General features: G+C 67.4%; 59 protein-coding genes and 1 tRNA gene (2 of these 60 cut by a window edge). 30 read left to right on the top strand and 30 right to left on the bottom strand.

Annotation, left to right across the window (positions count from 1 at the left end; all coding sequences use genetic code 11):
* On the bottom strand, positions 1-1,441 hold the 5' portion of the coding sequence (locus tag DW2_RS11300) for an FAD-dependent oxidoreductase (RefSeq protein WP_038146554.1). The gene continues 674 nt to the left of window position 1, outside the view; 1,441 of the gene's 2,115 nt are visible here — the first part of the coding sequence; its start codon is at positions 1,439-1,441; the stop codon falls past the left edge of the window.
* A gap of 135 nt (positions 1,442-1,576) precedes the next feature.
* Here DW2_RS11300 and DW2_RS11295 point away from each other — a divergent pair, with 135 nt between their 5' ends.
* Positions 1,577-2,398, top strand: coding sequence for a glucosamine kinase nucleotide-binding domain-containing protein (locus DW2_RS11295; protein ID WP_038146552.1), 822 nt, complete (start codon positions 1,577-1,579; stop codon positions 2,396-2,398).
* Positions 2,395-3,528, top strand: coding sequence for an N-acetylglucosamine-6-phosphate deacetylase (nagA, locus tag DW2_RS11290; RefSeq protein ID WP_038146550.1), 1,134 nt, complete (start codon positions 2,395-2,397; stop codon positions 3,526-3,528). Before DW2_RS11295 ends, nagA begins: the two co-directional genes overlap by 4 nt.
* On the opposite strand, the gene serB is transcribed toward nagA, so the two are convergent.
* Positions 3,525-4,400, bottom strand: a complete 876-nt coding sequence (serB, locus tag DW2_RS11285; RefSeq protein ID WP_038146548.1) for a phosphoserine phosphatase SerB — start codon at positions 4,398-4,400, stop codon at positions 3,525-3,527. The genes nagA and serB overlap by 4 nt on opposite strands.
* A 146-nt stretch (positions 4,401-4,546) precedes the next feature.
* Between serB and DW2_RS11280 the strand changes: the two genes are divergently transcribed.
* The 3 genes from DW2_RS11280 (at position 4,547) to DW2_RS11270 (ending at position 8,162) form a co-directional block, all read left to right on the top strand.
* Positions 4,547-5,692: a phosphoserine transaminase gene (locus tag DW2_RS11280; protein WP_038146545.1), complete on the top strand. Its 1,146-nt coding sequence runs from the start codon at positions 4,547-4,549 to the stop codon at positions 5,690-5,692.
* Between the two features lie 73 nt (positions 5,693-5,765).
* Positions 5,766-7,361, top strand: coding sequence for a phosphoglycerate dehydrogenase (gene serA / locus DW2_RS11275; RefSeq protein ID WP_038146542.1), 1,596 nt, complete (start codon positions 5,766-5,768; stop codon positions 7,359-7,361).
* A 66-nt stretch (positions 7,362-7,427) separates the two neighbouring features.
* A complete protein-coding gene (locus tag DW2_RS11270; RefSeq protein WP_038146541.1) occupies positions 7,428-8,162 on the top strand; it encodes a metallophosphoesterase family protein in 735 nt (244 codons plus the stop codon).
* Positions 8,163-8,166: 4 nt separating this feature from the next.
* On the opposite strand, the gene DW2_RS11265 is transcribed toward DW2_RS11270, so the two are convergent.
* Positions 8,167-9,039, bottom strand: coding sequence for an MBL fold metallo-hydrolase (locus DW2_RS11265; protein ID WP_038146734.1), 873 nt, complete (start codon positions 9,037-9,039; stop codon positions 8,167-8,169).
* Between the two features lie 164 nt (positions 9,040-9,203).
* On the opposite strand from DW2_RS11265, the gene DW2_RS11260 reads away from it, so the two are divergent.
* Together DW2_RS11260 and DW2_RS11255 are read left to right on the top strand one after the other, a co-directional pair.
* On the top strand, positions 9,204-10,379 hold the full coding sequence (locus tag DW2_RS11260; protein ID WP_038146539.1) for an acetyl-CoA C-acyltransferase family protein: 1,176 nt from the start codon (positions 9,204-9,206) through the stop codon (positions 10,377-10,379).
* Between the two features lie 138 nt (positions 10,380-10,517).
* Positions 10,518-12,740 carry a response regulator gene (locus tag DW2_RS11255; RefSeq protein WP_038146537.1) on the top strand — a complete coding sequence of 741 codons (2,223 nt, stop codon included), beginning with the start codon at positions 10,518-10,520 and terminating at the stop codon, positions 12,738-12,740.
* On the opposite strand, the gene recQ is transcribed toward DW2_RS11255, so the two are convergent.
* Entirely contained in the window at positions 12,731-14,794 is a 2,064-nt protein-coding gene (gene recQ, locus DW2_RS11250) for a DNA helicase RecQ (RefSeq protein WP_038146535.1), read from the bottom strand. The two genes, DW2_RS11255 and recQ, sit on opposite strands and share 10 nt — an antisense overlap.
* Positions 14,794-15,093, bottom strand: a complete 300-nt coding sequence (locus DW2_RS20175; protein WP_038146533.1) for a YggT family protein — start codon at positions 15,091-15,093, stop codon at positions 14,794-14,796. The genes recQ and DW2_RS20175 overlap by 1 nt, the downstream gene beginning before the upstream one ends.
* Positions 15,094-15,221: 128 nt before the next feature.
* On the opposite strand from DW2_RS20175, the gene DW2_RS11240 reads away from it, so the two are divergent.
* The 9 genes from DW2_RS11240 (at position 15,222) to dxs (ending at position 23,687) form a co-directional block, all read left to right on the top strand.
* On the top strand, positions 15,222-15,752 hold the full coding sequence (locus DW2_RS11240) for an acyl-CoA thioesterase (protein WP_038146531.1): 531 nt from the start codon (positions 15,222-15,224) through the stop codon (positions 15,750-15,752).
* Positions 15,753-15,881: 129 nt separating this feature from the next.
* The gene (locus DW2_RS11235; protein ID WP_038146529.1) at positions 15,882-17,237 is read left to right on the top strand and encodes an MFS transporter; all 1,356 of its coding nucleotides are present in this window, start codon (positions 15,882-15,884) and stop codon (positions 17,235-17,237) included.
* A complete protein-coding gene (gene mepA, locus DW2_RS11230) occupies positions 17,234-18,127 on the top strand; it encodes a penicillin-insensitive murein endopeptidase (RefSeq protein ID WP_038146526.1) in 894 nt (297 codons plus the stop codon). The genes DW2_RS11235 and mepA overlap by 4 nt, the downstream gene beginning before the upstream one ends.
* A complete protein-coding gene (locus DW2_RS11225) occupies positions 18,100-19,044 on the top strand; it encodes an esterase-like activity of phytase family protein (protein WP_038146524.1) in 945 nt (314 codons plus the stop codon). The genes mepA and DW2_RS11225 overlap by 28 nt, the downstream gene beginning before the upstream one ends.
* 84 nt (positions 19,045-19,128) lie before the next feature.
* Positions 19,129-19,761, top strand: a complete 633-nt coding sequence (locus DW2_RS11220) for a queuosine precursor transporter (protein ID WP_038146521.1) — start codon at positions 19,129-19,131, stop codon at positions 19,759-19,761.
* A gap of 348 nt (positions 19,762-20,109) precedes the next feature.
* The gene (locus tag DW2_RS11215; RefSeq protein WP_038146518.1) at positions 20,110-20,514 is read left to right on the top strand and encodes a c-type cytochrome; all 405 of its coding nucleotides are present in this window, start codon (positions 20,110-20,112) and stop codon (positions 20,512-20,514) included.
* Positions 20,515-20,638: 124 nt separating this feature from the next.
* A complete protein-coding gene (locus DW2_RS11210; RefSeq protein WP_038146517.1) occupies positions 20,639-20,875 on the top strand; it encodes an exodeoxyribonuclease VII small subunit in 237 nt (78 codons plus the stop codon).
* Complete coding sequence (locus DW2_RS11205) at positions 20,876-21,742, top strand: polyprenyl synthetase family protein (RefSeq protein ID WP_038146515.1); 867 nt, start codon at positions 20,876-20,878, stop codon at positions 21,740-21,742.
* Positions 21,743-21,764: 22 nt separating this feature from the next.
* Entirely contained in the window at positions 21,765-23,687 is a 1,923-nt protein-coding gene (dxs, locus tag DW2_RS11200; protein ID WP_038146513.1) for a 1-deoxy-D-xylulose-5-phosphate synthase, read from the top strand.
* Positions 23,688-23,729: 42 nt separating this feature from the next.
* Here dxs and DW2_RS11195 read toward each other — a convergent pair whose 3' ends face one another.
* The 5 genes from DW2_RS11195 to mbfA all read right to left on the bottom strand — a co-directional run bounded on the left by DW2_RS11195 (position 23,730) and on the right by mbfA (position 27,722).
* Complete coding sequence (locus DW2_RS11195) at positions 23,730-24,347, bottom strand: HAD-IA family hydrolase (RefSeq protein ID WP_038146510.1); 618 nt, start codon at positions 24,345-24,347, stop codon at positions 23,730-23,732.
* 3 nt (positions 24,348-24,350) lie between these two features.
* Positions 24,351-24,800, bottom strand: a complete 450-nt coding sequence (locus DW2_RS11190; RefSeq protein ID WP_038146508.1) for a YaiI/YqxD family protein — start codon at positions 24,798-24,800, stop codon at positions 24,351-24,353.
* Entirely contained in the window at positions 24,797-25,627 is an 831-nt protein-coding gene (gene fghA, locus DW2_RS11185) for an S-formylglutathione hydrolase (RefSeq protein ID WP_038146507.1), read from the bottom strand. The genes DW2_RS11190 and fghA overlap by 4 nt, the downstream gene beginning before the upstream one ends.
* A 9-nt stretch (positions 25,628-25,636) precedes the next feature.
* Positions 25,637-26,554 carry an AEC family transporter gene (locus DW2_RS11180; protein ID WP_038146506.1) on the bottom strand — a complete coding sequence of 306 codons (918 nt, stop codon included), beginning with the start codon at positions 26,552-26,554 and terminating at the stop codon, positions 25,637-25,639.
* A gap of 190 nt (positions 26,555-26,744) precedes the next feature.
* The gene (mbfA, locus tag DW2_RS11175; protein WP_038146505.1) at positions 26,745-27,722 is read right to left on the bottom strand and encodes an iron exporter MbfA; all 978 of its coding nucleotides are present in this window, start codon (positions 27,720-27,722) and stop codon (positions 26,745-26,747) included.
* Between the two features lie 154 nt (positions 27,723-27,876).
* Here mbfA and DW2_RS19770 point away from each other — a divergent pair, with 154 nt between their 5' ends.
* Positions 27,877-28,041, top strand: coding sequence for a hypothetical protein (locus DW2_RS19770; protein ID WP_156102951.1), 165 nt, complete (start codon positions 27,877-27,879; stop codon positions 28,039-28,041).
* Here DW2_RS19770 and trhO read toward each other — a convergent pair.
* Positions 28,032-28,943 carry an oxygen-dependent tRNA uridine(34) hydroxylase TrhO gene (gene trhO, locus DW2_RS11170; RefSeq protein WP_038146503.1) on the bottom strand — a complete coding sequence of 304 codons (912 nt, stop codon included), beginning with the start codon at positions 28,941-28,943 and terminating at the stop codon, positions 28,032-28,034. The genes DW2_RS19770 and trhO overlap by 10 nt on opposite strands.
* Before the next feature lie 126 nt (positions 28,944-29,069).
* Between trhO and pncA the strand changes: the two genes are divergently transcribed.
* A complete protein-coding gene (gene pncA, locus DW2_RS11165) occupies positions 29,070-29,669 on the top strand; it encodes a bifunctional nicotinamidase/pyrazinamidase (RefSeq protein WP_038146502.1) in 600 nt (199 codons plus the stop codon).
* Position 29,670: 1 nt separating this feature from the next.
* Positions 29,671-30,978: a nicotinate phosphoribosyltransferase gene (gene pncB / locus DW2_RS11160; RefSeq protein WP_038146501.1), complete on the top strand. Its 1,308-nt coding sequence runs from the start codon at positions 29,671-29,673 to the stop codon at positions 30,976-30,978.
* Between the two features lie 6 nt (positions 30,979-30,984).
* Here pncB and DW2_RS11155 read toward each other — a convergent pair whose 3' ends face one another.
* The 6 genes from DW2_RS11155 to dapF form a co-directional block, all read right to left on the bottom strand.
* On the bottom strand, positions 30,985-31,428 hold the full coding sequence (locus DW2_RS11155; RefSeq protein ID WP_038146500.1) for an NUDIX hydrolase: 444 nt from the start codon (positions 31,426-31,428) through the stop codon (positions 30,985-30,987).
* The gene (locus DW2_RS11150) at positions 31,425-32,402 is read right to left on the bottom strand and encodes a phosphotransferase enzyme family protein (protein ID WP_038146499.1); all 978 of its coding nucleotides are present in this window, start codon (positions 32,400-32,402) and stop codon (positions 31,425-31,427) included. Before DW2_RS11150 ends, DW2_RS11155 begins: the two co-directional genes overlap by 4 nt.
* Positions 32,399-33,664 (bottom strand): aspartate aminotransferase family protein, encoded by a 1,266-nt coding sequence (locus DW2_RS11145; RefSeq protein ID WP_038146498.1) that lies wholly within the window; start codon positions 33,662-33,664, stop codon positions 32,399-32,401. The genes DW2_RS11150 and DW2_RS11145 overlap by 4 nt, the downstream gene beginning before the upstream one ends.
* The gene (arfB, locus tag DW2_RS11140; RefSeq protein ID WP_038146497.1) at positions 33,654-34,076 is read right to left on the bottom strand and encodes an alternative ribosome rescue aminoacyl-tRNA hydrolase ArfB; all 423 of its coding nucleotides are present in this window, start codon (positions 34,074-34,076) and stop codon (positions 33,654-33,656) included. Before arfB ends, DW2_RS11145 begins: the two co-directional genes overlap by 11 nt.
* Positions 34,077-34,226: 150 nt before the next feature.
* Complete coding sequence (gene mtaB / locus DW2_RS11135) at positions 34,227-35,489, bottom strand: tRNA (N(6)-L-threonylcarbamoyladenosine(37)-C(2))-methylthiotransferase MtaB (RefSeq protein WP_038146493.1); 1,263 nt, start codon at positions 35,487-35,489, stop codon at positions 34,227-34,229.
* Entirely contained in the window at positions 35,486-36,322 is an 837-nt protein-coding gene (gene dapF, locus DW2_RS11130) for a diaminopimelate epimerase (protein ID WP_038146490.1), read from the bottom strand. The genes mtaB and dapF overlap by 4 nt, the downstream gene beginning before the upstream one ends.
* 106 nt (positions 36,323-36,428) lie before the next feature.
* On the opposite strand from dapF, the gene DW2_RS11125 reads away from it, so the two are divergent.
* Positions 36,429-36,504 (top strand) — tRNA-Lys (locus tag DW2_RS11125).
* A gap of 64 nt (positions 36,505-36,568) precedes the next feature.
* Here the strand turns inward: DW2_RS11125 and fliP are convergent.
* Genes fliP through fliF form a run of 4 tightly spaced genes read right to left on the bottom strand, consistent with a single transcriptional unit; the run spans position 36,569 to position 39,833 of the window.
* On the bottom strand, positions 36,569-37,264 hold the full coding sequence (gene fliP, locus DW2_RS11120; protein WP_238321313.1) for a flagellar type III secretion system pore protein FliP: 696 nt from the start codon (positions 37,262-37,264) through the stop codon (positions 36,569-36,571).
* A gap of 58 nt (positions 37,265-37,322) precedes the next feature.
* A complete protein-coding gene (locus tag DW2_RS11115; RefSeq protein ID WP_038146486.1) occupies positions 37,323-37,604 on the bottom strand; it encodes a FliM/FliN family flagellar motor switch protein in 282 nt (93 codons plus the stop codon).
* On the bottom strand, positions 37,597-38,193 hold the full coding sequence (locus tag DW2_RS11110) for a FliH/SctL family protein (RefSeq protein WP_038146483.1): 597 nt from the start codon (positions 38,191-38,193) through the stop codon (positions 37,597-37,599). Before DW2_RS11110 ends, DW2_RS11115 begins: the two co-directional genes overlap by 8 nt.
* Positions 38,190-39,833 carry a flagellar basal-body MS-ring/collar protein FliF gene (fliF, locus tag DW2_RS11105; RefSeq protein WP_038146481.1) on the bottom strand — a complete coding sequence of 548 codons (1,644 nt, stop codon included), beginning with the start codon at positions 39,831-39,833 and terminating at the stop codon, positions 38,190-38,192. Before fliF ends, DW2_RS11110 begins: the two co-directional genes overlap by 4 nt.
* Before the next feature lie 100 nt (positions 39,834-39,933).
* Between fliF and DW2_RS11100 the strand changes: the two genes are divergently transcribed.
* The 10 genes from DW2_RS11100 to DW2_RS11055 all read left to right on the top strand — a co-directional run bounded on the left by DW2_RS11100 (position 39,934) and on the right by DW2_RS11055 (position 49,799).
* Positions 39,934-40,428: a flagellar basal body-associated FliL family protein gene (locus DW2_RS11100; protein WP_038146479.1), complete on the top strand. Its 495-nt coding sequence runs from the start codon at positions 39,934-39,936 to the stop codon at positions 40,426-40,428.
* An 11-nt stretch (positions 40,429-40,439) separates the two neighbouring features.
* Entirely contained in the window at positions 40,440-40,793 is a 354-nt protein-coding gene (locus tag DW2_RS11095; protein WP_038146478.1) for a hypothetical protein, read from the top strand.
* Positions 40,790-41,380: a MotE family protein gene (locus tag DW2_RS11090; protein ID WP_038146475.1), complete on the top strand. Its 591-nt coding sequence runs from the start codon at positions 40,790-40,792 to the stop codon at positions 41,378-41,380. Before DW2_RS11095 ends, DW2_RS11090 begins: the two co-directional genes overlap by 4 nt.
* A gap of 63 nt (positions 41,381-41,443) precedes the next feature.
* Positions 41,444-42,313, top strand: coding sequence for a flagellar motor stator protein MotA (motA, locus tag DW2_RS11085; RefSeq protein WP_038146473.1), 870 nt, complete (start codon positions 41,444-41,446; stop codon positions 42,311-42,313).
* Entirely contained in the window at positions 42,310-44,616 is a 2,307-nt protein-coding gene (locus tag DW2_RS11080; RefSeq protein WP_038146471.1) for a hypothetical protein, read from the top strand. The genes motA and DW2_RS11080 overlap by 4 nt, the downstream gene beginning before the upstream one ends.
* A gap of 114 nt (positions 44,617-44,730) precedes the next feature.
* On the top strand, positions 44,731-45,516 hold the full coding sequence (locus DW2_RS20305) for a transglycosylase SLT domain-containing protein (RefSeq protein ID WP_038146469.1): 786 nt from the start codon (positions 44,731-44,733) through the stop codon (positions 45,514-45,516).
* Positions 45,516-47,597 carry a flagellar biosynthesis protein FlhA gene (gene flhA, locus DW2_RS11070; protein WP_038146468.1) on the top strand — a complete coding sequence of 694 codons (2,082 nt, stop codon included), beginning with the start codon at positions 45,516-45,518 and terminating at the stop codon, positions 47,595-47,597. Before DW2_RS20305 ends, flhA begins: the two co-directional genes overlap by 1 nt.
* Entirely contained in the window at positions 47,594-48,370 is a 777-nt protein-coding gene (locus DW2_RS11065; RefSeq protein ID WP_038146466.1) for a flagellar biosynthetic protein FliR, read from the top strand. Before flhA ends, DW2_RS11065 begins: the two co-directional genes overlap by 4 nt.
* Complete coding sequence (locus tag DW2_RS11060) at positions 48,367-49,446, top strand: EscU/YscU/HrcU family type III secretion system export apparatus switch protein (RefSeq protein ID WP_038146465.1); 1,080 nt, start codon at positions 48,367-48,369, stop codon at positions 49,444-49,446. Before DW2_RS11065 ends, DW2_RS11060 begins: the two co-directional genes overlap by 4 nt.
* Positions 49,443-49,799, top strand: a complete 357-nt coding sequence (locus DW2_RS11055) for a hypothetical protein (RefSeq protein ID WP_038146464.1) — start codon at positions 49,443-49,445, stop codon at positions 49,797-49,799. Before DW2_RS11060 ends, DW2_RS11055 begins: the two co-directional genes overlap by 4 nt.
* Before the next feature lie 6 nt (positions 49,800-49,805).
* On the opposite strand, the gene DW2_RS11050 is transcribed toward DW2_RS11055, so the two are convergent.
* The 9 genes in view from DW2_RS11050 to DW2_RS11010 are tightly spaced (at most 17 nt apart) and all read right to left on the bottom strand, a layout consistent with a single transcriptional unit that may run on beyond the window.
* A complete protein-coding gene (locus DW2_RS11050; RefSeq protein ID WP_038146463.1) occupies positions 49,806-50,300 on the bottom strand; it encodes a flagellar basal body-associated FliL family protein in 495 nt (164 codons plus the stop codon).
* Positions 50,301-50,309: 9 nt separating this feature from the next.
* On the bottom strand, positions 50,310-51,035 hold the full coding sequence (gene flgH / locus DW2_RS11045; RefSeq protein WP_038146461.1) for a flagellar basal body L-ring protein FlgH: 726 nt from the start codon (positions 51,033-51,035) through the stop codon (positions 50,310-50,312).
* Positions 51,036-51,045: 10 nt separating this feature from the next.
* A complete protein-coding gene (gene flgA, locus DW2_RS11040; RefSeq protein ID WP_038146460.1) occupies positions 51,046-51,465 on the bottom strand; it encodes a flagellar basal body P-ring formation chaperone FlgA in 420 nt (139 codons plus the stop codon).
* Positions 51,465-52,250 carry a flagellar basal-body rod protein FlgG gene (flgG, locus tag DW2_RS11035; RefSeq protein ID WP_038146459.1) on the bottom strand — a complete coding sequence of 262 codons (786 nt, stop codon included), beginning with the start codon at positions 52,248-52,250 and terminating at the stop codon, positions 51,465-51,467. Before flgG ends, flgA begins: the two co-directional genes overlap by 1 nt.
* Before the next feature lie 12 nt (positions 52,251-52,262).
* A complete protein-coding gene (locus DW2_RS11030) occupies positions 52,263-52,979 on the bottom strand; it encodes a flagellar hook-basal body complex protein (RefSeq protein WP_038146457.1) in 717 nt (238 codons plus the stop codon).
* 3 nt (positions 52,980-52,982) lie between these two features.
* The gene (locus tag DW2_RS11025) at positions 52,983-53,249 is read right to left on the bottom strand and encodes a flagellar biosynthetic protein FliQ (RefSeq protein ID WP_038146455.1); all 267 of its coding nucleotides are present in this window, start codon (positions 53,247-53,249) and stop codon (positions 52,983-52,985) included.
* A complete protein-coding gene (gene fliE / locus DW2_RS11020) occupies positions 53,249-53,539 on the bottom strand; it encodes a flagellar hook-basal body complex protein FliE (protein WP_038146454.1) in 291 nt (96 codons plus the stop codon). The genes DW2_RS11025 and fliE overlap by 1 nt, the downstream gene beginning before the upstream one ends.
* A 17-nt stretch (positions 53,540-53,556) precedes the next feature.
* Complete coding sequence (gene flgC / locus DW2_RS11015; protein ID WP_038146452.1) at positions 53,557-53,949, bottom strand: flagellar basal body rod protein FlgC; 393 nt, start codon at positions 53,947-53,949, stop codon at positions 53,557-53,559.
* A 2-nt stretch (positions 53,950-53,951) separates the two neighbouring features.
* Positions 53,952-54,199, bottom strand: the 3' portion of a protein-coding gene (locus DW2_RS11010) for a FlgB family protein (RefSeq protein WP_038146451.1). The gene runs 139 nt beyond the window's last position; the window shows 248 of its 387 coding nt (coding positions 140-387); its start codon lies beyond the right edge, outside the window; the stop codon is at positions 53,952-53,954.

Raw genomic sequence — 54,199 nt, 5'->3', positions numbered from 1 at the left:
CGTCCTCGAGCTCGAGCCATTTCCCGTCATCGCGCCCGAAGCGGATCGCTTTCGCGCCAAGACGCAGATCGACCCCATCGGCGCGCAGCGCCGCAGCGATGGCATCGGAAGCTTCGACATCCTCCCGGATCAGCAACCGCTCCGCCGCTTCGATCAGCGTCACCCCCGCGCCAAGCCGCACCAGCGCCTGCGCGATCTCGCAGCCGATCGGGCCGCCGCCCAGGATCACCATGCGCGCGGGAGGCGCCGGCAGGGCCGCCAGCGCGTCCCAGAGCGTGTCCGAGGTGAGCGGCTCGACCGATCCGATCCCCTCGATCGGCGGGATCACCGGCGCCGCCCCGGTCGCCAGAACGATCCCGCGCGCAGTCAGACGCTGATCGCCCACGCGCACCGTCCACGGGTCCTCGAGCCGCGCGTGGCCCTCGATCACCTCGACCCCGAGCCCCTCGTAACGCTCCACGGAATCATTGGGTTCGATCTGCGCGATCACCTCGGAGATCCGCTTCGTGACCCTCGGCCAATCGACCGAGACCTCGGCTTTCACCCCGAGCGCTTGCGAGCCGCGCGCGGCGCCGGCCGCCCGCGCCGAGGCGATCAGCGCCTTCGAGGGCACGCAGCCGAAATTCAGGCAATCGCCCCCCATCGGGCCGTCCTGAACGAGCGTCACCTTCGCCCGCGCCTGCGCGGCCACATAAGAGGCCACCAGCCCCGCCGCCCCCGCGCCGATCACGATCAGGTTGCGATCGAATTTCACGGGCCGCTCAAGGCCGCGATAGGCGCGCTTTCGCGCCCAGAACCGCAGCGCGGCTCGCGCGATCCAGGGAAAGACCGCAAGCGCCGCGAAGGCCCCGAGCACCCCCGGCGAGACGATCCCCGAAAGGCTGTCGAGCGTGCCGAGCTGCGCGCCCGCGGCGACATAGACGGCGGTGCCGGGCAGCATCCCGACCTGGCTCACGAGATAATAGCGCCACGCCTTCATCCGCGTCAGGCCGAAGGCGAGGTTGATGACGAAGAACGGCACGACCGGGATCAGCCGCAGCGAGAACAGGAAGAACTCGCCGTCGCGCGCGACGCCCCGCTCGATCTTCGATAGCCGCGGGCCAAGCCGCCCGCGCACCCAGTCGCGCATCAGGTAGCGCGCCACCAGAAACGCCAGCAGCGCCCCGAGCGAGGAGGCGAAGGAGATCAGCACCAACCCCTTCCAGAAGCCCAGAAGCGCCGCGCCCAGAAGCGTCAGCCACACCGCGAGCGGCAGCGACAGCGCCGTGACCGCGACATAGAGCGCGAAGAAGCCCGCCGGGAGCGCCACCGGATGCGCCGCCTGCCAGTCGGCGACCCCATCGCGCAGCGCGCGCAGACGGTCGGGGTCGGGATCGGCCACGAGCACCGTCGCAACCACCGCGATCGCGATCAGGACAAGGAATATCAAAGGTTTGCGCATGAAGCTCCCGGTCGGTTTTTCCCAGTGATAGAGGGATCGTTGTCTTTCCCCAAGTCGTTTCACGCCGAGGCGTTGTTACGGCCCTTCCTCTCGGATCGGGGATTTGGCACTGTTACGCTCAAAACGGAGGCAGGGATGCATTTTCTGGGTGTCGACGGCGGAGGCACCGGCTGCCGCGCGGTTCTGGCCGACGCGACGGGCCGGGTGATCGGCCGCGGCGAGGCGGGCCCCGCCAATATCGCGAGCGATTTCGGGGGTGCATTGGCCAATATCCTTGCCGCCTGCGATGCGGCGATGGCGGGGTTCGCGCCCGGCGAACTGCGCGCGGTGCTCGGGCTCGCGGGCGCCAACCTCTCCGGCCAGGGCGAGATGCTCGTCACCCGCCTGCCGTTTCGCGCCCGCGTGGTGCAGGACGTGACGATCTCCGTGCGCGGCGCGCTCGGGCGCGAGGACGGGATCGTCGCGGCGCTCGGAACCGGCTCGGTCTTCGCGCGCCAGCTCGACGGCCATCTCCACACGATCGGCGGCTGGGGGCTGCGGCTCGGCGACGAGGGATCGGGCGCCTGGATCGGCCGGGCGCTCGGGGCCCGCGCGGCGCGCGCGCTCGACGGGTTCTGCCCGCTCACCCCCCTTCTGCGCACGCTTCTCGAACAGATGGATGGCGGCGCGGGGCTGTTGCGGTTCAGCCTGAGCGCGACGCCCGCCGACTGGGCCGCGCTCGCGCCGCGTGTGCTGGGCTCCGAAGACCCGGCGGCGGTCGCGATCCGCAGCGAAGCCGCGTCCGACATCCGGGAGGCGATCGCGCTGCTGCAGCCCGAATCGGATCTGCCGGTGACATGGATCGGCGGGCTCGGTCCGACCCTCGCTCTCCCCGACTGGCCCAGCACTCCCGCGCGCGGATCCGCGCTCGACGGTGCGCTTTCGCTGGCGATGGAGGATGCGTTTTGGAGCGAATGATCCTGCAGGGCGCGCGCCTTTTCGACGGCGAGCGGTTTCTCGAGAACCAGGCAATCTTGCTGGAACAGGGTCGCATTTCCGGCCTGTGTCCGCTCGATGACGCGCCCGAGGGCAGGCGGATCGCACTCCCCGGCGGCACGCTTGCGCCGGGCCTCGTCGATCTTCAGGTCAACGGTGGCGGGGGCGTGATGCTGGACGGCGATGCCCGCCTGGAGACGCTCTCCACGATCTGTGCGGCCCATGCGCGGCTCGGGGCGACGACGCTGCTGCCCACTCTGATCACCGACAGCCGCGCGGCGATGCAAAGCACGCTGGCCGCCGGGATCGCGGCGGTGGGGCGCGTGCCGGGCTTTGCCGGTCTGCATCTGGAAGGCCCGCATCTCGATCCCCGGCGCCCCGGCTGCCACCCGCCCCAGCATATCCGTCCGATGGAGGAGGGGGATCTCGAGATCCTGCTCGAGGCGAAGACCGCGCTGCCCGCGCTGATCGTCACGCTCTCCCCCGCCGCCGCGACCCCGCGCCAGATCGAGCGGCTTTCCGAGGCGGGCATCATCGTCAGTCTCGGCCATAGCGATTGCGGTTTCGCGCAAGCGCAGGAGGCGATCGCGGCCGGGGCGCGGATGGTCACCCATCTCTACAACGCGATGAGCCAGCTCGGCTCGCGCGAACCGGGGCTCGTGGGCGCGGCCCTTGCAAGCGGTGTCTCGGCCGGACTGATCGCGGATGGCATCCATGTTCACCCCGCCTCGATCCGGCTCGCGCTTGCGGCCAAGCAGGCGGGCGAGGTGTTCCTCGTTTCCGATGCGATGGCCTGCGCCGGGACCGGGCTGGATGGTTTCGATCTCGCCGGGCGGCGAATCGCGCGGCGCGACGGCGCGCTGCGGCTCGAGGACGGCACCCTGGCGGGGGCGGATCTGTCCCTCCCGCAGGCGATCCGCTTCATGATCGAGACGGTCGGCATCGCCCCGGAGCGCGCATTGGCGATGGCCACGCGCATCCCCGCGGCACAGATCGGCGCGCCCGTGGGCCGGATCGCTCCGGGCCTCGCCGCCGATCTGGTGCATTTCGATGAAACCTGGCGTCCCACCCGGATCTGGCAGGGCGGCCGGGAAATCGCGCCGCTCGCTTAGGAGGCGAATTCCTCGACCGAATAGCCCTGTATATAGAGCAGCGCGCTCAGATCGCCGTAATTGATCCGGATGTCGCATTGCGCGGCCACGGCGGGCTTGGCATGCAGTGCGACGCCCGCCCCGGCAAGGTGCAGCATGCCCAGATCGTTCGCCCCGTCGCCGACCGCCATCACCTCGGCATGGTCGAGCTTCAGTCTTTCCGAAATTTCCAGCAAAGCCTGAACCTTCGCCTCGCGCCCGAGGATCGGCTGGGCGGGAATACCCACCAGCTTTCCGTCCTCGATCAGCAAGCGGTTGGCCCGGTTCTCGTCGAAGCCCAGGGCCTCGGCGACATAGCCGGTGAAGGCCGTGAACCCGCCCGAGACCAGCACGCAATAGGCGCCGTTCGCCTTCATCGTCGCCACCAGATCATGCCCGCCCGGCATGAAGGTGATGCGTTCCGCGATGACCTGTCCGATCACCTCTTCGCGCAGGCCCTTCAACAGCCCGACCCGCTCGGTCAGCGCGCCCTCGAAATCCAGCTCGCCATTCATCGCCCGCGCGGTGATCTCCTTCACCCGCTCGCCGACGCCCGCCACATCGGCCAGCTCGTCGATGCATTCCTGCTGGATCATCGTCGAATCCATGTCGGCGACGAGCATCTTCTTGCGGCGCCCCTCGCGCGGCTGCACGACCAGATCGACGCCGAGCCCCTGCAGCCCCTCCCAGCTCTGCGCCGCGTTCGAGGGCACTTCCTCGACGCTGAATTCCGCCGCGACATTGGGGTTGAGCCAGCGCGCGTCACCCCCGCCCCAGGCACCGCAGAGCGCATCGAGCGTGGCCTGATCCAGATTGGCCTCTTTCGGGTCGGCGATCAGCGTGGCGGTGAACATGCGCGCTCCTTGGGAATGTCGTATCCGTGACCTGAACCGGCGCATTAGACCAAATTTCCCCCTTGCGCCAGAGCCGGGCGAGGCGTATCTGCGGCGATGGGACACCCCTCCCCAACGAGGGGCGCTTATCTGGAAGGATACCAGCAATGGCTATTCAAGCTCCGGCAACGCGGCCGGCGAATCCGCGTTTCTCTTCGGGCCCCTGCACGAAGATCCCCGGTTTCTCCCTCGACATGCTCAATGACGCCCCCCTGGGCCGTTCGCACCGTGCCGCCATCGGCAAGGCGAAGCTGAAAGAGGCGATCGAAACCACCCGCGAAATTCTGGGCGTGCCTGCCGATTACCGCATCGGCATCGTGCCCGCCTCCGATACCGGCGCGGTCGAGATGGCCCTCTGGTCGCTGCTCGGCGAGCGCAAGGCGACCATGTGCGCCTGGGAAAGCTTTGGCGCCGGCTGGGTGACCGACGTGGTCAAGCAGCTCAAGATCGACGCCGAGGTGAAGACCGCCGAATATGGCGAGATCGTCGATTTCTCGACCGTCGATTTCAACACCGATGTCGTCTTTACCTGGAACGGCACCACTTCGGGCGTGCGCGTCCCCAATGGCGACGCGATCCCCGCCGACCGCGAAGGGCTGACCATCTGCGACGCCACCTCGGCCGCTTTCGCGATGGAGCTGCCCTGGGACAAGCTCGACGTCACCACCTTCTCCTGGCAGAAAGTGCTGGGCGGCGAGGGTGGTCATGGCGTGCTGATCCTTTCCCCGCGCGCCGTCGAGCGCCTGGAAAACTACACCCCCGCCTGGCCGCTGCCGAAGATCTTCCGCATGACCAAGGGCGGCAAGCTGATCGAGGGCATCTTCGTCGGCGAGACGATCAACACCCCGTCAATGCTCTGCGTCGAGGATTACCTCGTCTCGCTGAACTGGGCGAAATCGGTGGGCGGGCTCAAGGGCCTGATCGAACGCGCCACGGCCAATGCCAAGACCGTCTGGGATTTCTGCGACGCGAAACCGTGGATCGCGAATCTCGCGAAGGACCCGGCGACCGCCTCGACCACGTCGGTCTGCGTCAAGTTCACCGACGATCGCATCAAGGACGGCGCGGCGTTTGCCAAGGCCGTGGCCAAGCGGCTCGAGAAGGAAGGCGCAGGTCTTGATCTCGGCGCCTATCGCGACGCCCCGGCCGGCCTGCGCATCTGGTGCGGCTCGACCGTCGAGCAGGCGGATGTCGCGGCGCTGATGCCCTGGATCGAATACGCTTTTGAAGCCGAGATCGCGGCGCAAGCCTGATCGAAAACGACTGATCGGCGGGCCGCGACGGCCCGTCCTTTCCCGAATTTCTGAAAATTCAAGGAGCCCAGACATGGCCCCCAAGGTTCTCGTCTCCGACAAGCTCTCGGAAACCGCCGTCCAGATCTTCCGTGACCGTGGCATCGAGGTCGATTTCGAACCCTCGCTCGGCAAGGACAAGGAAAAGCTCGCCGAGGTGATCGGCAAATATGACGGCCTCGCGATCCGTTCGGCCACCAAGGTGACCGCGAAACTGCTCGAAGGTGCGACCAATCTGAAGGTCGTCGGCCGCGCCGGTATCGGCACCGACAACGTGGACAAGGAAGCGGCGTCCAAGAAGGGCGTGATCGTGATGAACACGCCCTTCGGCAACATGATCACCACGGCCGAGCATGCGATCGCGCTGATGTTCGCGGTCGCCCGCCAGATCCCCGAAGCCGACGCCTCGACCCAGGCCGGCAAGTGGGAGAAGTCGAAATTCATGGGTGTCGAGCTGACCGGCAAGACCCTCGGCGTGATCGGTGCGGGCAATATCGGCGGCATCGTCTGCGACCGCGCCCGCGGCCTGAAGATGAAGGTCGTGGCCTACGATCCCTATCTGGGCGAGGAGAAGGCGGCCAATATGGGCGTCGAGAAGGTCGAGCTCGAGGAACTGCTCAAGCGCGCCGATTTCATCACCCTCCACGTTCCGCTCACCGAGCAGACCCGCAACATCCTGTCGCGCGAGAACCTGCAGAAGACCAAGCCGGGCGTGCGGATCATCAACTGCGCCCGTGGCGGCCTGGTCGACGAGCAGGCGCTGGCCGATCTGATCAAGTCGGGCCATGTCGCGGGCGCCGCCTTCGACGTGTTCTCCGAAGAGCCCGCCACCGAGAACCCGCTTTTCGGCCTGCCGAACGTGGTCTGCACCCCGCATCTGGGCGCCTCGACCACCGAAGCACAGGAAAACGTGGCCCTTCAGGTCGCCGAGCAGATGGCCAACTACCTGCTCGACGGCGCGGTCGAGAACGCGCTCAACATGCCCTCGATGACCGCCGAAGAGGCGAAGGTCATGGGCCCGTGGGTGAAGCTCGCGCAGCACCTGGGCGGTTTCATCGGACAGATGACCGAGGACGCGATCAAGGCGATCAACATCACCTTCGACGGCGTGGCCTCCGAGATGAACCTCAAGGCGCTCGACGCCGCCGTGGTCTCGGGCATCCTGAAAGCCTCGCAGCCCGACGTGAACATGGTCTCGGCCCCGGTCATCGCGAAAGAGCGCGGGATCCAGATCTCGACCACCTCGCAGGACCAGACCGGCGTGTTCGAAGGCTATATCAAGGTCACCGTGGTCTCCGAGAGCAAGGAACGCTCGATCGCGGGCACCGTCTTCTCCGACGGCAAGCCGCGCTTCATCCAGATCAAGGGCATCAATATCGACGCCGAGGTGGGCGAGCACATGCTCTACACCACCAACGAGGACGTGCCCGGCATCATCGGCAAGCTCGGCACCATCCTCGGCGAGAACGGCGTGAACCTCGCGAACTTCACGTTGGGCCGCGCCAAACAGGGCGGCGAGGCGATCGCGATTGCCTATGTGGACGAGGAAATCACCCCGGAGACCGTCGAGGCGCTCAAGGGCTCGGGCTACTTCAAGCAGGTGAAGGCGCTGGAATTCACCCTCGGCTGATCTAGCTGAACACTCGATCGGGGCCCCTCGCAGCTGCGGGGGGCCTTTTCAGTTTTCGGAGGCGACATGCGAACCTATGCGATCGGCGACATTCACGGCCAGTTCGAGAAACTTCTGGGCGCCCATGAGCTGATCGCGGAAGATCGCGCCGCCTGCGGCGAGACCGAGGCCCCGATCGTCCATGTCGGCGATCTCGTCGATCGCGGCCCCGACTCGGCGGGGGTGATCTCGCATCTGATGGAGGGGCAGGCCCGCGGCGAGGCCTGGGTGGTGCTGCGCGGCAATCACGACCGGATGTTCCTCGGCTTTCTCGAGGATCCCTTCACCGAGGATCCGCTCCTGAGCCGCCATGTCACCTATCTCAATCCGCGCGTCGGCGGCGAGGCGACGCTGGCGAGCTACGGGATCGCCGGTGCGTTCTCGCGCCCGACCGAGGAAGTGGCCCAGGAGCTGTCCGCCATCCCGCAGGCCCATCGCGACTGGCTGGCGGAGCAGCCCGCCTACCATCTGCGCGGCGAGGCGCTCTTCGTCCATGCCGGGATCCGCCCGGGCGTCGATCTGCACGACCAGACCGAGGACGATCTTCTGTGGATCCGCGAGCCCTTCCTGTCCGACACCCGCGACCACGGCGCGCTCGTCGTGCACGGGCATACGAATATCGAGGCGGCCACCCATTACGGCAACCGCCTCAATCTCGACAGCGGCGCGGGCTATGGGCATCCGCTTTCGGCCGCGGTGATCGAGGGCCGCGACGCCTGGCTCCTGACGCCTCAGGGCCGCGTCCCGCTCTTGCCGCTCTGAGCGGTCAGCGCGGCTCGAAGTAATCCAGCGGGATCTTCAGATAGCTGCGGCCGTTGCCCTCGGCCTCGGGCTTGCGCCCGCCCCGGATATTCACCTGCAGCGCGGCCAGCATCAGTTTCGGCAGCGGCAGGGTCGCATCGCGCGCCTCGCGGGTCTCGATGAATTCCTCGCGCGAGATCCCGTCCTTCACATGCTTGTTCGAGGCCCGGTGCTCGGCCACCGTGGCGCCGGTTTGCGGCTCCTCGCCCTCGCCCGGGTAGTCATGCCCGATGAAGAGGCGGGTCTCTTCCGGCAGGTCGAGGATCGCCCGGATAGACTCCCAGAGTTCCGACGCCGATCCGCCCGGGAAATCGGCCCGGCTGGTGCCGCGTTCGGGCTGCATCAGGGTGTCATGCACGAAGGCCGCATCGCCGGTGACATAGGTGATCGAGGCCAGCGTATGCCCCGTGGACAGCATCACCCTCACCTCGAGATTGCCGATCTTGAAGGTCTCGCCCTCGGCAAAGAGATGGTCCCATTGCCGCCCGTCCTGCGCCAGATCCGGCGTGTTGTAGATATCGGCCCAGAGCGCCTGCACCTTGCGCACGCGCTCGCCGATGCCGCGTTTCGCCCCCAGCTCCTCGGCGAGCCAGACCGCGGCGGAGAAGTGATCGGCATGGGGATGGGTGTCGAGCACCCAGTCAATCTCGATCCCCTCGGCCTTCACATATTCGAGAATGCGGCGCGCATTGCCCAGGCTGGTCGCCGCTGCCATCGGGTCGTAATCCCAGACCGGGTCGATCACCGCCCCCTTCATCGTCTCGGGGTCGTGGAACACGTATTGCCAGCTTCCGGTCGGCTTGTCCCAGAAGCCCTTCACGACGGGTTTCGCGCTCATGGCCGCCTCCTGTTTCATATTCTTCTTTTCGCATGTGTTCGCCGGGCGCGTCATTTCAACCCCGCCCGGTCATCTTGTGACGTCTCGTCACTATGACGCGGGGCTTCTGGTTCGGGTTCCCCCGAGCCGCTAGCATGCGCCCGACCCATTGAAGGAGGTTTCCCATGACCGGCATCGTCATCCTTTCCGGCACCCGCACCGCCATCGGCACGTTCGGCGGCGCGCTGTCGGGTTTCGCGCCCATCGATCTGGCCACGCTCGTCGCCAAGGAAGCCATCGCCCGGGCCGGGATCGCGCCCGAGAAGATCGGCCAGAGCGTCTTCGGCCACATCATCAATACCGAGCCCCGCGACATGTACCTGTCGCGCGTCGCGGCGGTGAATGCGGGCGTCCCCGTGGGCACGCCGGCGATGAACGTGAACCGCCTGTGCGGCTCGGGCGTGCAGGCGATCGTCTCGGCGGCGCAGATGCTGATGCTGGGCGACGCCGATTTCGCGCTGGCCGGCGGCGCCGAGGTAATGAGCAAATCGCCCTATATCCTGCCCGCGGCCCGGTTCGGGCAGAAGATGGGCGATGCGCGGATGATCGACATGATGACCGGCACGCTCCACTGCCCCTTCGGCTCCGGCCATATGGGCGTCACCGCCGAGAACGTGGCCGCCGAATGCACGATCACACGCGCCGCTCAGGACGCCTTCGCGATGCAAAGCCAGGAGCGCGCGGCGAAGGCCATCGCCGCGGGACATTTCAAGGACGAGATCACCCCGGTCGAGATCACCTCGCGCAAGGGCACCGTCACCTTCGACACCGACGAGCATCCGAAAGCCACCAGCCTCGAGAAGCTCGCGGGCCTCAAACCGGTCTTCCAGAAGGACGGCTCGGTGACGGCGGGCAATGCGAGCGGGATCAATGACGGCGCGGCCGCCCTCGTTCTCGCCCGCGAGGATGCCGCCGCGGCCGCGGGCCTCACCCCGCGCGCGAAGATCACCGGCTACGCCATCGCGGGCGTGCGCCCCGAGGTGATGGGCCTCGGCCCGATCCCCGCCGTGCGCGCGCTTCTGGAGAAGACCGGGATGCAGGCCGCCGATTTCGACTGGATCGAGAGCAACGAGGCCTTTGCCTCGCAGGCCATCGCCGTCTCGCGCGAGCTGGGCCTCGACCCGGAGAAGGTGAACCCCGATGGCGGCGCGATCGCGCTCGGCCACCCGGTCGGCGCGACCGGCGCGATCCTGACCGTGAAGGCGCTGCACGCGCTCGAGCGCACCGGCGGCAAACGCGCGCTGATCACCATGTGCATCGGTGGCGGCCAGGGCATCGCGCTCGCCATCGAGCGGGTCTGACGCCTCGGGACGGGCGGGAATTGATCGGCATTTTCCCGATTTCCCCCGCCCGTGCCCCCCATCGCGGTTAAGCGCGCGTTCACCCCACTCTGCCAATCTGCCCGCCACGACCAACTTGCCGGGGGCAGCGACCGCGTGATGCATTTTTCCATCGCGGAGAAACTGGCGCAGGAACGGCGCGCGCGACTGGCCGCGGAAAAGCTTCTCGAACAGAAGAAACGGGAGCTTTTCGCGGCCAATCAGAAGCTCGCGCTGCATGCGCGCATGCTCTCGGTCCAGATCGCGGAGCAGCGGCAGGGCCTTGCCCGCGCCCTGACCGAGACCGAGACCCTCAAGGGCGAGAACAGCCGCGTCCGCACCGATCTCGAACGCGCGAACTCGATGGCGATGATCGCCCAGCAACGGCTCTGGGACGCGGTCGACACGATCCCCGACGGTTTCGCGGTCTTCGATCCCGATCTGCACCTCGTCGCGGCCAACCAGATCTTCATCTCCTTCTTCGAGGACGAGATCGCGCTGGCGCCGGGCGTCACCTATGACGAGGTGGCGCGGATCGCGGCGAAGGCCGGCCTTCTCGATCTCGGCGGGCGCGACCCGCTCGACTGGCATTTCGAACTCTGCGAACGGATCCGCCGCCGCGAAATCGCGCCGATCGAGATGCAGACCCGCTCGGGGCGCTGGCTGCGGATCAACAACCGCTGGGGACGCCACGGCGATCTCGTCACCTATGCGCAGGACATCACCGAGGCGGTGCTGCGCGAGGGCGAATTGCGCGAGGCCCGCGACCGGGCCGAGGCCGCGAGCCGTGCCAAATCCGCCTTCCTCGCCAATATGAGCCACGAGATCCGCACCCCGATGAACGGGGTCATCGGGATGGCCGACCTGCTCGCGGAAAGCGATCTGGGCCCCGAACAGCAGCTCTATGCCGACACGATCCGCTCCTCCGGCGAGGCGCTCCTGACGATCATCAACGACGTTCTCGATTTCTCGAAGATCGAGGCCGACCGGATGAGCCTCTATCCCGAACCCTTCGATCTCGAACGCTGCCTGCACGAGATCATGGTTCTGCTTCAGCCCTCCGCGCGCGACCGGCGCGTCGAGCTTCTCGTCGATTACGACATCTTCCTGCCCACCCGGTTCGAGGCCGATCCGGGCCGGATACGCCAGATCCTCACCAACCTGATCGGCAATGCGGTGAAATTCACCGAGGACGGCCATGTGATCGCCCGCGTCGTGGGCATCGAAGGCGCGGGCGGATGCTACGACCTTCACGTCACGGTCGAGGATAGCGGCATCGGCATCGCGCCCGACCTGATCGACCACGTCTTCGGCGAGTTCAACCAGGCCGAGGCCGAGCCCAACCGCAAGTTCGAGGGAACGGGGCTCGGGCTCGCCATCACCCGCCGCCTGGTGGAGCTGATGGGCGGCGAGGTCTGGGTGGACAGCATCCTCGGCGAGGGGTCCGTCTTCGGCTTCAAGCTCTGCCTGCCGCGCGCCGAGCCCGAGACCCCGCTCGACGCGCCCGCCCGGCCGAGCACGCTGCACAGCGCGCTGGTCGTCGATGACCAGCTCGTCAACCGGATGATCCTCGACCGCCAGCTCCAGACGCTCGGCCTGAAGGTGACGCTGTGCCGCAGCGGCGAGGAGGCCCTGGGGATGATCGCGAAGGGACAGAGCTTCGACGTGATCCTCACCGATCAGCAGATGCCCGACCTCGACGGGGCCGCGCTCGCGGCGCGGCTGCGCGAGGGTGGGTATGACGGGCCGATCCTGCTGCTCAGCTCCGACCCCGACACGGTTGACGCGCGGCAGGCGCATGCGGTCACCGCGCGGCTGCAAAAGCCCGTCCCGCGCGCCGAACTCATCCACGCCCTGCAGCGGCTCATGCCCTCCGACCCGGCCGCGGCGGCGCCCCCCGCGCCCGCCCCCGAACCCGGCGCAGCGCAGACAGGCCGCCAGATGCGCATCCTCGCCGCGGAGGACAACCGCACCAACCAGCTCGTTTTCCGCAAGATGGTGCAGGATTTCGATATCGAGCTTCGCTTCGCCGCGAACGGCCGCGAGGCGGTCGAACTCTGGCGCGAGTTTCGACCCGACCTGATCTTCATGGATATCTCGATGCCCGAGATGGACGGGCGCGAGGCCGCGAGCGCCATCCGCGCCGAGGAAGAGGCGGGCGCGCATGTGCCGATCTGCGCGCTCACCGCCCATGCGATGGCGGGCGACAGCGAGTCGATCCTCGCCGCCGGGATCGACCATTACCTCACCAAGCCGCTCAAGAAGGCGCGCATCGCCGAACGCATCGCCGCCGAACGCCCCGAGCAGGCGCGCCCGCCGATCCCCGAGGAGGCTCAGCGGTAATCGTTCAGGATCTCGAGGAAGGCATCGGCGAAACGGTCGAGCTTGGCCTCGGGCAGTTTCGCGACCCGCGCGAGATCCTCGCGCGAGCGCGGCTTCACCTCGGCGATCTTGCGCAGCAGCGCGGGCGCGCAGGAAAGCGGACGCTCGAGCCCGTCCGCGCCGCGCTCCAGATCGCGCTGCGCCTCGGCCAGCCGGTCGAAGATCTCGCCCTCGGTCGAGCCTGCGAGCTTGCGCCGCGAGGGATGCATCGCCTCCGCCTCGCCCGCGATCACCGACAGGAACTCCGCGCCGTAGCTCTCCAGCTTCTTCGCTCCGACGCCGCCGATCCGCGCCATCTCGTCGAGGTTCGAAGGCCGCGTCTCGGCCATCTCGATCAGGGTCCGGTCGGTGAAGACGACATAGGCAGGCACGCCCTGCGCCTCGGCCAGAGCGCGGCGTTTCGCCTTGAGCGCCGAGAGGAGCGGCGCGTCCTCCTCGCTCACCAGCGTTTTCGCCACCGTCTTCGATTTCGCCTTCGCCACCAGATCGCGGCGCAGCGTGATCGACTGCGCGCCGCGCAGGATCGGGCGGGCGGCCTCGGTCATCACCAGCGCGCCGTGACGCGCATTGTCGGGCCGGATCAGGTCATGGCCCATCATCTGCCGGAACACCGCCTGCCATTGCGGCCGGGTCAGATCGCGCCCCACCCCGAAGGTCGGCAAGGCGTCATGGCCGCGCTGGCGGATCCGGTCGTTCTCACTGCCGAGCAGGATCTCGATCAGGTGCCCCGCACCGAAACTCTCGCCCGTGCGCAGCGCCGCCGAAAGCGCCTTGCGCACCGCTTCCGTGCCGTCGAACAGATCGGGCGGCGTGTCGCACAGATCGCAATTGCCGCAGGGCTCCGCAGCCTCGCCGAAATAACGCAGCAGTTTCACCCGGCGGCATTCGGTGGCCTCGGCAAGCCCCAGCAGCGCATTGAGCCGCCCGTGATCGGCCTCCTTGCGCTCGGGCGGCGCGAGCCCCTCGTCGATCTGGCTCCGCCGCAGCCGGATATCGTCGGGCCCATAAAGCGTGAGCGTCTCGGCCGCCGCGCCATCGCGCCCCGCCCGGCCGATCTCCTGGTAATAGGCCTCGATCGACTTCGGCAGATCGGCATGGGCGACCCAGCGGATATCGGGCTTGTCCACCCCCATCCCGAAGGCCACGGTCGCCACCACGATCAGCCCGTCTTCCTGCTGGAAGCGGGTCTCGACGCCGCGCCGGTCCTCGGCCTCCATCCCGCCGTGATAATGGCACGCCGCATGGCCCGCCTCGCGCAGGGCCTGCGCCAGCGTCTCGGTCTTGGCCCGGGTGCCGCAATAGACGATCCCCGACTGCCCCTTGCGCGCGGCGGCGAAGCGCAGGATCTGCTGGCGCGGCTGGTCCTTGGGCGAAAAGGCGAGATGGATATTGGGCCGGTCGAAGCCGCGCAGGAAGCTTTCGGGCGCCTGCCCGTCGAAGAGCCGGGTGACGATCTCGGCGCGGGTCTCCTCATCCGCCGTCGCGGTGAAGGCCGCGAGCGGCACGCCGAGGCTGCGCCGCAACTCGCCGATGCGCAGGTAATCGGGACGGAAATCATGGCCCCACTGGCTCACGCAATGCGCCTCGTCCACCGCGATCAGGCTGACGCCCGCGCGTTTCAGCAGATGTACCGCCCCGCCCGAGGCGAGCCGCTCGGGCGCCATGTAGAGCAGCTTCAGCCGCCCCTCGTCGATCGCGGCAAAGACCTCCTCGGTCTCTTCATCGGTGTTGCCCGAAGTCAGCGCGCCCGCCTCGACGCCCGCCTGTTTGAGCGCGCGCACCTGATCGCGCATCAGGGCGATCAGCGGCGAGATCACCACCGTCACGCCCTCGCGCGCCAGCGCGGGCAGCTGGTAGCACAGCGACTTGCCGCCGCCCGTCGGCATGATGGCCAGCACGTTCGTGCCCGCGATCACCGCGCGCACGATCTCTTCCTGGCCGGGACGGAAGGCGTCGAAGCCCCAGACCCGCGCCAGAAGATCTGCGGGAGCTTCGGCTGCCGCAGCCGCCTCCATCAGAAGCTGTTGCCGTAGAAGAAGGCCGCGTTGTTGAAGAGCGCCTGACGGATGATGATCAGCGCGATGAAGGCCACGAGCGGCGCCAGATCGAGCCCGCCGGTATCGGGCAGGAAGCGGCGGATGCGACCGTAGATCGGCTCGAGCAGGTTGTTCAGGCCGAACCAGATCTGCGCGACCAGCGGCTGGCGCAGATTGAGCACCTGGAAATTGATCAGCCAGCTCATGATGATATGGGCGATCATGACGAACCAGATGACGTTCAGGATCAGCACGAGCGCCTGAAAGAGCGTGACCATCGAACACCTCCGCTTTGGGTCGCCAAGAGAGGTAAGCGAGAGACCGCGCCAATGCAACCGCACGAAGGCGCGCATTTTCCGCAACGTTCCGCTTGACCCTGTGGCGCGGGCACGGCACCGCTTCGCCCATGTATCCCGTTTTCCGCATGGCCAAAGAGATCGTGAAGTTCCGCAACGCGCCGCCGTTGCCGGTCACGGGCACCCATGTCAGCCACCATATCTGCTGGCCCTGGGATATCGACCTGTGGATGGAACTCAACAACGGGCGCACGCTGACGCTCTACGATCTGGGGCGGATCCCGCTCGCGATCCGCACCGGGCTCTGGGCCGCGCTCAAGACAAACCGCTGGGGCCTCGTCGTGGCGGGCAATTCGACGCGCTATCGCCGTCGCGTGCGCGCCTTCCAGAAGATCGAGATCCGCTCGCGCTGCGTGGGCTGGGACGAGCGCTGGATGTATCTCGAACACGCGATGTTCACCGGCGGCGAGTGCTCCTCGCATCTTCTCGTGCGCGCTGCGGTCACCTCGCGCAACGGCATGGTCGCGCCCGCCCGGGTGCTCGAGGCGATGGGACAGAGCACCCAGAGCCCGCCGCTGCCCGCCTGGATCACCGCCTGGGCCGAGGCCGACGCGACGCGCCCCTGGCCGCCCGAGATCTGATCCGGGTCCCGAAACCACACCTCCTCAGGTCGTGTCCGCCACCGCTTGCCTCAACGCTTGCGCGCCCATGGCTTTTCGGGCTTCATCGCCGCGAAAGGCCGGAAGGGCCGAACCGGGGGGCAGACACACATGATCACGTCGCGCAAACGCATCTGGGGCTGGTGGTTCTTCGACTGGGCGAGCCAGCCCTACAACACGCTGCTGATCACCTTCATCTTCGCCCCCTTCATGAAGGATCTGCTCGGCTCGGGGACCGGGGCGCAGACGGTCTGGGGGTACGGCGTGGGGCTGGCGGGTCTCGTGATCGCGGTGCTCTCGCCCTTCCTCGGCGCGGTCGCGGACCGCTCGGGGCGGCGGATGCCCTTCATCTGGGTGTTCACGGTGATGTATGTGCTGGGCGCCTGGGGGCTGTGGTACGCCGTGCCCGGACATTTCAGCCTGATGCTGATCATGATCTCCTTCGCGATCGGCATGATCGGGATGGAATTCGCCACCACCTTCACCAATGCGATGCTGCCCGATCTCGCCCCGCGCGAAGAGATCGGCAAGGTCTCGGGCTCGGGCTGGGCCTTCGGCTATATCGGCGGGATGCTCGCGCTCATCATCATGCTGACGCTGCTGCAGGCGAGCCCCACGACGGGCAAGACGCTGATCGGCCTCAAGCCGATCTTCGGCCTCGACGTCGCCACCCGCGAGGATACCCGCATCGTCGGCCCGCTGGTGGCGGTCTGGTACGCGGTCTTCATGATCCCGTTCTTCCTCTGGGTGCGCGAGCCGCGCAGGCCCGACGCGCTGCCGGTGGGGGTCGCGCTGCGCGGCGCCTGGCCCGAGCTGCGCGCCACCCTGCGCGCCCTGCCGCGCCGGCGCAGCCTCGCCTCCTACCTGCTCAGCTCGATGTTCTATCGCGACGCGCTCAACGGCATCTATACGTTCGGCGGGCTCTACGCGGCGGGCGTGCTGAACTGGTCGATCACGATGATCGGCCTCTTCGGCATCCTCGGCACGATCACCGGCGCGACTTTCGCCTGGCTCGGCGGCAAGGCCGATGACCGCTTCGGCCCGAAATCGGTGATCGTCGCGACCCTCCTGCTGCTGATCGCGGTCGTGGTCGGTGTGGTCTTCGTCTCGCGCGAGAGCGTGTTCGGGATCGCGGTCGGCCCCGAGAGCCACCTGCCCGACATCGCCTTCTACACGCTGGGCGGGCTGATCGGCGCCTGCGGCGGCGCGCTGCAATCGGCCTCGCGCACGATGATGGTGCGCCAGGCGGATCCGGCGCGGATGACCGAGCATTTCGGCCTCTACGCGCTCTCGGGCAAGGCCACCGCCTTCATCGCTCCGCTCTCGATCGGCATCGTCACCCAGATCAGCGGAAATCAGTCGGTCGGCATCACTCCGATCATCGCGCTTTTGATTCTCGGGCTCGTGCTGCTAGGCTTGGTCAAAACCAACGGAGACCAAGCACCCGGAGGCTCCAAGATCACATGATCCGCAAAACCATTGCCGCACTCATTTCACTGACCCTGATTTCCACACCCGCGCTGGCCGAGCCGCTGGCCCGCTCGCTCTTCGGCTCGAAATCCACGCCATCCGAGCAACTGCCCGATCCGATCGGCTTCTATTCGCGCGGCTGCGCGGCGGGGCTGCAGGCCATGCCCGCCAGCGGACCGACCTGGCAGATGATGCGGCTGTCGCGCAACCGCAACTGGGGCCAGCCCGAGATGCTCACCTTCCTGCAGGACCTGTCGCGCTACGCCGCGAGCCTGCCGGGCTGGAAGGGGCTCTATATCGGCGATATCTCGCAGCCCCGCGGCGGGCCGATGACCGGCGGCCATGCGAGCCACCAGATCGGCCTCGATGCCGATATCTGGATGCTGCCGCCCCGGCGGCTCGATCTGAGCCGGGCCGAGCGCGAGAAGATCTCCTCGATCTCGGTGCGCACGGCCGACCAGCGCAACGTGAACGCCAACTGGACGCCGCAGCATATGGCGCTGTTGCGCCAGACCGCCTCGGACCCGCGGGTGGACCGCGTCTTCGTCGCCGCGGCGGTGAAGATCGCGATGTGCAACGCCGTGCCGCGCAACGACCGGGCCTGGCTGCAGAAGATCCGGCCGATGTACGGGCACAACACCCATTTCCATGTGCGGCTGAAATGCCCGCCCGGATCGCCCTATTGCGTGACCCAGAAGCCGACCGTGACGCAGCTCTCGAAGGGCGGCGACGGTTGCGATGACACGCTGATGTGGTGGGTCACCGATTACCTCAATCCGCCCAAGGCCGCGCCGAAGAAGAAAAAGGGTCCGCCGCCCAAGAACGCCAAGACCTACGTGATGTCGGATCTGCCCTCGCAATGCCGCGCCGTTCTCTCCTCCCGGTAGGCGCGACGCTCGCCGCGGCGGCGCTGGCCGCGCTGACCCTTGCCGGGCTTGCGCTGGCCGGGCCCCGGCCGCGGGCCGAATTCCTGCAATCCTACCACTGGCAGATGCCCGATGTGAGCGTCTTCGGCGGCTTTTCCGGGCTCGAACTTGCCCCGGACGGGCGCGATTTCGTCACCCAGTCCGACCGCAGCACGATCTGGCGCGGCGCGCTGGAGCGCGACGGGCGCGGCCGGATCACCGGCGTGCGCGTCACCGAGGGGCCGAACTGGCTGCACAGTTCCAAGGGCAAGGTGCTGACCCGGCATCTGGGCGACAGCGAGGGGCTCGCGCTCGCCCCCGACGGCTCGGTCTACATCTCCTTCGAGGGGCTCGCGCGGGTCTCGCACTACCCCAGGGATGGCGGCCCGGCCGAGCTTCTGCCGCGCCCCGACGCCTTCGACCGGATGCAGTCCAACTCCTCGCTCGAGGCGCTGGCGATCGACGCCGAGGGCACGCTCTACACCATGCCCGAACGCTCGGGCGGTCTGAACAAGCCCTTCCCGGTCTGGCGCTACAGGAACGGGAAATGGGATCAGCCCTTCGCGATCGAGCGCGACGGCAACTGGCTTCCGGTGGGCGCCGATTTCGGCCCCGACGGGCGGCTCTATGTGCTCGAGCGCGATTTCTGGGGCCTGCTGGGCTTTCTCACCCGCGTGCAGGTGTTCGACATCCAGGGCGACACGCTCTCGGGGGGCGAGGTGCTGATCCAGACCGGCGCGGGCCGGCATGACAATCTCGAGGGCATCGCGGTCTGGCGCGACGAGGCTGGCGCGACCCGGCTGACGATGATCTCGGACGACAATTTCCGGCTGCTGCAACGCACCGAGATCGTCGAATATCGCCTGACCGACCCCGCGCGCACCGCACGCAGGGATTGACGCAGACGTCACTTGGGCGTATCGCGCCGCCTTGCCCGGCTGACCGGGCCATGTCTCCGAAACCATGTAAAAACGGCTGACCTCATGACCCGCTACCTCCCCGGCATCCTCGCCATGGCCATCATCGTCGTGGCCTCGAACATCCTGGTGCAGTTCCTCCTCGGCAATTTCCTGACCTGGGGCGCCTTCACCTATCCCTTCGCCTTCCTCGTCAACGACGTGATCAACCGGATCTACGGCCCCGCCGCCGCGCGCCGCGTGGTCTTCGCCGGTTTCGTCGTGGGCGTGCTCTGCTCGCTGATCGGATCGCAGATCATGCTGCAGGGCGATGGCTACGACTATCCCGCCGTCACGCTGCGCATCGCGCTCGGCTCGGGCGCGGCCTTCCTGATCGCGCAGATGACCGACGTCTTCGTCTTCGACCGGCTCCGCCACGGGGTCTGGTGGCGTGCGCCCGCGATCTCGACGCTGATCGGCGCCTCGCTCGACACACTGATCTTCTTCTCGATCGCGTTTTCCGCGGCGCTGGTCTTCCTGGAGCCGGGCAATGACGTGAGCTGGGCGAACGAAGAGCTGCCCCTTCTCGGGCTCGGGCCGCAGGTGCCGCTCTGGCTGTCGCTCGCGGTCGCGGACTGGCTTGTCAAACTTGCCCTGACTTTGATCGCGCTGCTGCCTTTCAAGGCAATTGTTACCAAACTTTCTCCAAGAGTTGCGTAAAAATTCTTGCCAACCACAAAATCTGTGGCACGCTGTGGATAACGGCAACGCATGAAAGGAGGTGGTCCAGTGTCTAGAGTGATAGTGGAGAGAGGTGTCGGGACAGTCAGGGGGGCCGTGGCCTGAGGGCAAACCCTGGGGCAAAGAACCCTGACTGGGACGGCTGGATCCTTCGGACCCTAACCGGACCATCTCCGTAGATCTCGGAGGGCCATCTCGAACAGAGATGGCCCTTTTCGCTGAAGCCAGGCTAACACGAAACCCGCCCGCGTTTATTGACGAAGATCACAGACTTCGGCGGTTTTTTCGTCTATCCTCCCCTTGCGTAAACCTGTGTGGGAGGGATCAATGCGCTTCATCACCTATCTCGTCGCCGCGGCAAGCCTCGTTGCCGTCACTCCGGCCACCGCCCAGAATGCCGATGTCGGCAAGGGCCTCTACGACCAGTATTGTGCGAGCTGTCACGGCGAGGGCGGCAAGGGCGATGGCCCGATGGCCGAGTTCCTCACGCTCAAGCCCAGCGATCTGACCGGGCTCGCCGCGAAGAATGACGGCAAGTTCCCGATGCTCGACGTCATCCATATCATCGACGGCAGGACCGGGGTGCGCCAGCACGGCGGTCCGATGCCGGTCTTCGGCCATGTGTTCATGGCGGAAACGGAAGATGAGTCCGAACGGACCTATACCGAGATCCTCGCCACGCGCGGCCGCGTGCTCTCGCTCGCCACCTATCTGGAGACCCTCCAGCCCTGAGCGGGATCCGTCCGGACTGCGGACGCGTCAGCGCGGCGATCTCGACTCCGCGACCAGGATATGCTTTTGAGATGCGGGGGCGCTTCGCCCCCGCAGTTTTCAGCATTTCCGGGGATTGGGGCGTATGAGCGATATTGACTCGATGAGCTTTGAAGACGCGATGAAAGCGCTCGAAGAGGTCGTGGGCCAACTCGAACATGGCGACGTGCCGCTCGACCGCTCGATCGAGCTCTACGAGCGCGGCGCGAAACTCAAGGAACGCTGCGCGAAACTCCTCAAGGAGGCCGAGGAGCGGGTCGAGAAGATCACCCTCAACGCCGATGGCACGCCGCAGGGCACCGCCCCGGCCGACGGTCAGTAAATGTTCGAACCCCGCCTGAAGGAGGTGCAGCGCGCCGTTCAGGACGCGCTCGACGCGGCCGTCGCGCGCCAGCCCGAGGGGCCGCTCCGCGCACCGATGCATTACGCGTTGCAGGGCGGCAAGCGGCTGCGCGCCTTCCTCGTGCTCGAAAGCGCGGCGGTGTTCGGCATCTCGCAGGCGCAGGCGATGCCCGCCGCGGCCGCCGTAGAGGCGCTGCATGCCTATTCGCTCGTGCATGACGACCTGCCCTGCATGGATGACGACGACCTGCGCCGGGGCCAGCCGACGGTGCATGTGAAATGGGACGAGGCGACCGCTGTGCTGACCGGCGACGTCCTGCAGATGCTCGCCTTCGAGCTTTGCGCCGATCCCGTCCTCGGACCGGCCGAACGCCGGATCGCGCTGGTCGCGGCGCTCGCGCAGGCCTCCGGCGCGGCGGGAATGGGCCACGGGCAGGCGCTCGACATCGCCGCCGAAAGTGCTGCCCATCCGCTCAGCCTCGCGCAGATCGTCACGCTGCAGGAGGGCAAGACCGGGGCGCTGATCTCCTTTGCCGCCCGCGCAGGCGCGATCCTCGCGGGCGCCGACGAGGGGCCGCTGCGCGCCTACGCCAAGGCTGTCGGCCTCGCCTTCCAGATCGCCGACGACATCCTCGACGTCACCGGCTGCGAGAAAGCGACCGGCAAGCGCGTGGGCAAGGATGCCGAGGCCGGAAAGGCCACCTTCGTGTCGCTGCTGGGGCTCACGGGCGCGCGCATCCGCGCCGCCGAGCTGATCGACGAGGCGATCGCGGCGCTTTCACCTTACGGTGACGAGGCGGAAAACTTGCGGGAGGCCGCGCGTTTCGTTATCTCCCGCGAAATGTAGCGCGCGCCTTGGGGGCCAGCCGATGAGCGATAGCGAAGACCGTCAGACCGTGACACCGACCCTCGACAGGGTCCGGCTGCCCTCCGATCTCAAGAGCCTGTCCGACAGCGAGCTCAAGACGCTCGCCCACGAGCTGCGCAACGAGACCATTTCGACCGTGTCGCAGACCGGCGGCCATCTGGGCGCGGGGCTCGGCGTGGTCGAACTGACCGTCGCTCTGCACGCGGTCTTCGATGCGCCGCGCGACAAGATCGTCTGGGATGTCGGCCACCAGTGCTACCCGCACAAGATCCTGACCGGCCGCCGCGACCGGATCCGCACGCTGCGCCAGAAGGGCGGGCTCTCGGGCTTCACCAAACGCTCGGAGAGCCCCTATGACCCGTTCGGCGCGGGCCACAGCTCGACCTCGATCTCCGCCGCGGTCGGCTTCGCGATGGGCCGCGAACTGGGCGCCGAGACGGGCGACGCGATCGCGGTGATCGGCGACGGCGCGATGTCGGGCGGCATGGCCTTCGAGGCGATGAACCATGCGGGCCACCTGGGCAAGCGCCTGTTCGTGGTGCTCAACGACAACGAGATGTCGATCGCCCCGCCCGTGGGCGCGCTTTCCTCCTACCTGACCCGGCTCTATTCCGAAGCCTCGCTGCAGGATCTCAAGGCCGCCGCCAAGGGCGCGGTGAGCCTGTTGCCCGAGCCCTTCCAGGCGGGCGCACGCCGCGCCAAGGAGATGCTCAAGGGCATGGCGATGGGCGGCACGCTCTTCGAGGAGCTCGGCTTCACCTATGTCGGCCCGGTGGACGGGCACGATCTCGATCAGCTGCTGCCGCTCCTGCGCACGCTCAAGGCGCGCGCCACCGGGCCGGTCCTGATCCATGCCCTGACGAAGAAGGGCAAGGGCTATGCGCCCGCCGAGAACCGCGCCGATGGCGGCCATGCGACCGCGAAATTCGACGTCGCGACCGGCGAGCAGAAGAAAGCCCCCTCGAACGCGCCGGCCTATACGAAGGTGTTCGCGCAAAGCCTGATCAAGGAAGCCGCGAAGGACGACAAGATCGTCGCGATCACCGCCGCGATGCCGGACGGGACGGGGCTGAACCTCTTTGCCGATCACTACCCGCGCCGCTGCTTCGATGTGGGCATCGCCGAGCAGCATGCGGTGACCTTCTCCGCCGGGCTCGCGGCGTCGGGGATGAAACCCTTCTGCGCGATCTACTCCACCTTCCTGCAGCGCGGCTACGACCAGATCGTGCATGACGTGGCGATCCAGCGCCTGCCGGTGCGCTTCGCCATCGACCGCGCGGGGCTGGTGGGGGCCGATGGCGCGACCCATGCCGGGTCGTTCGATGTCGGCTTCATGTCGAGCCTGCCGGGCATGGTCGTGATGGCGGCCGCCGACGAGGCGGAACTGGTGCATATGGTGGCCACCGCCGCCGCCCATGACGACGGCCCGATCGCCTTCCGCTATCCGCGCGGCGAGGGCGTGGGCGTCGAGATGCCCGAAGCGGGCGTGCCGCTGGAAATCGGCCGGGGCCGGATGATCGCGGAAGGGTCGCGCGTCGCGATCCTCAGCTACGGCACGCGGCTCGCCGAGGTGATGAAGGCGCGCGAGGCGCTGCAGGCGCGCGGCCTCGCGCCGACCGTCGCCGATGCCCGCTTCGCCAAGCCGCTCGACACCGACCTGATCGACCGTCTGGTGGCCGGGCACGAGGCGCTGATCTGCATCGAGGAAGGCGCGGTGGGCGGCTTCGGCAGCCATGTCGCGCAATACCTGTCGGAGCAAGGCGTGTTCGATCACGGTCTCAAGTTCCGCTCGATGGTGCTGCCCGACACTTTCATCGACCATGCCTCGCCCGAGGACATGTATCGCTCGGCGGGGATGGACGCGCCGCAGATCGAGGCGAAGGTGCTCGAGCTTCTGGGCGTCGCGATCGCCAAGCGCGCCTGAGATAAGCCGGACTTATTCCGGGGCGCCGCGAATAAGTCGGGCTTATGCGGCCTCGGCCTCGCTCAGCAGCCCTTCCTCGATCAACCGCCGTGCCCAGCCCTCGGGCCCGTCGAAATGATGCGTCTTCCAGCCGAAGGTATGGGCGGTCGCGATATTGTCGTCGCGGTCGTCGGTGAAGAGCAGCTGCGCGCCCGAAAGCCCGCTCGTCGCCTCGACCATCTGGTAGATCTTCGGATCGGGTTTCGTGACCCCCATGTGGCCCGAGATGAAATCGCGGTCGAAGTCGCGCAGGAAGGGATAGAATTCGGTCGCGTAATCGTAGCTGCCGATCCCGAAATTCGTCAGCGAGAAGACCGGCACGCCGCGCGCCTGCAAGGCCTTCATCAGCCGCTGCGAGCGGTCGATCCCGGGCGAGGCCATCTTGATCCAGTCATCGTGCCAGAGCCGGATCTGGTCGCGCCATTTCGGGTAGCGCTCGGCCCAGTCGTAGATCGTGTCGCGAAACGGGGCGCCGCGGTCGATGAGGTCGTTCATGCCGTGCAGATCGACCTCGGCGAACATCGCCTCGCGCTCCTCGCGCGACATCAGCGTGTCGTAATGCCGCTCGGGCTGCCACTCGATCAGCACGTTGCCGATATCGAAAATCACCGCCTCGACCATGTCTCAAATCTCCTTTTGCGCCGCCCGCGCGATCCGGTCGAGCGCATCGGAAAACCGCGCCCGGTCCGCTTTTGAAAAAGGTTTGCCGCCACCCTGCCGGAACGGATCGGCCGAGCGCAGATCCGCCATCAGGTCCCGGGTGGCGAGAACATTGCCGATATTGGCGGGCGTCAGGGGCTCGCCATCGGGGCGCAGCACCCGCGCGCCCGCCTCGACGCATTTCGCCGCGAGCGGGATGTCATTGGTGATCACCACGTCGCCGCGCCCTGCCCGCTCGGCGATATATTTGTCGGCCTCGTCCGGCCCCTGATCGACATAGACCATCTCGACCAGGGGGTTGGGCGAGGGCCGCAGCCCCCCGTTCGAGACCAGCGCCAGCTTGACGCCGAGCCGGGTCGCGACCCGCTCGGCCTCGGCCTTCACCGGACAGGCATCGGCATCGACCCAGATCACGCCCAGAGCGCCTCGGCGTGGAACTCGATATGGTCGGGAATGAAGGTCGAGACGAAGAAATAGCTGTGATCGTAGCCCTTCTGCATCCGGAAGGTCCCGGCCTGACGCCGCGCCGCCATCGCCTGCGCGAGCGCCTCGGGGCGCAGCAGGTCGAGGAACTGGTCGCTGGCGCCCTGATCGATCAGCACCTCGCCGTCGAAGCCCTGATCGCGCATCAGATGGGTTGCGTCATGCGGGGTCCAGAGGCTCTCGTCGCTCCCGAGATAGGCGCCGAACTGCTTGCGGCCCCAGTCGCTCGCCACCGGGTTGGCGATCGGCGCGAAGGCCGAGACCGAGCGGAAGCGCCCGGGCTGGCCCATCGCCAGCGTCAGCGCCCCGTGGCCGCCCATCGAATGGCCGGTGATCGCCTGGCGCTCGGGGTCGATCGGGAAGGCGGCGTCGATCGCGTTCGGAAGCTCCTCGGCGACATAGTCCCACATCCGGAAATGCGGCGCCCAGGGTGCTTGCGTCGCGTTGACGTAGAAGCCCGCGCCCTGGCCCAGATCGTAATCCTCGTGATCGGCCACGCCCTCGCCGCGCGGCGAGGTATCGGGGAAGACCAGCGCGATCCCGTGCTCGGCTGCGAAGGCCTGCGCGCCCGCCTTGATCATCGCGTTCTCATGGGTGCAGGTGAGCCCCGAGAGATACCACAGCACCGGCACCGGGCCGTCCTCGGCTTCGCGCGGCAGGAACAGGCCGAAGGTCATCTCACAATTGGTGGCGTGCGAGTCGTGCGCATAGACGCCTTGCACGCCTTCGAAACAGCGATTTTCCGAGATCGTCCGCATGGTGTTCTCCTATCCGTTCACCCAATGGATGACCGCCGGGACCGTGAGGATCGACACGGCGGTCGAGACGAGGATCGCAGCCGAGACGCGCTGCGGCGCGACCCCGTAATGCTGCGCCAGAATATAGACATTGCCCGCGACCGGAAGCGAGGCCGCCGCGATCATCACGCCCGCGGCGAAGGGCTCGACATGGAAGATCATCAGCGCGGTGATCGCGATCGCCCCGGGATGCAGGAAGAGCTTGCCGAAGGAGAGCCAGACCGCGGGCGCGGGCCGCTCGGCCGATTTGGTGGCGAGCGAGGCGCCGATCGCGAAGAGCGCGCCCGGCGTCGCCGCCGCGCCCAGGATCGACATGAAATCCTCGAGCGGAGCCGGCATCGGCAGTTTCAGCCCGGCCCAGATCAGCCCCGCCCCCATCGACACGATCATCGGGTTCTTCACCAGGCCAAGCGCGATCGAGCCCAGCGAGACCTTGCCGTGGCGCGCGGCGGTGATGATGATCGTGATCAGCGAGGAGAACACGATCAGGTCGCAGGCAAGCACCATCAGCACCGGCCCCACGGCGGCCGGCCCGAGCAGCACGACCAGCATCGGCACGCCCAGAAAGCCGGTATTTCCGGTCATCGAGGTGTGGCTCTCCATCGCGGCGAGCGAGGTGGGCAGCCCGCGCGCCTTGGCGACGCCGAAGCTGATCAGCCAGACCGCGAAGGAGCCGCTCAGATAGGCGAGCACGAAATTCGGATCATAGAGCTCGGCCAGTTTGAGATTGGCCGAGAACCGGAACAGCATCGCCGAGAGCGCGAAATAGAAGACGAATTTCGTCAGCCAGGCAGTGGCCTCGGCGGTGAAGAAGCGAGTCTTCCCGGCGAACCAGCCAAGGCCGATCAGCGCGAAGAAAGGCAGGGTCTTGAGGAAGATCGCGAGCATGGCTCAAGCGCTAGCATGGGCGTGCGCAGAGCGCCAGAGAGGGAATGAAAGGGTCCGCGCGGGCGGAGACTGCGGGAGCCTCCGGCGGGGATATTTGCAGGCATTTGGAAGGAGAGCCGCGCGCCCCTTCCAAATGCTTCAAATATCCCCCGCGGAGCGGCCCGGAACGGCCACGGGCGCCCCGGCGGGCTCAGCCGCCGCCGATCAGCACACCGGCCGCGAAGACAAGCGCGCCGCCGAGCACGACCTGGAAGGCCGCGCGCAGGAACGGGGTCTCCATGAACCGGTTCTGGATCCAGGTGATCGCCCAGAGTTCGAGGAAGACGACGACGAAGGCGATCGTCGTCGCGGTCCAGAAATCGGGGATCAGATAGGGCAGCGCGTGGCCCAGGCCGCCGATCGCGGTCATGATGCCCGAGGCGAGGCCGCGCTTGAGCGGCGATCCGCGTCCCGAGATGACGCCGTCGTCATGGGCGGCCTCGGTGAAGCCCATCGAGATGCCCGCGCCGACCGAGGCGGCGAGGCCCACGAGCAGCGTGGTATGCGGGTCATGCGTGGCGAAGGCGGTGGCGAAGATCGGCGCGAGGGTCGAGACCGAACCGTCCATCAGCCCGGCGAGGCCCGGCTGCACCCAGGTCAGGACGAACTGGCGATGCGCGGCGCGATCCTCCTCGGCCTTCTCGTCCACGCCCAGATGGGTCTCGGTAAGCTCGCCCGCCTTGCGTTCATGGCCGAGCTCGGCGGCGGCGAGATCGCCCAGCAGCTCGCGCGTGTTCGCGTCGGTGCTGCGCTGGGCGGCGAGGGTGTAGAACTTGCCCGCCTCGCGCTCCATCGCCTCGGCCTCGCCGCGGATCGTCTCGAGCGAGAGATTCCTGGCCAGCCAGATCGGCTTGCGGGCGTAGAAGCCGGCGACATGTTCGCGGCGAATGAGCGGGATCACCTCGCCGAAACGCGCGGTATGGCGCTTGATCAGGCGGCGGCGATGCTCGTCCTCCTCGGCGGCCATGCCGTCGAAGATCTTCGCCGAGGCGGGGAAATCCTTGCGCAGATGCGCCGCATATTGGCGGTAGATGCGCGCGTCGTCCTCTTCCGAGGAGATCGCGAGCGCGAGCACTTCCTGTTCGCTCAGGTCGTCGAACCGTCTGCGGGAGGCAAGTCCGGGGATCATGGGGAGGCCCTCTTTTTAGAACGATTCCAAAATAGCGAGCTTTGCAACCGATGCAATGCAGACTTTCGAACCGATCAGTTCATTTCCTGTTGAAAACTGAACCGTTAGGTTCATATTGGTGACTGAACAGAATGGTTCAGAATGGAGATTCGCCATGAAACGTCTCGCTTATGCCCTTGCCCTGAGCCTGGTCGGCGCCAGCGCCGCGTCTGCCGGTGTCGGGGATTTCTCGCTTCCGCGGCTCGACTTTCCGGGCACCAATGCCCCGGTCGTCACGCAGGGCTGCAATGCCCTGACCCAGACCTGCGCTCAGGACTGATCGCGCCCGAGATGCGCCTCTCCGCGGTCGGCGGCGAGGCGCATCTGGCGTTCGCGCTCGCGGAAACGTGCGCGATCCGCCTCTGAATACTCCCCGATGCAGCGATGGCAGGACACGCCCTGCTCGTAATCGGGATGGCTCTTGTCGTGGGCCGATACGGGGCGGCGGCAGGCGTGGCAGCTGTCGTAATCGCCCTCGACCAGCCCGTGGCGCAGGCTCACCCGGCTGTCGAAGACGAAGCAGTCGCCGTGCCACAGCGAGCCCTCTTCGGGCATTTCCTCGAGATATTTCAGGATCCCGCCCTTGAGGTGATAGACCTCGGGCACGCCCTCGGCGAGCAGGAAATTCGTCGATTTCTCGCAGCGGATGCCGCCGGTGCAGAACATCGCAACGCGCTTGTTGTGGAAGCGATACGCATTGTCGCGCCACCATTGCGGGAATTCGCGGAACGATTTGGTGCCGGGGTCGATCGCGCCTTCGAAGGTGCCGATCTCGACCTCGTAATCGTTGCGCGTGTCGATCACGACCGTATCGGGCGCGGAGATCAGCGCGTTCCAGTCCTTCGGCTCGACATAATGACCCACGCGGGCGCGCGGATCGACATCGGGCTGGCCCATCGTGACGATCTCGCGCTTGAGCCGCACCTTCATCTTGCCGAAGGGAATCTCGGCGGCGGCGCTTTCCTTCCAGTCCAGATCGGCGCAGCCGGGAAGCGCACGGATATGGGCGAGCACCGCGTCGATGCCTGCGCGCGGACCGGCGATGGTGCCGTTGATGCCCTCGCGCGCGATGAGCAGAGATCCTTTCACGCCCTCCCCTTCGCACAGATCGGCGAGCGGCGCGCGCAGCGCGGCGGGATCGTCGAAGCGGGTGAAATGGTAGAGGGCGGCCACGGTGAACATGGGGAGCCATTAGCGCCGCAGACCCCGCTCTGGCAAGGGGGCTGCGGCCCGCAGACGCGGCATGTGGACGTTGACCAGACGGGGTCCGCGTCCTACCCATGAGAAAACCCGGCGGGAGGTGAAGAGATGAGCAAAGCCCTGATCGTGATCGACATGCAGAACGACTTCTGCCCCGGCGGCGCGCTGGCCGTGGCGGGCGGGGACGAGATCGTGCCGCGCGTGAACGCGTTGATGACCCGGTTCGACACGGTCGTACTGACCCAGGACTGGCACCCGGCTGATCATTCCTCCTTCGCGAGCCAGCACGAGGGCGCAGCCCCCTTCACGCAGGTGCACATGGACTATGGGCTGCAGACGCTCTGGCCCGATCATTGCGTGCAGGGGAGCGACGGGGCGGAGTTCCATCCCGACCTGGCCGTGGAGCGCGCGCAGCTGATCCTGCGCAAGGGGTTCCGCGCGGGTGTGGACAGCTATTCGGCGTTTTTCGAGAATGACCACAAGACGGCGACCGGCCTTGCGGGATATTTGCGCGAACGCGGGATCGAGGAGCTGAGTTTCGCAGGCCTCGCCACGGATTTCTGCGTCGCCTGGTCGGCGCTCGATGCGGCGAAGCTGGGCTTCCGCGCGACGGTTCTGGAGGGCGCGTGCCGGGCGATCGACCTCGAGGGCTCGCTGTCGGCGGCGCATGAGCAGATGCGCGCGGCCGGCGTCAGGCTGGAGGCCTGAGATGGTCGACATCGCCACGCGCGTCTATAACCACAAGTGGAAGATCGACCCGATCATCCGCTCTCTCATCGACACGGATTTCTACAAGCTGTTGATGTGCCAGTCGATTTTCCGCAACAAGCCGGATACGACGGTGAAGTTTTCGCTGATCAACCGGAGCAAATCGGTACGGCTGGCGGATCTGATCGACGAGGGGGAGTTGCGCGAGCAGCTCGATTACGCGCGCAGCCTGAAGCTGACCCGCGGCGAAAGCACCTGGCTGCGCGGGAATACCTTCTACGGCAAGCGGCAGATGTTCCGCCCGGATTTCATGGAGTGGTTCGAGGGCTACCAGTTGCCGCCCTATCACCTCGAGAAGCGCGACGGCCAATACGAGCTGACCTTCGAGGGAAAGTGGCACGAGGTGATGCTCTGGGAGATCCCGGCGCTCGCCATCCTGATGGAGCTGCGCAGCCGCTCGGTGCTCAATCGCATGGGCCGGTTCGAATTGCAGGTGCTCTATGCGCGCGCGATGACGAAGGTCTGGGAGAAGATCGAGGCGCTGCGCGAATTGCCGGGCCTGCGGGTCGCGGATTTCGGCACCCGGCGGCGCCATTCCTTCCTCTGGCAGGACTGGTGCGTGCAGGCGATGCTGGAAGGCCTGGGCGACGTGGCGCAGGGCGGGGCCTTCACCGGCACGTCGAACTGTCTGATCGCGATGCGGCGCGATATCGAGGCGGTGGGCACGAATGCCCATGAGCTGCCGATGGTCTATGCGGCGCTCGCCGGCACCGACGCGGAATTGCGGCAGGCGCCCTACAAGGTGCTCGCCGACTGGCACGAGGAGCATGACGGAAATCTGCGCATCATCCTGCCCGACACCTACGGCACGGAAGGGTTTCTCGAGCATGCGCCCGACTGGCTGGCGGGCTGGACCGGCATCCGCATCGATTCGGGCGACCCGGCGGCAGGGGCGGAGATCGCGATCGACTGGTGGATATCGCGCGGCGAGGACCCGCGCCAGAAGCTGGTGATCTTCTCCGACGGGCTGACGGTCGACAAGATGCGCGAACTGCACGGGCAATTCGCCGATCGGGTGAAGGTCGGTTTCGGCTGGGGCACGCTGCTGACCAACGATTTCCGCGGTCTGGTCGAGGGAGACGGGCTCGCGCCGTTCTCGCTCGTGTGCAAGGCGGTGGAGGCCGATGGTCGCCCGACGGTGAAATTGTCGGACAATCCGGAAAAGGCGATGGGCCCGGCCGAGGAGATCGAACGCTACAAGCGGGTCTTCGAGGTCGGCGCGCAGGAGGCGATCGAGGTCATCGTCTGAGCCGCGTCACAGGTCGCGCAGGATCTGCTGCAACCCTTCCTCATGGACGTTCTTCGCCGCGGATTTGGGCGAGAACCACTTTCGCTTGCGCTGATGCGCCTCGGGAAAGGCCTTTTCGAGCTGTTCGACGCGCAGCGGGAAGACGACGACATCGATCGGCGCTGCGCTGCCGTCATCGAGGATCTTGTCGTAATGGAACTCGCCGATCGGCTCCTTGGCGATCTTCCCCTTCACGCCCGCCTCTTCCCAGGCCTCCTGCCGTGCCGCCCCGGACAGCGAGCGCCCGCGCATCGGCCAGCCCTTCGGAATCACCCACCGCCCGGTATCGCGCGAGGTGATCAGCAGGACCTGCGTCTTGCCGTCGCGCAGGCGCAGGCAGAGCGCTCCTACCTGCAGCGAGACGGGGCGGTCTCCGATATGACCTTTCTCGGCGGGTCTGTCTTGCTTCATTCGTCCTCTTTCCAGGGCACGGTTCGGGCGATCAGGTGGCGCGCGAGATCGAGCGCGCGTTCGAGATAGAGCCTTTGACGCGGATCGGAAGCCTCGGCGCGGGTCACGATCCAGCCAGCGGATGCGAAAGAACGTAGTGCGACGAAAAGCGGCAGCAATGCCACCTGATCGGGCGCGAGCGGACGTGTTGCGCGATAGCCCGCCACGAGCCCCTGCGCCTGCGCGCCCCAGAGCGGGTCGCCCCAGCCCTGCACGAGCGCAGTGGCCAGATCATAGAGCCGCCAGCCCGGGCCGCCATCGTCGAAGTCGATGAGCGCGAGGCCGGACGGGCCGCGCAGGACGTTTTCGCGCAGAAGATCGGCATGGATCGGGCCGAAATCCTCGGCCTGCGCCAGCCTCTCGCGGGCCAGCGCGCGCGCCTGTGTCAGAACCGCCGCCTCGTCGGGGGCGAGCAGCGGATGCTCCCAGAACCGGCCCCAGAGCGGGCGCTCGCCCAGAAACCCCTCCGCATCCCAGGCATGGCGGGTGAAACCGCGCGGCGGATCGGCGTCGCAGCACGCGTGGAAGCGCGCGATCAGCGCCCCGAGCTCTGCCGCCTCGGCGCGCACATGGGCGACGTCGGGGCCAAGCGGGAGGTCGCCCGCGCCGACCGGTTCACCCGCGAACCATTCGACGCAGGAGGTCACCCGGTTCGCCACACTGCCCGTCAATGCACCATTCGTCGCCGGCACCGGGCGCGTCACCGGCAGGCCCTGCCGGCTGAGCGCCGCGCACCAGCGCAGCTCCGCCTCGATCCCGGCCCGGCCCTGATAGCCGGGGCGGTGAAGGCGCAGCGCGACATGGCGGCCATCCTTCAGATGCGCCTCGAAGACGATATTCTCGCGATTCTTCACCAGCCTTGGCGGCGCGACCGCCTGCCCCCAGGAATAGAGCGCCGTCTGCGCCATCGCATGGGCCTTCGCCTCGGAGGTCATGGCGCGATCTCCGCGAAACACTCCGCCAGCTTGCCCACCAGCTCGTCGGCATCGGCGCGCGAGAACACCATCGGCGGGCGGATCTTGAGGATGTGCTGGGCCCGGCCGACGCGCCCCATCAGCACATGGCGCTCGCGCATCGCCTCGACGATGCGGCCGGCCTCCTCGCCCGCCGGTTCGCCCTCGCGCGCCAGTTCGATCCCGAGAAAGAGCCCCAGCCCGCGCGTCTCGACGATCAGCGGATGGTCGATCTGGCGCAGCGCCCCGAGCAGATAGGCCCCCACCTCGGCCGCATTCGCCTGCAGCCCCTCCTCCTCGATCACCCGCAGAACTTCCATCGCGGCGGCGACCGAGACCGGATTGCCGCCGAACGTGTTGAAATAGCCGAAGGCCTCGCGGAAGGCGGCCATCACCTCCGGCTTCGCCACCAGCCCCGCGACGGGGTGGCCATTGCCCATCGGCTTGCCCATCGTGATGACGTCAGGCTGGAAACCGAGCCATTCATGGCCCCAGAAATGCGCCCCCACCCGGCCGAAACCGGGCTGGACCTCGTCGCACAGGATCAGCCCGCCCGCGCGGCGGATCACCTCGACGCTCGGATCGAGGAAACCGGGCGCGACACCGGGCATCCCCTCATTGGCGAAGATCGGGCAGAGCATGAATCCCGCAAAGCCGTGGCCGCTTCGCTCCAGCTCGTCGATCGCGCGGGCGATATTGGCGGCGAAGGCCTCGGGCTGCACCGCGCGCGATCCGCCCAAAGGCGTCAGGCTGTCGGGCGCGGGCACGCGGCGGATATGCTCGGGCCAGCCGCCGATCGGCGGGCGGCGTGTCGAGAGATGCGCCACGGCGGTCGTGTTGCCGTGATAGGTGTTGTCGGTGGCGATGAAGCCGCGCTTGCCGGTGACCGCCTGCGCCATTCTCAGGGCGACGTCATTGGCTTCCGAGCCGGTACAGGTCATCAAGAGCTGTCCCGGCCAGCCGATCCGGGCCAGAAGCGCCTCGGCATAGTCGAGAATGCCTTCATGCAGATAGCGCGTATGGGTATTGAGCCGTGCCGCCTGCTCGCAGATCGCCGCGACGATGCGCGGATGGCCGTGGCCGCAATGCGCGACGTTGTTGTAAGCGTCGAGATAACGCGTGCCGTCGGCATCCCACAGAGAGGCGCCCCGCCCCCGCGTGATATGCACCGGGCGCGCGTAGAAGGTCGGCACGTTCGGCCCCAGGAGCCGCTCGCGCCGCGCGATCAGAGCGTCATTCGCCATCCGGGACCTTTCCGCGCAACGCCTTCACCTCGCCCCGGACCGTCTTGGCCTTGAGCCGGCGGCGCTGGCTGCCCTTGGTGGGTTTCGTGGGGATCCGGCGCTTGGGCTTCTCGAGCGCCTTGCGGATCATCTCGGCGAGCCGCTCGCGCGCGATCTCGCGGTTGCGCGCCTGGCTGCGGGTATCCTGCACCTGCAGCACGATCGCCCCGTCCGTGGTCCATTTGCGCCCGGCGATCCGCTTGAGCCGCGCCTTCACCGGTGCCGGCAGATGGGGAGAGCGTTCGGCCTCGAAGCGCAGCTCAACCGCGGTCGAGACCTTGTTCACATTCTGCCCGCCCGGGCCCTGCGCCCGGGTGAAGCTCTCGGTGAGCTCCCAATCCGCAATCGCGATATGATCGTTGATCCGCAACATGGGGGACAAGCTAGCGCAGGGGGCCGAAAACGAAAGCCCCTCTTCACCTGGACGAAAATACCCCGGGGGAGGCCGCGGCACGCGGACGGGGGCAGCGCCCCCTCCTTGGCGGTGAATTGCCGCCATCGGGCGACCGATGGGCGGCGCGCCTCACCCGGCCAGAAGCCGCGCCCCGTCATGGCCCGTGATGCGCACCCGCATCAGGCTGCCCTCGGGCTGGTCGCTCTCGAAAGCGACCTCGGCGAACCCTTCGGTGCGCGCCACGCGCGGGGTCTCGGTCAGCACGATCTGTTCGGTGCCGACCTGCGCATCGAGATGCGCTTCGAGCGCGGCTTGACCCTTGGCGCGCAGCCGCGCAGCGCGATCCTTGATCACCGGGCCTTTCACCGCGGGCATGCGGGCCGCGGGCGTGCCCTTGCGCGCGGAATAGGGGAAGACATGCAGGAAGGTCAGCCCGCAATCGTCCACGAGCCGCAGGGAGTTTTCGAACATCTCCTCGGTTTCGGTCGGGAAGCCCGCGATGATATCGGCGCCGAAGACGATGCCGGGGCGCAGCTTGCGGGCTTCCTCGGTGAAGGCGATCGCATCGTCACGCAGGTGGCGGCGCTTCATCCGCTTGAGGATCATGTCGTCGCCCGCCTGAAGGCTCAGATGCAGATGCGGCATCAGGCGCGGCTCGGTGGCGATCGCCAGCATCAGGTTCTCGTCCGCCTCGATCGAATCGATCGAGGAGATCCGCAGGCGCGGCAGGTCCGGCACCAGTTTCAGGATCCGCATCACCAGATCGCCCAGGCGCGGCTCTCCCGGCAGATCGGCGCCCCAGGAGGTCAGGTCCACCCCGGTCAGCACCACCTCGTTGAAGCCGCGATCGACGAGGCGCTTGATCTGCTCGACCACGACGCCCGCGGGAACCGAGCGCGAATTGCCCCGGCCATAGGGGATGATGCAGAAGGTGCAGCGGTGATCGCAGCCGTTTTGCACCTGCACATAGGCGCGATGGCGGCCGAATCCGTCGATCAGGTGACCGGCAGTCTCCTTCACCGACATGATGTCATCGACCATGACGCGCTCGGTCTGGCCGATGAAATCGGGGCCTTGCGGCGCGAGCTGCGCCCAGGTCTCGGCCTGCATCTTCTCGTGATTGCCGATGACCTTCGTGACCTCGGCCATCGCGGCGAAGGTCTCGGGCTCGGTCTGCGCCGCGCATCCCGTCACGATCACCGGCGCGTCGGGGTTCTCGCGCGCCAGACGGCGGATTTCCTGCTTGGCCTTGCGCACGGCCTCGGCCGTCACCGCGCAGGTATTGACCACGACCGCGCCTTCCAGCCCCGCCTGTTCGGCGAGTTCCTTCATCGCCTCCGTCTCATAGGCGTTGAGGCGGCAGCCGAGGGTCGAGAAAACGGGCGGTTTCATAGCGAGGCCAGAAATTCGGGGGTGAGCGTCGCGTCGAAGACATGCGCGGTCGGGCCGGTCATCCAGACGCCGTCCTCGCGCCAGTCGATCTCGAGCTGCCCGCCATCGACATCGACGCGCACGCGCTTGCCCGTCAGGCCGCGCAGATTGGCGGCGACCGCGGTCGCGCAGGTGCCCGAGCCGCAGGCCAGCGTGATGCCGGTGCCGCGCTCCCAGACCCGCATGCGCAGATGGTCCGGACCGATCAGGGAGGCGAATTCGACATTGGTGCGTTCGGGGAAGAGCGGATCATGCTCGATCAGCGGGCCGTGCGCCTCCACCTCGACGGCTTCCGCATCCTCGACGAAGAAGACGCAATGCGGATTGCCCATGCCGACCGCGATCGGATCGCCCCCAAGCGGCAGATGCGCGGGATCGGTGCCGGGCAGGATCGGGATCTGTGCGGGCTCGAGAATCGGTGCGCCCATATTGACCGAAACCAGCCCATCCGCGCGCCGGACCGCCGAAAGCGCCCCGCGTTCGGTGCGCAGCGTCACGCCGTCGCGGCCGAGCTGGCGCATCATGTAATCGCTCACGCAGCGGGTCGCGTTGCCGCAGGCGCCTGCGCGGGTTCCGTCTGAATTCCAGAAATCGAGCGTGAAATCAACCGCTTCGGCGGGACGGATCACCGCGAGCTGGTCGAAGCCCACACCACGATGACGATCGCCCAGCGCCCGTGCGAGGGAAGGCGTGACCGGATCGGCGCCGTCGCGGGCGTCGATCACGACGAAGTCGTTGCCGAGCCCGTGCATCTTCATGAAGGGCAGGCCGGTATCTGGGCGCGTGGTATTCATGGCGCGCGATATACGCCTGCGGCGGGGTTTTTTCCAGATGCGCAATTTTTGTGAATTTTTTGCCTTGACCCCCCCGTCGGGGGTTTGTAGAGACGCGCCCTGTGATGGGCCGTTAGCTCAGTTGGTAGAGCAACTGACTTTTAATCAGTGGGTCGCAGGTTCGAATCCTGCACGGCTCACCATCACCTTCCAAAGCCCGGGCCTCGGCCCGGGTTTTTGCTTTTCCGGATCCCCCTTCCGCGCCTGTCAGAAATAACTGCGTACGAGCGCCCCCGAGAGCAGCACCCAGCCATCGGCGACCACGAAGAAGGCGAGCTTGAAGGGCAGCGCCACGACCGCGGGCGGGACCATCATCATCCCCATCGACATCAGCACGGCCGAGACGACGAGGTCGATGATGAGGAAGGGCAGATAGACGAGAAAGCCGATCTGGAAGGCGCGGGTGATCTCGGAGAGCATGAAGGAGGGCACCAGCGTCGAGAGCGGCGCCTCGGCGAGCGTGCCCTGATAGGGCGCGCCCTCGCGCAGCGTAGCCAACGAGGCGAGGGTCTCGGGGTTCGTCCGGTTCGCCATGAAGGAGCGGAACGGCGCGATGCCGGTCTCGAAGGCGGTCCGCCAGTCGATCGTGCCGTCGATCAGGGGCTGGCCGGCAATGCGCCAGCTTTCGAGGAAGACCGGCTCCATGATGAACCATGTCAGGAACAGCGCGAGGCTGACGATCAGCATGTTGGGGGGCGATTGCTGGAGGCCGAGGGCCTGACGCAGGATCGACAGCACGGTGACGATGAAGGGGAATGCCGTCACCATGATCGCGAGCCCCGGCGCGAGGCTCAGGAGCGTGACGGCGGCGATGAGCAGGAGCGACCGGCTCGCGAGGCTCTCTCCCTCACCGAGCGAGAGGGTGATCTCCTGGGCCGCCGCGGGAAGCCCCGGGAGCGTCAAGGTTAACGCCGCGAGACAGACGAGCACCGTGCGCCGATGGGGACGAATGAGGACCACCTCAGAGCCCGTTTTGCAGATCGGCCACCTCGGTCAGCCGGACGGCCAGCTGGCCCTCCTCGCCTTCGACCTCGGTCAGTTCGCCGCGCGCGATCAGCTTGTCGCCCACATAGAGCTCCACCGGATCGTCGACGCGGCGGTCGAGCGGCAGCACCGCGTCGCGCTGGAGCCGGAGCAGATCGCGCACCAGCGGCCGCGCGCGCCCCACCGAGATCGTGATCTCGATCGGAACCTGGGTGAAGGGGTTGGCGCTCGGCCCCGCCCCGGTTGCGGGATCAGACATCGTGTGCCTCCTCCGGATCGGAATGGAAATGGGTCCGGACCGCCTGCGAGATCGCGGCGACCACCGCATCGAGATCGACACGGGTCTCGGCCTCGGCGAAGCGCAGATAGACCTGACCCTCACCCAGGGTGGGCTCGGACACGAAGGCGAGCGGCAGGTCGCATTGGCGCGTGAGCAGTTCTTCGACCTGGGCGAGCGCGACGGGGCTCGCGCTGATGGTGATCGGGGCGGAGAGCCGCTCCTCGGCCAGCGGCATGAGCTGTTCGGCCACGAGCGGCGCGAGGGTGTCGCGCGCCACCTGCGGCAGAAGTTTCTCGCAGATCTCGATCAGGAGGGGGCGCAGCGCGTCGAGCATGTGCTGGCGGGCCTCGTGATGGGTAAAGCTCAGCGCCTGCAGGTTCTGTCCGAGATCGGCGTGGAGCCGCGCGGTCTCGGCGTTCTGGGCCGCGACCGCGTCATCCCACCCGGCCTGGTAGCCCGTCTCGAAGGCCGCGAGTTTGGCCTCCTCGAAGGCTGCCGGATCGAGCGCAAGCTCGGCTGGCTCGGCCTCGCGCGGTTCGAAGGATTCGAGTTTGACCCGCCCGCTCATCGCGCCTTCTCCCCGCTCTCATCCATCCAGCTGCGCAGGATCTCGACCGTTTCCGCCTGCCGCGCCTCGATCATCCGCTTGAGTCGTTCGACCGGATCGGCGGGACGTTCGAAATCGAAATCGCCCCCCATCTGCATCGGAAGATCGCCAATATCGAAATCCGACACGACCTGCATGTTCATCTCGGGCAGGTCCCCGTCGTCGATCTCGCCGGTCAGCGCCTGAGTGGCGGCGTCTTCAGGGGCGGGCGGCGAGAGGTCTGCGCCCGGCGCCCGGCCACGCTGCATCAGGAGCGGGCGCAGGACGAACAGGCCCAGCACGAGTGCGACCACGGCGAGCACGGCGATTTGGATCAGCCGCGTGAGATCGAGCGGCATCGCCCCCAGGAGCCCCCCGGCGGCCGCGCTCCCCGCCTCCGGCAACGGCTCGAACTGCATCGAGCGCAGGGTGATGACATCGCCCCGCCCCTCGTCGAGACCGACCGCCGAGGCCACCAGCTCGCGCAGGTCGGCCAATTCCGCGTCGGAGCGGGGCTGCCAGCTGGTCGTGCCATCCGACCCGGGATCGGTGACGCCATCGACCAGCACCGCCACGCTCAGACGCTTGATCGCACCCGGCGTACGGACCACTTCGCGCCGCGTCTCGGAGACCTCGAAATTGGTGCGCGCGCGGGTTTCGCTGGTCTGGCTTTGCGAGCGGCCGCCATCGGCGCCGTTCTTTTCCGGCAGGTTGGAAGCGACCGTGACCGCGGCCGGATCGCTTGCGTCGGATTTCTTCGAACTTTCCTGAGTGTCGGTGGAGATCGCGACGCGACCGTCGGGATCGAAGCGCCGCTCGGTGATCGCCTCGCGTTCGGTGACCGTCTCGAGCGCAAGCTCGACCACCGCATTGCCGGGGCCGACGCGGGCCTCGAGCAAGCGCTCCACATTGCGTTTGAGCGCGCTCGCGCGGTCCTCCCCGGCGGTTTCCGCCCCGGGCTGGCCCGTCAGCGGAACCAGCCCGCGGGCGGTGTCGATCACCGACACCTCGTCGGGCGTCATTCCGGTGACCGCAGAGGCCACGAGATAGCGCACCGCCTTGGCCTGCGCCGCACCGATCCCGCCCGAGGCGGCGGTCAGGGTGACGGAGGCCGTCGGCCGCAGATCGGAGCGGAAGGGACGAGACTCGGGATGCGCGATATGAACCCGCGCCGCGCGAATCGCGGGCACCGCCGCGATGGTGCGCGCGAGTTCCCCTTCCTTCGCGCGCCAGTAGGCGGCATCGAACATCTGCGATGTCGTCCCGAAACCCGAGAGCGAATCGAGCAGCTCGTAGCCCGCCGCGCCCGTCGCGGGCAGCCCCTCGGAGGCGAGCGTCATGCGCAGCGCGTCGCGCTGCGCCGCCTCGACATAGATCGACGTGCCGCGCGCCTCGTATTGCGCGCCGCGCTGCTCGAGCGCCGCAATGACCTCTCCCGATTCCGCGCCCTCTAGACCCGCATAGAGCAGGGCCATCCCGGGCTTGGACGCGATCGCCGAGATCGCGAGAAGCGTCGCGAGCATCGCCAAACCGGCCGCCACCGCGGACAGCTTCCTGCGCGTGTCGAGCGCCTGCCAGGCACCGAAAAGCTGTTGCAAGACGCACCTCCTGACTTCAGGCATTCTGCCCGGACGTCCGGGGCCCACTTTCCCGCAGGGCTCTTAACAATCGGTTAGTCGGTTCCGGGTTATGCCGGTCTCGACGGAAGAAACCGGTGAGACCATGGCTGTCGCGGAAGATGCGGGCGCGGAGGCGCCGCAACCGAAGAAATCGAAACTGCCGTTCCTGATCGGCGTGGTGCTGATGCTTCTGCTCGGCGGCGGCGGGTTCTATGCGGTCTATTCGGGCAAGGTTCTGCCGCATGCAGCGAAGGAAGATGCGGCGAGCGGTCATGACGCGCATGAGGCCGATCCGCTGCCCGATATCGCCTATGTCCCGCTCGAGCCGCTGACGATCTCGCTCAAGGATGCGGGGGCGCGGCATCTGCGCTTCGTCGCCCAACTCGAAGTGCCCAAGGCCTATGAGGCGGATGTCGAGCATCTCAAGCCGCGGGTGATGGATGTGCTCAACGGCTATCTGCGGGCAGTCGATGTGCACCTGCTCGAGGAGCCGACCGCGATGATGCGGCTGCGGGCACAGATGCTGCGGCGGATCCGACTGGTCGCGGGGGATGGGCGCGTGCGCGACCTCCTCATCATCGAATTCGTTCTGAACTGACGGAGGCCGGGATGCAGTTTGCCGCAGATTTCGTGCTCGTCGCTGCCGCGCTCGCCGCCGCCGCCTATTGCTTCGTGCTGGCGCGGCGGCTGAAGCGCTTCAATCAGCTTGAAAACGGGATGGGCGGGGCGATCGCGGTGCTCTCGGCCCAGGTCGATGACATGACACGCGCGCTCGAAAGGGCGCAGGCCACGGCCTCCGGCTCCGAACGCGAGCTGCGCACACTCACCGAACGCGCCGAGCAGGGGGCGGAGAAGCTCGAATTGCTGCTGGCCTCGCTCCATGATCTTCCCGAGGCGGGCGAACCGCGCCGTCGCGGCCTGCGCCGGCGGCCCAGGCCCGCGCCGATGGAGGCGGCGGAATGAGCCGGGGCGGCGCCCCCCACCGCAAGAGGCGGTTTCGGCTCGGGCGTGGCGCCCTGTGGATCATCGCCGGCCTCTTTCTCCTCTCGGGCGGGCTGCGCGCGGTCGAGATCGGCGCGAGCGCTCGGGCCACGGAGGCCAAGCCCGCCGCGCCCGGACCCGCAAGCGAATGCGTCGCAGAACCGGGCGTGATGGCGCTGCTCGAGGATCTGCGCAAACGCGAGGCCCGGCTCATCGAACAGGAAGATCTCTTGAACGACCGCCGAAGCGCACAGGTTCTGGCGGAGAAACGGCTCGGGGCGCGGTTGAAGGATCTCGTCGCCGCGGAGCAGGAACTGGCGCGGACCGTCGCCATAGCCGATCGCGCCGCGGAAGAGGATGTGGCGCGGCTTGTCGCCCTTTACGAAAACATGAAGCCCAAGCAGGCGGCGCCGCTCTTTGCCGAAATGGCCCCCGAATTCGCCGCCGGTTTCCTCGGCCGGATGCGCCCCGACGCCGCGGCCGCGGTGATGGAAAGCCTTGATCCGAAGATCGCCTACACGATCAGCGTGCTGATGGCGGGGCGCAACGCCGCCGCCCCGAGCGACTGATCCTGTTGGCCTTTTCTTAAGCAGAATCGCGCAAGCTCGAGCGCGACCATCCAAGAGGGCTTCATGATCGGCATCATCGGAATCGTCATCATCTTCGCGATGGTGTTCGGCGGCTATATGGCAGCCGGGGGCAAGATGGGGATCATCCTCAAATCCCTGCCCTTCGAGATGATCATGATCGGGGGCGCGGCGACAGGCGCGTTCGTTCTGGCAAACGACATGGCCTCGATCAAGCACACGCTCAAGGATGTCGGAAAGGTCTTCAAGGGGCCGAAATGGAAACCCGACGATTACCGCGATCTGCTATGCCTGCTGTTCGAGCTGATCCGCCTCGCCCGGCAGAACCCGGTGGCGATCGAGGAGCATATCGAGGCCCCCGAAAGCTCCACCATCTTCGGAAAATATCCCAAGATCCTCGCCGATCACGCCGCGGTCGACATCATCTGCGACACCATGCGCTCGGCCTCGATGAATTACGACGATCCGATGCAGGTGGAGGAGGTGATCGACAAGCAGCTGGAGGCCAATTACCAGCACGCGATGCATTCGAGCCATGCCATGCAATCGGTCGCGGATGCGATGCCCGCGCTCGGGATCGTCGCCGCAGTGCTGGGCGTGATCAAGACGATGGGCTCGATCGACCAGCCGCCAGAAATCCTCGGCAAGATGATCGGCGGCGCGCTGGTCGGGACGTTTCTCGGCGTGTTCCTCTCCTACGGGTTCATCGCCCCCTTCGCCTCGCGGATGAAGGCGGTGATCGACGAGGACAGTCAGTTCTACAAGCTGATCCGGGAAGTTCTGGTGGCCAATCTGCACAATCATGCGACCAATATCTGCATCGAGGTCGGGCGGCAGAATACCCCTCACCATATCCGCCCGAGTTTCGCCGCCCTCGAAGAAGCACTCAAATCGGTGAAATCGGAGCCCGCATGATCGCGCGGCTCGCCCTTTTTCTGACCCTGCTCGCCGCGCCGGCGCTCGCGGCTCCGATCACGATACGCTCCGGCGAACATGCGGGGTTCTCGCGTCTTGTCTTACCGCTTCCCGCAGGCACGGACTGGTCACTCGCGCGCACTCCAGAGGGATATCTTCTGAGCACCAGCGCCAGGGAGGCGGATTTCCGGATCGGCGGCATCTTCGAGCGAATCCCGAAGACCCGCCTCCTCGCGGTAGATCCCGCCAAAGAGGGGGGGCTTCTTTTCCGCACGGCCGTCGCGATCCGGGCGGAGGCCGTTCTGCTGCATGACAACCGCCTGGTCATCGACTTTCGCACCGCACCTCTGCCGCGCCCCCGCCGCGACCTCAAGACGGTCGAGCCCGAGGCCGTTCAGCCCACGCCCGCGCGCCCTCCCCCGCCCGGCCCGGCCCTTCCCGGTCCTGAAGAACCGCCCGCGGATTTCGACCTGTTCTGGCGCGATCTCGCCCCGCTCGGTCATGGCGCCCGCGATCAGCCTCAACTGCTGGCCCAGCCTTTTCCCCGGCACGAGACCGCGGATACCCCCCTGAGCCTTCCGGAAGTGGACACGCCCGACCCGCGTGTCGCGGAAGTCGAGGCAGCTCTGCTCGCGCAACTGGCACGCGCCGCCGCCCAGGGATTGGTCGAAGTGGACCGGGGCGCGGCTGCGGCGGAGGGAAAAGGGCCTTCGCGACAAGCGCATGAGGCGGAGATTTCGCCCGTGCCCGACGGTCAGACGGCCTCGGCCTCGGCCCCTCCCGATCACATCCCCTTTCGTTCGCTCACCGCCATCGATCGCGATCAGGACAACCTTGCAAGCTCGGCCGGCACCGGAGATCGCGAATGTCCGCCCGATGCCCTGCTGGATTTCGGCCCCTGGATGGACGGCCGCTCCATGCCCGCCCATCTGGCGGAGGCGCGGCAGGGCCTGCTGGGCGAGTTCGACACCCCCCGGCAGGACAAGGTTCTGGACCTTGCGCGCACCTATCTCGCCTTCGGCTTCGGCGCCGAGGCACGCGCGGTGCTGCAGGACATGGCCGAACCGGATGCTCAGCGCGACACACTGGCCTATCTGGCCGCGATCCTCGATGACGACGCGACCGCAGCCGCGATGTCCGAGGTGAGGCTGACCCCCTGTGATGGTCCGGTCGCGCTCTGGGCGCTGCTCGGAGCCGATCCGTTGCCCGAGAAACCGGAGGTGAATTTCGCGGCGATCCAGCGCGGTTATGGCGCACTGCCTCCGCCACTGCGTCAGGCGATCGGCCCGCGCCTCGTCGAAAAGCTGCTCGTCCTCGGGGCCGCGGATGTCGCCCGCTCGCTCCAGCCGCAGCTCGCGCGCATCACCGGCGAGGACCACGAGGCGCTCGACCTCGTGGCGGCCCGCGTCGCTTTAGATCCCGCCGCGCCCGAGATGCGCGAGACGTTGCGCGATGTCGTCGACGCCCGAAGACCCGAATCCGTCGACACGCTCCTGCTCCTGATCGAACAGCGGCTCACCGCGCAGGAGGTGGTGGAGCGGGATCTCATCGCCAGCGCCGAGGAACTCGCCTTCGAGCTGGCCGGCGATCCGCAGGCCGCCGATCTGCTGCGTGCGGCCGCACTCGGCTATGGATCTTCGGGCGAGTTCGACAAGGGATTCGCCCATCTGCGCGACGCCGCGATCGATCCCGATGCGGCCGAAACACGCGACACGGCGGACCGGCTCGTCGCGCTCCTGTCGGTCCATCCCGACGACGCGCTCTTTTTGCGAACGGTGTTCGCCTATCGCGACCGCATCGAGATCGCGGTCGCCGACCCGTCCCTCCGAAGCGCGCTGGCAGGACGCCTGCTTGATCTCGGACTGGCCGACCGCGCGGTGCAGCTGATCGAACATGCGCCCGACATCGGGGATGAGGATCGGCGCCTGCTCGCACGCGCCGCGCAGGCGAACCGGGACCCTTCCGCAGCGCTGGCCCATTTGCAGGGGCTCGACGACGATATCGCCCTGACCCTGCGGGCCGAGGCGTTCGCGCGGCTCGGGCAGCACGCTCGCGCCCGCGATGCCTTTCTCGAAGCCGCAGACGAGGTGCGCGCGCGCGAGGAATCGCGCCGAGCGGGGGCATGGATTGCGCCGAACGAAAATTCCGATCCGGCCGTCGCCCGCTTCACCGAGATTTTCGCGACACCGGACAAGCCGGCAAGCGACCATGCCGGCCCGGTCACCCGCGCAAGACACCTTCTCGATACCAGCCGCACCGAACGCGAGACGCTGCGCGAGCTGCTCGATCGACTCGGGTCGTGACGACACGCGGGAAACGGCCCGAATTCGATCCGTCTTCGTTCGCAAGGCAACCGAATCTCAAGGTTTCACGCCTAGCTCTGGTTACGCAAGAATTGCGATGCAAAGGGAAAACCCATGGCCTCATCCGGGCGGCTTCTGCTCCTCGCTGTCGTGTTTCAGGTGCTTTTCACCTGTCTCGCCCTTGCCCGCGGAACCGAGACTCTCGAGCTGTGCGACCGCGTCGCCGAACGCGTCGCCGCCGAAGCGGGCATTCCCGCCCCGGTGCTCAAGGCGATCTCGCTCAACGAAACGGGGCGCAAGCAGGGGAACGCCTTTCGAACCTGGCCCTGGACGGTGAACATGGAGGGAAAGGGCCACTGGTTCGACACCCGCGACGAGGCGCTGCGCTACGTCTTCAAGGAGTTCAAGCGGGGCGCGCGAAGCTTCGATCTCGGCTGCTTCCAGATCAACTACAAATGGCATGGCAGGCATTTCGCCTCGATCGACGAGATGTTCGACCCGCTCGTGAACGCGCGCTATGCCGCGCGCTTCCTGACGGAACTCTACCACGAGACCGGTGACTGGAGCCGCGCCGCAGGGGCCTACCATTCCCGAACGCGCGCGCTCGCGGACCGATACGCCCAGCGGTTCGAGCGGTTTCTGACGAAGCTCGGCGCGCAGGCTGGCCGCTTGCCCGCGCCCGCCGGAGAACAGGATATCGCGCTCGCCGCGACGGCGCAGACGTCCGCGGCGATTCCCGACATCCCCGATATCGTCGGCCCGCCTGCCGCGAGCGCGCCCCGGAAGGAGCGCAGCAACGGCTATCCGCTCCTCAAGGGAGGCGGCCCCGCGCCACCGCTCGGCGCTGCTGCCGGCGCTTCGCTTTTCGCCGCCGCCCTCTCCAAGCGGGATGGCTCGTGATGCAAGCGCCTCTTGCCCGGCGGATCTTCCAGCCGACGATCCTGCTCTCGCTCGCGCTGATGGCGGTGATCGCGATGATGATCCTGCCGGTGCCCGCCTGGGTGCTCGATGTCGGTCTCGCAAGCTCCTTCGCGCTCGCCATCCTGATCTTCACCGTCACCCTCTTCATCGAACGGCCGCTCGATTTCTCGGCCTTTCCCACGATCCTGCTCGCCTCGCTGATGCTGCGGCTCTCGCTCAACGTCACCTCGACGAAGCTGATCATCGGCCAGGGCCATACCGGGACAGGCGCGGCGGGCGGCGTCATCGAGGGCTTCGCGCAATTCATCATGAGCGGGTCGGTCCTGATCGGGCTCGTCGTGTTCTGCGTGATCCTGATCGTCAATTTCATCGTCATCACGAAAGGCGCGGGCCGGATGGCGGAGGTGGGCGCGCGCTTTGCGCTCGACGCGATGCCGGGCAAGCAGCTCGCGATCGACAGCGACATGAATGCCGGTGCCATCGACCATGCCGAGGCGCGCGAACGCCGCGAACGCGAACAGGCCGAGACCACCTTTTTCGGCTCGCTCGACGGCGCGTCGAAATTCGTCAAGGGCGACGCCGTGGCGGGGCTTCTGATCACGCTTCTCAACCTCGTGGTGGGGCTCATCATCGGCACGGTCGTGCATGGCATGCCGCTCGACCGTGCGCTGGAAACCTATTCGATCCTGACCGTGGGCGACGGTCTGGTCAGCCAGTTTCCCGCAGTGATCATCTCGATCGCCGCCGCGATCCTGCTGTCTCGCGGAGGCGCGAAGGGCTCGGCCGATTTCGAGCTGTTCCGCCAGCTCGGCCGCTACCCGCCCGCGCTCACCACGGTCGCCGTTCTGATGGCGCTGTTCGGGCTGGTCCCGGGCCTGCCCTTCGTGCCGTTCATGATGGGCGCGGCGCTGCTGGGGGGCTGCGCCTTCCTGCTGGAGCGTGCGGCCCGGGCCCGGGCTCGGCGCGAGGCGATGAAGATGCCCGCCCCCGACACGCGGCCGGCGCGCAAATCGATGGGCGACGTGCTCGATATCGACGATATCCATGTCGAATTCGCCCCCGACCTCGTGGCGATGGCCCTCGATCCCGCGACCGGGCTCGATTCGCGCATCGCCAATATGCGCAATCACGTCGCGGCGAGTTACGGTCTGATCCTGCCCGAAATCCGGCTGACCGACGACGCCACGATCGGCCCCGGCCAGTACCGTATCCGTATCCAGGGGGTGGAGCAGGCACGCGACCGGCTGATGCCCGACCGCGTGCTCGCCCTGATCGCCGACAATCGCGACTTCCTGCCCGAGGGAACCGAGGTGCGCGAGCCGGTCTTCAACGCGCCCGCGCTCTGGATCCCCAGCGCGCAGCAGGAAGAGGCCGCGCTGGCGGGATCGACCGTGGTCGGCCCGACGGAAGTTCTCGCGACCCATCTGCTCGAGGTGATCAAGGCGAATTTCGGGAGGCTGATGACGCTGCGCGCGCTGCGCCGGCTGCTCGCGGAGGTCGCCAACCTGTCCGATCCCGCCCGCGCCGAGGCCAATCGCCGCGTGCTCGACGAGCTGATCCCCGACAAGGTGCCCGTCGACCTGTTGCTGGCGGTGTTGCGCCTGCTGCTCGAGGAGCGGGTCTCGATCCGCAACCTGCTGCTGATCATCGAGGCGATCGCCGAGGGGCGCCATCTCGGCTCGCCGGAAGCGATCTGCGAACATGTGCGCCAGCGGCTCGGCTTCCAACTGGTCGCGGAACTGCGCCGCGAGGACGGCACGCTCCCCCTGATCCAGCTCGCGCCCGATTGGGAGGAGCGCTTCGGCAGCCACACGATCGGCGGCGAGAGCGGGGATGTCGCGCTGCCGCCGGACCTGTTCAACCGCCTCGCCGCCAATATCTCCGATCGGCTCGCGAGCGCCGGGCAATCGGGCGTCTTCCCGGCCCTCGTCGCCTCCGGGCGCAGACGGCGATTCCTTCGCACGGTGATGAGCGCGAAGGGGCTCAGCGCGCCGGTGCTGAGTTATGAGGAAATCGGGCTCGAGGCCAAGCCGGCTATGGTCGGCGTCGTCGCGGCATGACCGATCTTCTCGCAACCCTTCTCGAAGTGACGCAAAGCCAGCTGCTGCTGGGATTCGCCTTGCTGTTGCGGGTGGGCGGCGTGGTCGGGCTTGCGCCGGGTTTCGGCGAGACCAGCCTGCCCGCGCGCCTCAAAACGGCAATCGCGCTCGGTCTGACGCTTGTGCTGCTGCCCGCGGCGGGCGAAAGGCTCGCGCCGCTTGCCACGCGGGCGGGGCCGCCGCTCTGGATTGTCTCGGAACTCGCCATCGGCCTCGCGCTCGGGCTCGGTCTGCGCGCGCTGGTCTTCGCCCTGCAGATCGCGGGGACCCTCGCGGCCCAGGCCACGTCGCTGTCGCAACTGCTCGGCGGCACTGGCGCAGAGCCGCAACCCGCGATCGGAAACCTGCTGCTGGTCGCGGGCGTCGCGCTGCTGATGAGCCTTGGATTTCCGCTCTACCTCGCCCAGTTCCTGCTCGGCTCCTATGACGCGCTCCCGGCCGGGCATCTCCCCGATGCGAGCGCATTGCGAGATTGGGGCGTCGAGGGAATCGCGCGCGGCTTCGCGCTGGCCTTCTCGCTCGCCGCGCCCTTCGTCGTCACCGGTCTGATCTACAACGTCGCGCTCGGCGCCATCAATCGCGCGATGCCGCAGCTGATGGTGGCCTTCGTGGGGGCGCCCGCGCTGACCGCGGGCGGTTTGATCCTCCTCGCCATCGCCGCGCCCGGCGCGATCTCGATCTGGCGCGCCACCGTGATCGCCTTCCTAGGGGATCCGTTCGGGGGCGGACCATGAGCGAGGAAGCAGGCGAAAAGGAACTCGAACCCACCCCGCACAAGCTCGAACAGGCGCGGCAGAAAGGCGATCTCGTGCGCTCTACCGAGATCGCCGTCGCCGCGGTCTATGGCGCGTTCCTGATCGCGATCATCGGTCTTGGCGCACAAAGCCTCGCCAGGTTCGGGCGGCAGGCGATGGTCGCGCTCGATCAGGCCGACAGCCTGGCGCAGAGCCTTCTCGCGGGAGGGACGGCAACGGCTGCGGGGCTCGTCGCGGGGCTTTTGCTGCCGGCGCTGCCCTTTCTGCTGCTGCCTCTGATCGCGGCCCTTCTCGCCTACTGGGCCCAGCGCGCGATCGTCTTCGCCCCCGACAAGATCCAGCTCAAACTCGACCGGATCGACCCGATCGCCAATGCGGGAAAGAAATTCGGCCGGGGCGGGCTCTTCGAATTCCTCAAGAGCACGACGAAACTGCTGGTGATCGCCCTCGTTCTCGGGATCTACCTGGCGCGGCGGCTCGACGTGATCCTGCTCGTGCAGCGTCTCGAACCGGTGCAGGTCACCCGGGCGCTGTTTCAGATGATCGTCGAATTCCTGCTGATCGTGACGGCGCTCGCGGCCATGATCGGCGCGGTGGACTATCTCTGGCAGCGCGCCGAGTTCCTGCGCCGCAACCGGATGACCCGCAAGGAACTCACCGACGAGATGAAGCAATCCGAGGGCGACCCGCATCTCAAGGCGCAGCGGCGCCAGCGCGGGATGGAGATCGCGATGGGGCAATCGGTTCAGGAGACCGCCAAGGCCGATGTGGTGATCGTGAACCCGACCCACTACGCGGTCGCGCTCAAATGGGATCGCGCGGCGGGGGGGGCGCCGGTCTGCCTGGCCAAGGGGGTCGACGCGATCGCGGCGCGGATGCGCGAGATCGCAGCGGAGAACGGCGTGCCGCTCCACTCCGATCCTCCGACCGCGCGCGCCCTCTTCGCGACGATCGAGATCGGAGAGGAGATCCGGCCCGAGCATTACAAACCCGTCGCCGCGGCGATCCGGTTTGCCGAGCAGATGCGCAAGCGCGCCAGGGCGCGCGGTCAATGACCCGGCGGGCGGCGCGGCTGCGTGGGCTTTTGGAGCTCGCACGGATGCAGCGCGAGGCCGCGCTGGCGGAGCTTGCCGCGCTGCGCGCACGAGAGGCCGTGGCCACCGCGCGGATCGAGGCGCTCGAAGCGCAGGCCCACGCAGCCCGCGTCGCGCTTGCGGGTGATCCGGGGGCAGGCGTGATGACGGACCGGTTTCTCGACGCGCTGGCCACGCAGCGGAGCGCCACGCTCGCAGACCGCGCCGCCTTGAAGAAGGAAGTTGCCGGGTGCCAAGCCGAGGCTGCCCGCGCGGTCGGGCGTCACGACGTGCTCGAAAAGCTCGCGGCGCGAGAGGAACCCAGGCGCCGCTGAGCCGGGTCAGCCGTCCTGGCGCACGATGTCGGAAACCAGAACCGCAATGACGCTCGGGCCCAGGATATCACGCGCGGTTTCCGTCAGCGCCCGGCGCAACAGGTCCATATTCGCGGTGCCGGTGAAGAGCCCGTCGAACCCGCCGACATTGGCGTGATCGAAAAGAACCTGAAGGAAGCCGTCGCGCAGCTTCGGTTCGGCGCGATAGACGGATTCGGTCTCGCCCACGCGCACCTCGATGTTGAGCGACAGGATCACCAGGGCGGAGACCCGGCCCTCATCCACGATCGGCACGATGAACTGGTTGTTGAGCTTGACGAATTCCGAGGTGGTCGCCTCGTCTTCTGCAGCGTCCCCATGCGCGGGCTCCTCGGCCTTGGGCGGCGCGCATTCGGCGATCTCCTCCTCCGGGGCGGGCGGGGGGCGCAGGAAATAGCCCGCCGCGCCCCCGGCCCCGAGACCGATCAGCGCCAGGATCAGCGGAAGGATCTTGCCCAGCATCGCACCACCTCAGAACGGAAGCAGGATATCGGCGACCTGCTGGCCATAGCGCGGTTGCTGCACATCGGAGATCTGCCCGCGCCCGCCGTAGGAAATCCGCGCGCCCGCGACCTTGTCATAGGTGATCTCGTTCTGGCGGCTGACATCCTCGGGGCGCACGAAGCCCGTCACGATCAGCTCGCGCACCTCGTAATTCACCCGCACCTCCTGGCTGCCCTGGATCCGCAACACGCCATTGGGCAGCGTCTCGGTGATGGTGGCGGCGATGCGCAGGGTGAGCTTCTCCTTGCGCGAAACCTGCCCGTCGCCCTGATAGGAGGAGGCGGATTTGGTGGCATAGGCCTCGGCCATCGAGGCGCCGTCGGGGAGGTGCTGGTCGAGCCGCTGGGGGATGCCGAACATCGAGGGCAGCCCCATGCTGTCGGACCCGTTGCGCGAACGCCCCGTCGAGTTCGAGATCTCGGCCTTGTCGTCGATCTCGATCACCACGGTGAGGATATCGCCGCGCGCCGCGGCCCGCCGGTCGCCCAGAAGCGAGTTCCGCGCGCCCGACCAGAGCGAGGCCTCGCGCGTGGGCGCGCGCTGTTCGGTCGTGGCGGGCAGGGGAGCCGCGGACATGGCGAAGAATTCGTTGCCGGCCTCGACGGGCGTGAAACCGGGTGCCTTGCCGACCTGCTCGAGCCGTCCGCAGGCGAGAAGCGCGCTCAGGCTCAGGATCATCACGGGAGATTTCATGTACGGATCCTCATTGCGTGACTTGGGCGGTGCCGTCCGCGGCGAGCCGCGCGCTGACGATTGCCCTGGATGCGGAATTCATCACCCGGATCACCTCGCCCGCGCCGGCGCGCTGCAGGGCCCGGCCCTCGGTCCGGATCTCGAGCCCGCCGCGGCGATAGACGAGCGCGATCGACTGATTGCGTTCGACGAGCGCGGGCGCGCCCAGAGCGTCGCGCCGGATCGGCCGGCCGGCATAGATCACCGCGCGGGTCTCGAACCCGATCGCCTCTTCGAGATGCGTCGCGATGCCCGGCCCCTCGCCCTCCGCGAGCGCGACATCGCCGGGCGCGATCACCGTCTGCGCGCGCAAGGTGCGCTTGGCGACGAGAATATCGGCCGGAGCGAGCCCGGGCGCCGCAATCAGCGCGAGCGCGAAAAGCCACCGCATCAGCGCACCTGCGTGGTCGCGCCGAGCATCTGGTCGGCCGCGGTGATGACCTTGGCGTTGAGCTCATAGCCCCGCTGCGCCTTGATCAGTTCGGTGATCTCGCGCACCGGATCGACCGAGCTTTCCTCCAGATAGCCCTGGCGCACCGTCCCGAGCCCGTTCTGGCCCGGCGTGCTGACATTGGGCGGGCCCGACGCGCCGGTTTCGAGAAACAGGTTCGACCCCATCGCCTCGAGCCCTTTTTCGTTGGTGAACCCCGCCAGCGTGAACTGGCCCAGAAGCTGCGGCTGCACCTGATCGGCGAAATAGGCATAGACCTCGCCATCGGCATTGATCGCGACGGCCCGGGCATCCTCGGGGATGGTGATGTCGGGCACGACCGGGTAGCCGTCGGAGGTCACGATCTGGCCTTCTCCGGTCCGTTTGAGCCCGCCGTCGCGGGTATAGGCGGAGATGCCCGAGGGCAGCGTCACTTCGAGATATCCGGCCCCGTCTATCGCCAGATCGAGATCGCCGCCGGTGGCCGAGAGCGAGCCCTGGGAGAGGTTCACCGTCACGGCGGTCGGGCGCACCCCGAGACCGAGCTGGACACCGGCCGGGATCGTGGTGCCGTCGGTCGCGTTGATCGTGCCGGGGCGCGTCATCTGCTGATAGTGCAGATCCGCGAATTCGGCACGGCGCGCGTTGTAGCCGGTGGTGGACATGTTCGCGAGATTGTTCGAGATCACCTCGACCCGCATCTGCTGGGCGCTCATCCCGGTGGCGGCGATTTGAAGGGCACGCATGGGTTTCTCCCGTTATCGTCCGAGCGCCTGGATGACGCCGCGGATCCGTTCGTCCTCTCGGTCGAGGAAGGTCTGGCCCAGCTCGTAGGCGCGCTGGACCTCGATCATGCGGGCGATCTCGGAGATGGGATCGACATTGCTCTCCTCGAGATAACCCTGCATCAGGACCGCCCCCTCGACCGGATCGGCGCCGCCGGGCGCGTCAAAGCGCGTGCCGCCGACATGGTGCAACTCGTTCGGATCGGCGGGGGCGAAGACGCCGACCTGCGCGATCGGATTACCGCCGGCCGAGAGTGTGCCATCGGCAGCCAGCGCGACCTCGCTCACGCCCGAAGGCAGCGTGACGGGCGTGCCCCCGGGGTCGAGCAGACGGTAGCCGTCCGGCGTCAGAAGCTCGCCCTCCGGCGAGGGTATGAAACTGCCCGCCCGCGTGAGCTGGTTGCCCTGCGGCGTCTCGATCTGGAAGAAGCCCGCGCCCTCGATCGCGAAATCGAACGCGCTGCCGGTCCGGGTGAGCCCGCCTTGCGAGAGATCGACATGGCGGCCCCTCGCATGGGCCATCGACAGCGACGGCTCCGCGCCGGCGAGCCCGGCGACATATTCGGCGAAAATCACGCCCTCGCGCCGGAACCCGGTGGTCGAGACATTGGCGATGTTGTTGGCGACCGCGCGCATCTCTTGCATTAGGCCGGATTGGCGCGCGAGCGTGGAATAGACCGCGTTATCCATGGCTCAGAACCCCGCGATCATCGGCACGAGCGACCGGGTGAAGAAATCGACGAGCGTTTCGGACATGAAGGACATCGACACCCAGAAGACGATCAGCATCGCGCCGACCTTGGGAACGAAGGTGAGCGTCATCTCCTGCACCGAGGTCAGCGCCTGAAAGAGCCCGATCGCGACCCCGGCGATGAGCGCGACCGACAGCAGCGGCGCGGCGATCATCACCGCGATCCAGAGCCCCTGCCGGAGCGTGTCGAAGAAGATCGCATCTTGCATCAGACCGGCATCCTGAGAATTTCCTGATAGGCCTCGACGACCTTGTTGCGCAGCGTCACCGCAGTCTCGACGGCCAGTTCGGTCTGGGCGAGCGCCTCGACGAGCGCATGCGGATCGGCCCCTCCGGCCATCGCGGATTTTGCGGTCTCCTCGCCCGCGCGGAGTGTTTCGGCAAAGGCGCCCGCGGCCTGACCCGCCAGACCGCCCTGCCCGGCCGCTTGCGACTTGGGGGCCGCCGCGGCGCGGGCCTGGGCATAGCTTTGCGTTGCGAGAGAGGTTTTCACATCCATTCTGGATTTCCCCTGTCCTAACGGCGAAGCAGATCGAGCAGCGCCGACGACATTTGCCGCGCCTGATCGAACATTTTCAGGTTCGCCTCGTAGCTGCGCTGCGCTTCGCGCGCGTCAGCGATCTCGACCACCAGATCGACATTCGAGCCGTCGTAGTAGCCGGTCTCATCGGCCATCGGGTGGCCGGGATCGTAGATTCGGGTCAGTTCGCGCCGGTCGAGCTGCACGGGTCCGAGCTGAACCCGGCCCGAGGTGTCGCCACCCTCCAGCACCTCCTCGAAGGCGCGGGTCTTGCGGTGATAGCCGGGGGTGTCGGCATTGGCGATATTCTCGGAGACGTGACGCAGCCGCATCGCCTGGGCGCGCATGCCCGAGGCCGAGACCGAAAACGCATCGGAAAAATCGGACATCCTCAGCCCCTCCCGATCGCGCTGCGCAGCACCGTCAGCGAGGAGCGGTATATCGCCAGCGCGAGATCGTGCTGGCGCCGGACCTCGACCGCCTTGACCATCTCTTCCTCGAGCGAGACGGCGTTGCCGTCGGGCGAGGTGGCGCCGGGATCGGTGCGGGGGGATGCGGTGGCGCGGATGGTTTCACCGCCGCCCACATGGCCCGCGCGGGTGGCACGGAGGGGGGCGGCTGCTTCGCTCCGGTAAAGCT

Origin of the sequence: Thioclava atlantica (assembly GCF_000737065.1) — a bacterium.
Taxonomy (GTDB): Bacteria; Pseudomonadota; Alphaproteobacteria; order Rhodobacterales; family Rhodobacteraceae; genus Thioclava; species Thioclava atlantica.
The sequence above is the reverse complement of the archived record's forward strand: the minus strand, read 5'-3'. Positions and strand labels throughout refer to the sequence as shown.

What these genes read in the sequence shown, in the direction of transcription:
- DW2_RS11215 (WP_038146518.1), top strand. Translation starts at nt 20,110, where the DNA reads ATGCGCTTCATCACCTATCTCGTCGCCGCGGCAAGCCTCGTTGCCGTC.
- dxs (WP_038146513.1), top strand. Translation starts at nt 21,765, where the DNA reads ATGAGCGATAGCGAAGACCGTCAGACCGTGACACCGACCCTCGACAGG.
- DW2_RS11210 (WP_038146517.1), top strand. Translation starts at nt 20,639, where the DNA reads ATGAGCGATATTGACTCGATGAGCTTTGAAGACGCGATGAAAGCGCTC.
- DW2_RS11155 (WP_038146500.1), bottom strand. Translation starts at nt 31,428, where the DNA reads ATGAAGCAAGACAGACCCGCCGAGAAAGGTCATATCGGAGACCGCCCC.
- DW2_RS11280 (WP_038146545.1), top strand. Translation starts at nt 4,547, where the DNA reads ATGGCTATTCAAGCTCCGGCAACGCGGCCGGCGAATCCGCGTTTCTCT.
- DW2_RS11060 (WP_038146465.1), top strand. Translation starts at nt 48,367, where the DNA reads ATGAGCGAGGAAGCAGGCGAAAAGGAACTCGAACCCACCCCGCACAAG.
- DW2_RS11235 (WP_038146529.1), top strand. Translation starts at nt 15,882, where the DNA reads ATGATCACGTCGCGCAAACGCATCTGGGGCTGGTGGTTCTTCGACTGG.
- DW2_RS11090 (WP_038146475.1), top strand. Translation starts at nt 40,790, where the DNA reads ATGAGCCGGGGCGGCGCCCCCCACCGCAAGAGGCGGTTTCGGCTCGGG.
- DW2_RS11030 (WP_038146457.1), bottom strand. Translation starts at nt 52,979, where the DNA reads ATGGATAACGCGGTCTATTCCACGCTCGCGCGCCAATCCGGCCTAATG.
- DW2_RS11240 (WP_038146531.1), top strand. Translation starts at nt 15,222, where the DNA reads ATGTATCCCGTTTTCCGCATGGCCAAAGAGATCGTGAAGTTCCGCAAC.
- DW2_RS11080 (WP_038146471.1), top strand. Translation starts at nt 42,310, where the DNA reads ATGATCGCGCGGCTCGCCCTTTTTCTGACCCTGCTCGCCGCGCCGGCG.
- DW2_RS11255 (WP_038146537.1), top strand. Translation starts at nt 10,518, where the DNA reads ATGCATTTTTCCATCGCGGAGAAACTGGCGCAGGAACGGCGCGCGCGA.
- DW2_RS20305 (WP_038146469.1), top strand. Translation starts at nt 44,731, where the DNA reads ATGGCCTCATCCGGGCGGCTTCTGCTCCTCGCTGTCGTGTTTCAGGTG.
- DW2_RS11025 (WP_038146455.1), bottom strand. Translation starts at nt 53,249, where the DNA reads ATGCAAGATGCGATCTTCTTCGACACGCTCCGGCAGGGGCTCTGGATC.
- trhO (WP_038146503.1), bottom strand. Translation starts at nt 28,943, where the DNA reads ATGTTCACCGTGGCCGCCCTCTACCATTTCACCCGCTTCGACGATCCC.
- nagA (WP_038146550.1), top strand. Translation starts at nt 2,395, where the DNA reads ATGATCCTGCAGGGCGCGCGCCTTTTCGACGGCGAGCGGTTTCTCGAG.
- flhA (WP_038146468.1), top strand. Translation starts at nt 45,516, where the DNA reads ATGCAAGCGCCTCTTGCCCGGCGGATCTTCCAGCCGACGATCCTGCTC.
- fghA (WP_038146507.1), bottom strand. Translation starts at nt 25,627, where the DNA reads ATGCGGACGATCTCGGAAAATCGCTGTTTCGAAGGCGTGCAAGGCGTC.
- flgA (WP_038146460.1), bottom strand. Translation starts at nt 51,465, where the DNA reads ATGCGGTGGCTTTTCGCGCTCGCGCTGATTGCGGCGCCCGGGCTCGCT.
- DW2_RS11110 (WP_038146483.1), bottom strand. Translation starts at nt 38,193, where the DNA reads ATGAGCGGGCGGGTCAAACTCGAATCCTTCGAACCGCGCGAGGCCGAG.
- DW2_RS11295 (WP_038146552.1), top strand. Translation starts at nt 1,577, where the DNA reads ATGCATTTTCTGGGTGTCGACGGCGGAGGCACCGGCTGCCGCGCGGTT.
- DW2_RS11145 (WP_038146498.1), bottom strand. Translation starts at nt 33,664, where the DNA reads ATGGCGAATGACGCTCTGATCGCGCGGCGCGAGCGGCTCCTGGGGCCG.
- DW2_RS11225 (WP_038146524.1), top strand. Translation starts at nt 18,100, where the DNA reads ATGCCGCGCCGTTCTCTCCTCCCGGTAGGCGCGACGCTCGCCGCGGCG.
- dapF (WP_038146490.1), bottom strand. Translation starts at nt 36,322, where the DNA reads ATGAATACCACGCGCCCAGATACCGGCCTGCCCTTCATGAAGATGCAC.
- DW2_RS11270 (WP_038146541.1), top strand. Translation starts at nt 7,428, where the DNA reads ATGCGAACCTATGCGATCGGCGACATTCACGGCCAGTTCGAGAAACTT.
- DW2_RS11260 (WP_038146539.1), top strand. Translation starts at nt 9,204, where the DNA reads ATGACCGGCATCGTCATCCTTTCCGGCACCCGCACCGCCATCGGCACG.
- DW2_RS11115 (WP_038146486.1), bottom strand. Translation starts at nt 37,604, where the DNA reads ATGTCTGATCCCGCAACCGGGGCGGGGCCGAGCGCCAACCCCTTCACC.
- arfB (WP_038146497.1), bottom strand. Translation starts at nt 34,076, where the DNA reads ATGTTGCGGATCAACGATCATATCGCGATTGCGGATTGGGAGCTCACC.
- DW2_RS11055 (WP_038146464.1), top strand. Translation starts at nt 49,443, where the DNA reads ATGACCCGGCGGGCGGCGCGGCTGCGTGGGCTTTTGGAGCTCGCACGG.
- flgH (WP_038146461.1), bottom strand. Translation starts at nt 51,035, where the DNA reads ATGAAATCTCCCGTGATGATCCTGAGCCTGAGCGCGCTTCTCGCCTGC.
- mtaB (WP_038146493.1), bottom strand. Translation starts at nt 35,489, where the DNA reads ATGAAACCGCCCGTTTTCTCGACCCTCGGCTGCCGCCTCAACGCCTAT.
- DW2_RS11220 (WP_038146521.1), top strand. Translation starts at nt 19,129, where the DNA reads ATGACCCGCTACCTCCCCGGCATCCTCGCCATGGCCATCATCGTCGTG.
- DW2_RS11050 (WP_038146463.1), bottom strand. Translation starts at nt 50,300, where the DNA reads ATGCTGGGCAAGATCCTTCCGCTGATCCTGGCGCTGATCGGTCTCGGG.
- DW2_RS19770 (WP_156102951.1), top strand. Translation starts at nt 27,877, where the DNA reads ATGAAACGTCTCGCTTATGCCCTTGCCCTGAGCCTGGTCGGCGCCAGC.
- pncB (WP_038146501.1), top strand. Translation starts at nt 29,671, where the DNA reads ATGGTCGACATCGCCACGCGCGTCTATAACCACAAGTGGAAGATCGAC.
- recQ (WP_038146535.1), bottom strand. Translation starts at nt 14,794, where the DNA reads ATGGAGGCGGCTGCGGCAGCCGAAGCTCCCGCAGATCTTCTGGCGCGG.
- DW2_RS11205 (WP_038146515.1), top strand. Translation starts at nt 20,876, where the DNA reads ATGTTCGAACCCCGCCTGAAGGAGGTGCAGCGCGCCGTTCAGGACGCG.
- DW2_RS11100 (WP_038146479.1), top strand. Translation starts at nt 39,934, where the DNA reads ATGGCTGTCGCGGAAGATGCGGGCGCGGAGGCGCCGCAACCGAAGAAA.
- DW2_RS20175 (WP_038146533.1), bottom strand. Translation starts at nt 15,093, where the DNA reads ATGGTCACGCTCTTTCAGGCGCTCGTGCTGATCCTGAACGTCATCTGG.
- DW2_RS11150 (WP_038146499.1), bottom strand. Translation starts at nt 32,402, where the DNA reads ATGACCTCCGAGGCGAAGGCCCATGCGATGGCGCAGACGGCGCTCTAT.
- pncA (WP_038146502.1), top strand. Translation starts at nt 29,070, where the DNA reads ATGAGCAAAGCCCTGATCGTGATCGACATGCAGAACGACTTCTGCCCC.
- DW2_RS11265 (WP_038146734.1), bottom strand. Translation starts at nt 9,039, where the DNA reads ATGAGCGCGAAACCCGTCGTGAAGGGCTTCTGGGACAAGCCGACCGGA.
- flgG (WP_038146459.1), bottom strand. Translation starts at nt 52,250, where the DNA reads ATGCGTGCCCTTCAAATCGCCGCCACCGGGATGAGCGCCCAGCAGATG.
- fliF (WP_038146481.1), bottom strand. Translation starts at nt 39,833, where the DNA reads ATGCCTGAAGTCAGGAGGTGCGTCTTGCAACAGCTTTTCGGTGCCTGG.
- serB (WP_038146548.1), bottom strand. Translation starts at nt 4,400, where the DNA reads ATGTTCACCGCCACGCTGATCGCCGACCCGAAAGAGGCCAATCTGGAT.
- DW2_RS11065 (WP_038146466.1), top strand. Translation starts at nt 47,594, where the DNA reads ATGACCGATCTTCTCGCAACCCTTCTCGAAGTGACGCAAAGCCAGCTG.
- serA (WP_038146542.1), top strand. Translation starts at nt 5,766, where the DNA reads ATGGCCCCCAAGGTTCTCGTCTCCGACAAGCTCTCGGAAACCGCCGTC.
- DW2_RS11095 (WP_038146478.1), top strand. Translation starts at nt 40,440, where the DNA reads ATGCAGTTTGCCGCAGATTTCGTGCTCGTCGCTGCCGCGCTCGCCGCC.
- flgC (WP_038146452.1), bottom strand. Translation starts at nt 53,949, where the DNA reads ATGTCCGATTTTTCCGATGCGTTTTCGGTCTCGGCCTCGGGCATGCGC.
- mbfA (WP_038146505.1), bottom strand. Translation starts at nt 27,722, where the DNA reads ATGATCCCCGGACTTGCCTCCCGCAGACGGTTCGACGACCTGAGCGAA.
- DW2_RS11180 (WP_038146506.1), bottom strand. Translation starts at nt 26,554, where the DNA reads ATGCTCGCGATCTTCCTCAAGACCCTGCCTTTCTTCGCGCTGATCGGC.
- DW2_RS11195 (WP_038146510.1), bottom strand. Translation starts at nt 24,347, where the DNA reads ATGGTCGAGGCGGTGATTTTCGATATCGGCAACGTGCTGATCGAGTGG.
- motA (WP_038146473.1), top strand. Translation starts at nt 41,444, where the DNA reads ATGATCGGCATCATCGGAATCGTCATCATCTTCGCGATGGTGTTCGGC.
- mepA (WP_038146526.1), top strand. Translation starts at nt 17,234, where the DNA reads ATGATCCGCAAAACCATTGCCGCACTCATTTCACTGACCCTGATTTCC.
- fliE (WP_038146454.1), bottom strand. Translation starts at nt 53,539, where the DNA reads ATGGATGTGAAAACCTCTCTCGCAACGCAAAGCTATGCCCAGGCCCGC.